Origin of the sequence: Membranihabitans marinus, from assembly GCF_019802045.1 — a bacterium.
Taxonomy (GTDB): Bacteria; Bacteroidota; Bacteroidia; order Chitinophagales; family Saprospiraceae; genus Membranihabitans; species Membranihabitans marinus_A.
Genome location: NZ_JAHVHU010000015.1, coordinates 57,672 through 115,342 on the forward strand (window position 1 = coordinate 57,672; position 57,671 = coordinate 115,342).

The window sequence follows — 57,671 nt, forward strand, 5'->3', positions numbered from 1 at the left end:
AAACCAACGAAAGATGCTGGCTGCTTTGATTAATGGCCTTTCACCCAGACAACGAGAATTGATTTATCTTAGATATTATAATGATCTTTCACCCCGTGAGATAGCCGAAATGCTGTCTATATCATACCGTGCAGTCATTAATACCCTGTATAAAGCTATGGTTAAACTTCGGGCACATCGGGATAAACTGGAAGATATCGAATAAACTGTGCCGGTCAGAAGCTAGTTTTTTACAATCTCTGAAAAGATGCGGACTTCTTTTTCGAAAAGAAAATATAACTGTATCGCGAGACGTGGATACCACCTAAGACCGGTAGTTGATCCCAATCTATCTTTACCTGAAAAAATATCTTTTTCTCTTTATTTGAAAAAATTTCAAAATTAATAGGTGACCAAATCGGTTGTAACTCCTCTCTATAGATAAATCACGCTCTCACGAGATCAATTTTTTTTAAAAGAGGTAATCACACCCCACTGGGGTTCAGTATATGGCAAAAAGAAAATCCATAAAGGTCGAAGATTTGATCGAAGATCACACATTCTTGCAGTGGGTGAAGGGCGAAAACAATCCACAAGCTCAGGAATGGGAATACCGATATCACAATTTTCCTTCTGACCGAAAAGTCATGGATCAGGCAAAAATATTGGTGGAAGGGATTCCATTTAATCGGCGGTTTATCTCTGATCAAAAAGTAGAAAGGGCCTGGGAGGATGTCACGAATGCACTTGATGCTGCATCAAAAGAGCAGGCCACTAAAACCTTCTTAAAGTCGGATTGGAAGATCGCCGCAGCGATACTATTTATCGTGATGGCAGGTACCGGACTGTACGCTATTTTTCAAAATAGTGAGAAAGTTTATCAGACTGCTTTTGGTGAAAGACTGGAAGTCACCTTGCCCGATGGTAGCCAGGTGACGATGAACACGAATTCGACCCTGCGATATGTGAGAAACAACCCGCGCCGGGTAGTGATGACGGGCGAGATTTATTTTGACATTGAAAAAAAACCGGAAACCGGCGAACCATTTATCGTTCAGACCCCTGATCTGGACATACAGGTGCTTGGTACAGAGTTTAATGTGAACAGCCGACTCAAAAAGACTGAAGTTTTACTTGATGAAGGGAGTATAGAACTGGATATAAAAGAAAAAGAACGCATCCGGATGGCGCCTGGTGATTTTGTGAGTTATTCATCGCTAGAAAACAGAATCCTGGAACAGCAAAAAGCTAAGAAGCCGGAAGTGATCACATCCTGGAAAGATGGGGTACTATTGTTGGATAGCGTTTCAGTTGCTTCTGCTCTGTTGTTGCTGGAGGAAACCTATAATATAGAAACACACATAGAAAATTCAGAGGTTGCTGAAAAAATGCTGATCGGTGGGGTTCCAAATGATAATCTGGAAACATGCGTCGCTGCATTGCGAACAATATACAACCTGGATATACATATAAAAAATGACACCCTGATGGTGCGATAAATTTATTTAAAACGATTCATGACAATTAAATACATCTGATTATGGAAAAATTTTTACGTTTAAGATGGATGGGGCTGGCACTGTTGCTGCTACTGTTTCAGTCTCCCGGAACCGCTGAAGAGCGGATCTCGTCCACCAAGGAAAGGCAATTAGCAGAGGTGCTCACTGAAATCAGTGAAAGATATCAGGTCATCATTACCTATGATGCGGCGATGGTCGAGGGAGTGAAAGTAGTGGTTGATAAGGAAGATATGACTGGTAAATTTGAAGAGGATTTTACTTTAATACTAGATCAGACCAATCTGGATTACAAATATTTGGGCACCAAGTATTATGTGATTTACAAAAACACCCGTCAAGGCAAAAAGACCATGAAGAAACTCAAACGTAAAATTGAGCAGCTTCAGTCGATTGAGTCTTCAGGAAAAGTAAGCCTGGGCCGCAAGCAAAGCGAACCCACAGGCAATGCGATGCAAATGCTGGAATCTATGGAAGATCTTGCCATCGGTATCGATCTTTCTGGAAGTGTCACCGATGTAGATGGGGAACCGCTCATTGGTGTAAATATTCAGGTCAAGGGAACCAATATTGGAACCTCAACCGATTTTGATGGAAAGTTCTCCTTGTCAAATGTAGATGAAGACGCAACTTTGGTCTTTTCATATATCGGCTACCAAACCCAGGAAGTGTCAGTCGATGGAAATTCTGAGATTAATGTGATTATGGCGTCCAACGCAGAATTGTTGGACGAACTGGTCGTTATTAGTTATGGTACCAGTACGAAAGCCGAAGTGACCGGATCAATTTCAACCATTGACGGATCAAAAGTTAAAGATGTTCCTTCCACCATGATTGGTCAAAAGCTTCAGGGAAAGGCAGCTGGATTGCAAATAACCCAAAGCTCCGGAAGACCTGGTGAAGGAATGTCGTATAGAATTCGTGGTGCTGCATCATTTTCCGGTGGTTTCCAACCATTGATCGTGGTCGATGGTCAACCCATCGTCGGATCCAATTCAGCGACTGGAGGGATCAGTTTTTTAGATCCAAATGACATCGCTGACGTTTCCGTTCTCAAAGATGCTTCTGCCACAGCACTATATGGTTCACGAGCTTCGAATGGTGTCATCCTCATTACGACAAAATCAGCTCGGGAAGGACAAACAGATATTTCACTGAATGTCTATACAGCGATGCAGAAGGTCCCTCAAAGAGGAAGACCGGATATCATGAACGGTACCCAGTTTGCGACTTTTATGAAAGGGCTTTATGAGGATAAGATCAAATACGAAGGACGAACCGATGGAATACCTGAAGCTTATCAGAATCCGTCGCAGTATGGTGAGGGGACCAACTGGTACGATGCGATGCTTCGTTCAGCACCCCAACAAAGTTATTCACTGAGTCTGACTACAGGGACGGAAAAGTTTTCATCTTCCAATACGCTGACTTACGTCAACCAGGATGGGGTACTATTGAATACCAATTTTAAAAGATATTCTTTACGCTCGAACAATGAATACCGACCCAACGATTACGTGAAATTTGGTATTAATATGGCTCCGTCGTTTCAGGTACGTCACAATACTGGGAGCGGCCTGGAAGGAAGCAGACAGTTGATCGGAACCGCAGCTATTGCTTCACCGATTATTCCTATATACGACAGTGAAGGGAATTTCAACTCCAACCTGCGTTCTCCCGGAATGCTTGGCGTAGCGAACCCTGTAGAACAATTGATGGTCAGAGATGAGAACAATGACCAGTTTCGCTTACTGGCAAACATTTATGGAGAGATTAGCTTTACGCCTAACCTGAAACTGAGAACAAGCCTCAATACAGATCTGGGAAGTCAAAATCTGAACTTTTTCCGGGGAACCAGGTACTACTCTGGTTTTAATCCAAATCTTCCGAATGATCCCTCCCGGAACAGAGCTTATAACAGCTCGGATAATTATGTATCGTGGATGAATGAAAATACGTTAACGTATGATCTGGACATTGACGATCACACGCTGAAATTCCTGGCGGGATACAGTGCTCAAAAGTGGGAACGTGATTACCGAACGGTCGATGGACGAAATTTTCCGGGTGATCAGGTGATTTGGGTATCCGGAGCGACTACGACCACGGGCAACACCAACCATGAAGCCTGGAGTATGGCTTCTGCGTTTGGACGGATAATGTATGATTTTGATCAAAAATATTTCGTAACAGCGAGCATTCGTCGAGACGGATCTTCGCGATTTGGTGCCGACAATAAGTACGGTAATTTCCCGGCAGTATCGGCTGGATGGATCCTGAGTAACGAGGATTTCTTCCCGAAGATGGATGCCCTGAATTTTGTGAAGCTTCGTGCGAGCTGGGGAAAAACCGGAAATTTCAACATTGGTAACTACCAGCAAATCTCAAACATTACCACCACGAACTATGTGTTTGGAGGAAGTGTGACGCCAGGACTATCATTGACAAACCTGGGTAATAAAAATCTGACCTGGGAAATTACGGATCAGACGGATATCGGGGTGGATTTTTCATTCCTGAACAACAGATTATCTCTGGGATATGATTATTTTCATAAGCTTACGTCGGGCATGCTTTTTGCTACATCGTTGCCTTATTCATCTGGTTTCTCCCAGATTCAAGCCAACGTCGGAGAGCTCAAAATATGGGGACATGAATTTCAGATTCGTTCCGAGAACTTAACCGGAGAGCTTTACTGGACCACAGACTTTAACATCAGTTTCAACAGAAATATAGTTCAGAAATTACCACCCAACACGCCGTTTATTGGAAATAACGGCCGGTACGGTCAAACAAACCGATCCGAAGAAGGACAGCCCATTGCTCAATTTTATGGATATATTTTTGAGGGCTTATATGTTGATCAGGCTGATTTGGAAAATTCTCCCATTGCTGAAGCTGAAGGATCCACCATCGGTACAGCTAAAATGAGAGATGTCAACGGAGACGGTGTGATAACGCCGGACGACCGGACACTTATCGGTGACCCCAATCCAGACTTTATTTTTGGACTAACCAATAGTCTGAGTTATAAGAATTTTGACTTTAATATGGTGATCAGCGGTCAATATGGCAATGATGTGATTAATATGTTGGATGAGGATTTGCTGAATATTGATGGAGTATTCAACATGAAAGCAGACATGCTCAATGTATGGCGTTCGCCGGAGAATCCTGGAAACGGACAAGTACCAAGAACCTTGTCTGGAACAACAGAGTTCTATCGAATACCACACACAGGCTGGATTGAAGATGGCAGTTTCTTATCTGTAAAAAATGTGACCTTAGGTTATACCTTTGATTTGAGCCAGGTGGCTTTTGTGAAATCGGCTCGGCTTTACGCCGGTATTCAGAATTTCCTGACCTTTACAAAGTTCAGTGGTCAAAACCCGGAATCAAATTTGTCCAGGGATAATTCTGTAACTCGATACGGACAGATCCGAAGTGCCTACCCGATGCCAAGAACCTTTACCATCGGGACGAACATTAATTTTTAATTGTCAGATAAACCTATAAAAATGAAAAATATAAAATATTTAATAGTGCTTATAAGTGCAGCTTGGGTTTTTACAGGCTGTTCCGAGAGCTTTTTGAGCCTCAGTCCGGAAGGTAACTTGAACGAAGGAATCTTCTTCAAATCAGAAGATGATTTTCAACAAGCTCTTGCAGGAGCCTACACACCACTCAGAGACATAGCCAATGAAGCTTATCTGATGGACGAAAGCCGTACAGACAATGCCAGGTATTTTTATTATGCCAAAGATCGGGGTAGTAACAATACAGAGAAAATGACCGATTATTTAACGACGACGGATAATGGTATCATTCTCAATCGATACCGGGCGGCCTATGTGGGTGTTTCACGGGTTAATACCATCCTGGATCGGATTGATGGAATCGAATTCACTAATAGTGCTGAGAAGAATCAGATCATAGGGGAAGCAAAAGTTTTGCGTGCACACTACTATTTTGATCTGGTACGAAAATTCGGGGGAGTTCCACTCTTCTTGAACGAGGTTAAAAACCCCAATGAGGCATATAAAGCCCGGGCAACCGTTGAGGAAGTATATGCTCAGGTTATATCAGACCTGAAGGACGCTATCGGTCTGTTATCCAATCCTACGTTTTCTGGTGATAATATCGGGCGCATTAACAAGGGCGTAGCGAGTACGGTATTGGCCCGCGTGTATATGATGCGTCAGGACTATCCAAATGCGATTCCTCTTCTTGAATCCGTAACCAATATGGGGTATGAATTGCTTCCAGACTACAGATCAATATTTGATCCATCCAATAAAGGAAACAAAGAAATGATCTGGGCGGTTCAATATCAAGCCGGAACAACCGGTCAGGGGAGTGAATTCGTCTATGATTTCACACCAATCGTTCCAAATACAGGGCCTATTCTTGGTGCTGATTTCAACAATACCCAAGGTGGATGGATGTATCCTACAGAGGATCTGATGAGTATATTTGATCCCGCAGATGCACGATTTGATGCCAGCATCGGGGTGTTTGAAGGGGATGAAGACGGTGATCAAAACTTTATCGTGACGGATAACAGTTTGAAAAGCATTGTCGGTTTTGTACCTGATCCAGAGAAGGAGGTTCGATATTTTCCGCGAAAATACTATTACCCCCCATACCCTGAAAAAAGTCAGGGAACAGATCAAAACTGGCCACTCTACCGCTATTCTGACGTACTTTTGATGTTGGCAGAATGCTACAATGAAGTCGGACAAGGTGATCCACTCGAATTGCTCAATGAGGTTCGGGCAAGAGCATTTGGTGATAATGACCACAATATAACAGAGAATGGTCAAGTCGCTCTTCGTGGTATCATTGCCACCGAACGAAGAAGAGAGTTAGCGTTTGAGAACAAGCGGTACGATGACCTGATTCGTACTGGTCGGTTAATTCCAGTCATGACTGCGTTTGGTCAGGAGCAGAAAGACAAGTTCAACTATCTGTTGCCGGAGACATATATTATTGATGAGCATGACCTATTGTACCCAATCCCTTTCCAGGAAATGCAATTGAACGACATGCTGGTTCAAAATCCCGGCTATTAGAACTATACTTTGACAGCTTATACCAGAAAGAAATCGCTTGCACGCGGGACTTTCTGGTATAACTGTTTTAGATTTATGCGATAAATTCTGTATTGATAACACCAACAAAGTGTCCCTGAGTTTTCTGACGATGCCGTGAAGTTGGATATACATTTGAGACTGATATCAGCGGAGTGCCTTTGTTTTAATCATTGAAATAATCATGGATAGAAGAAAATTTTTAATCAACAGCACCCTCACTACGTCCGGACTTGTCATATCGGGCTCCTTTCCACATTTGAAGGCGCAACGACATCAAAGCGATTTGGCTGGAAAAGATGAGCTTTATCAAATCTTTAATAATCCGGACATTAAGTACAGGCCGTTCGTTCGGTGGTGGTGGCTGGGAAATAAGATCCAGAAAAAAGAAATTGCCAGAGAACTGCGCGTACTTAAAGCTGCGGGCATTGGTGGTGTAGAAATCAATCCGATCGCATTTCCCGGGACCAATCAATATTCCAGAAAGACAGAGGATCTGGGAATTCCCACGATCGAGTGGTTGAGTGACGAGTGGCTCGAAATGCTGGATTTTGCTTTTAAGGAAGCCGCGTCGCTGGATATGACTTGTGATTTGATTGTCGGTACGGGGTTCCCTTTTGGAGCAGAGTTTGTAGAACCAGAAGATCGATCCCAGGTAGTCGTTATCGCAGTGAAAAAATTTGAAGGTCCCGTAAATACAGAATATTCCCTTTTTGATCTGTATAAGGAGGCTGATCCCCGTATCACGAATGAGTATACCGGACGGACGATGGAGATGCTTTCCGTGAAGTTGGTGCCGGATCCATTGACGAACATGGATGAGGTGATTGATCTTTCCGATCAGATCGAGAGTGGGGTCATCAAGGTGAAGACTTCGAAAGGAAATTATGCCCTGTATGCTTTGGTCCGGGTGGATGGCTTCGAGCGAGTCATTGTAGGTGCACCAGGTGGAATGGGACCGGTGGTGAATCATTTTGATAAAAAGGCAGTTGGAAACTTTCTCAACACCATTTCGGATCGAGTCAACGAAAAAATTGGCGGCTTTCCGTCGAACTTCAGATCCTTTTTTGTCGATAGCATGGAACTTGAAGGTGCCAACTGGAAAAGTGATATGCTGGAGGAGTTTAAGAAAAGAAGAGGCTATGATATTTTTCCATATCTTCCATTCATCTTGTTTAAGATAGGTCGGATGGGGAACAACATAGATCCCGAATACATCGCTGACATCAAACCCGAATTGGATGAAAAGCTGGCCCGGATGCGCTACGACTGGGCATTGACCAATGCAGAAGTGTTCCGTGAGAACTTTATTGCCACTTATTCGAAGTGGTGTACGGATAACAATGTAAAATCCCGAGCTCAATCATACGGCCGGGGTTACTTCCTGGTAGAAGGTAGTTTTGATATTGATATACCTGAGGCTGAAACATGGATTAAGAGAACAGAACAATATGAGATCGGCGATGATATCCCAGAAGCGGAGTTCAAAAAGATCCCCTGGGATCTGGGGCGCGGGTATACCATGATCAACAAATACCTTTCTTCAGGCGCCCATCTGAAAGGGAAGCGCCTCGTAAGTTCTGAGGAGCTCACCCATACCCGGGAAGTGTTCAATGAGGCTTTTGAAATATTCAAAATCGCCGGGGATAAAAGTACCATTACAGGGGTAACACACCCAGTGTTTCATGGGTTTAATTATTCTCCGCTTGATGTTCCTTTCCCAGGGTGGATTATTTGGGGTGGTGCATTTAGTGAACGGATGAGTTCCTGGCCTTATTTTAAGCATTACACGGATTATCGGTCGAGGTTATCCGCGCTGTTGCTGCAGGGCGATATGTATGCGGACATTGCGTTGCTGGCTCCTACATCTGATATGTGGGCGGAACTTGGCGCACAAAATGAACCGTTCCCGACCCATGTGATGCCTGATTATCAACCTTTGGTCTGGGAGTCGATCCATCAAAATGGTGGTGCCTGCGACTATGTTTCTGAACGAATAATCAGAGATGCCGATATTGTGAATGGATCACTGAAATATGGCGACCGAACATATCAAAGCATTTTCTTAATCGAGGTAGAAAGTATTATTCCGGAAGCTGCAGAAAAGCTGTATCATTTTGTCTCGCAGGGTGGCCGGGTGTTCTGCATCGAGAAAGAGCCGAATGGTGCACCGGGATGGAAAGATCACGAACAAAGGGATCAAAAAGTGCAGTCTTGGGTTGAAAAAATGAAAAAGCATCCGAACAACTTCATCCTGATCCGGCGTCCGCAAGAAAACTTTTGCGATTGGTTCGGTGAAGTACAAAAGAAATATGAACTCAGCCCTTCTGTGCGAATTAAAGATCCTAAAACATACATTACCCAAGTCAGATACCAAATGTCTGACGGCGAAGTATTCTTCTTTACGAATGCGAGCAATAGCCACAACTATACATTGGAAGCCACCTTCCCGGAGCATATTACGAAAGGAAAGCAGGCCTGGTTGTGGGATGCGACCAATGGAGAACGCTATAAATTGCGCTTGAATGGGAATAGTCTCACACTACCCCTGGGATACGCGGATTCTGCTATCATCGTATTCAACAATGATACAGAGGGTGCGTATTGGGAACCTCTTCCTATCGAAGGGGGAGCTCGTGCCAAGGTCATAAATGGAGTATGGGATGTTGAATTGCAACACTATAGCGGAAAACTGGAGTTTACGAAAATGGATGCCTTAAAAGACCTCAAAGACGTACCCCAGTATACTCATTTTGCCGGAACGGTGAAATACAGCAATACCTTCCAGGTAAAAGATAAAAATGATGTGAATTACCTCAATTTGGGTGACGTACACGGGATTTCCACAGTCGCAGTCAATGGAAAGGACTTAGGTGTTCAGTGGTTTGGCAATAGGGTATATCCGCTCAAAGACCATATACAAGAAGGTGAAAATACGGTTGAGATATGGGTGGTGACCGAAATGGCAAATTACTTGAAATCACTGAAAGACAACAACGTGGTCCAGCGATGGAATAGAAATCCACTAAAATCGCTGGGCTTAAAAGGGCCAGTTCAGGTTTATTAGATTTCCAAAACAGGCTTTGCAAGCTTACAGGAATGAATATGATTTGTCTTACCGGGCCGGTTACGCGTAGGTGACAGAAATTAATTAGTGCAATTAAAAAGGGATTAAATTGAATATACTAATCGGTGTCATATATCATTTTATCGGAGGGACAGCAGCCGGTAGTTTTTACATGCCCTATACGCGGGTTAAAAAATGGGCCTGGGAAACCATGTGGATCGTCGGCGGATTTTTCTCCTGGTTAATTGTACCTCTGCTTGCCGCTTGGTTGACCGTGCCGGGATTTGCAGGGATAATATCCTCTACTTCAAGTACGACACTGTGGTGGACCTATGTTATGGGGATTTTCTGGGGAATCGGAGGATTGACCTATGGACTCGGTGTGCGGTACCTGGGAATGTCCCTGGGCAATTCAGTTATTTTGGGACTGACGGCCGCTTTTGGGGCCCTGTTGCCTTCTGTGTACTATGACATTTTTCCGTCCGACGGAAAGGTTTCATTTACAGAGATGCTTCAGAGTGATTGGGGGCAGTATGTGCTCATTGGTGTGGTGATTTGTCTGGTCGGGATTGCAGTGAGCGGCCGGGCCGGGATCATGAAGGAGAACGAACTCTCAGCACAGGAAAAAGAAAGGGAAAAAAGAACTGGTACCGGGGAATTCAATGTGGGGCTGGGTTTGATAGTAGCGGTTGTATCCGGTGTGCTGAGTGCCTGTTTTAATTATGGTATTGAGATCGGAAAGCCGATGGCTGATATGGCTGTTGACAGAGGCGTGAATCCTCTGTTTCAGAATAATGTGATTTTTGTTGTTTTGCTGTGGGGTGGACTAACAACCAACTTTATATGGTGTACCTTTTTGAATTTTAAAAACAAGACCTACACTGATTATACCGATAAAAAAGCGCCTCTGAAAGCCAATTATCTCTTATCAGCTCTGGCGGGATTAACGTGGTTTCTTCAATTTTTCTTTTATGGAATGGGAGAAAGCAAGTTAGGAAATGGAGCGAGTTCGTGGATAGTGCATATGGCATTTATCATTTTGGTGGCAAATGTCTGGGGGCTGGTCTTGAAGGAGTGGAAAGGGGTAAGCAATAAGACATTGCGAACGGTTATTTTAGGTATTTTGATTATTGTATTGGCTATAGCCTTTGTGGGTTATGGCAATGGATTAAAAGCATAAATTTTATAAAATAGAGCTATGAAGATTAAAGATGTAAGATTGTATACGATCAATAGCGGGGATACCGGAGCACGTGGTGCGAGCCAGGGAGAGTCGCAATATTGGGGCGGTGGCTGGCAAGCGCAGACATTGATCGCCAACCCGATGTCTGTATTTCCGGAATACGCAGAAGTGCGATCATCGTGGATGGGCCCGGGCCAGGATCCTTTTGCGATTGAGATTGAGACCGACACGGGGATTGTGGGGGAGTGCGTCAATTATGGTGGCGGAGCGTTTGCGTGTGCAGTGATTGAGAACCATTTCAAGCGTTTTTTAGTCGGTCAGGATCCATTTAATATTGAGTTGATCTGGGAACAAATGAACCGATCCACCATGCCTTATGGTCTGGGTGGGGTGGTGAATATGGCTATTGCGGGCGTCGATCTGGCGTTGTATGATTTAGTCGCCAAATCACTGGATATTCCGGTGTATAAGTTAATCGGTGGAAAAACCAAAGAGTCCATACCCTGCTACGTTACTATTCATCCGGATTATGCCAGTCATTGGAAAGATCGTGGATTCATGGGGGTGAAAATAGCCGCACCCTGGGGCGTGGAAAGTGGAAGAGCAGGCCTACAAAAGATGGAAAAACTGATCGCCGACCTGCGTTCGGATCTGGGCGATGAAATGGAGTTAATGGTGGATTGTTATATGTCCTGGGACGTGGAATTCACGACCCGACTGGCCGAACGCGTTCGGAAATATGATGTGAAGTGGTTTGAGGATCCCCTACCCAATGGTTCTGCTACAGAACAGAATGCGTATCTTAGAAAACAATTGGGGCCAATCCAGTTAGCGACTGGCAACCTGGAATACCACTACAAAGCCTTTCACGATATCATAGCTAAAGGCGCTACGGATATCATCCAACCAGAAATCCAGTGGGCTGGTGGACTCACCGCGGTCCGAAAAATGGCAGCCATGGCAAAACCGTATGATATGCAAATCATACCCCATGGAGCTTCCGTCTATAACTACCATTTTGTGTTAGCAAATACAAACAGTGCTTACGCAGAGTTTTTGACCACCGGTGAAGGGAAAGAACTTCACCCGATATTCGATACCATAATCGGTGAACCGCTTCCGGAAAATGGCCACATCTTCCTGGATGAAAACAAACCCGGGTTTGGGGTCGAACTAAACCGGGAGAAATTGATGCCTTACAATGGGTGATAAAAAACAATTGAATGTCGGTGTGATTGGTGCCGGATGGTGGGCCACAAGCGCACATATCCCCGGAATCGTAGAGCATGACCGTGCGAATCTGTTTGCGGTGCAGAACCGAACCAGTGAAAAAGCTAGACAGGTCGCGAAGGATTTCAATGCGGAAGGTGCTTATGATGATTACCAGGAACTTGTCCTAAATAAGGATCTGGACGCTGTAGTGATTAGTTCTACGCCAAATGTGCATTTTGAGCAAGCCAAGTTCGCATTGGAACATGGAAAACATGTACTCGTAGAAAAACCGATGACTTTTACCGCAGCAGAAGCCCGGGAACTCTGTGATCTGGCGCAAAATCAAAAACTGGAATTGTTGGTGAGCTGCCCCTGGCACTACACCAGGCATGGATTGGAAGCGCGACGAATGGTCCGGGAAGGCGTGCTGGGAAATCTCAAAATGATTTCTGTCTTGATGACAAATCCTGTGGATAGGCTAATCAAAGGAATGGATACTTCGCCGACGCATGGGTTAAATGAGGTATATATGGAGCCCAATCCGGGTTCGTATAGTGATCCGGCCATTGCAGGAGGAGGGCAGATATATACACAGGTGTCTCATGCCGGTGCTTATTTGAGCTTTCTAAGCGGAGTTTCTGCGAGGGAGGTTTATGCCAAGTTCGACAATGCCGGCTCTGAAAACGATATTTACAATACCTTGACAATTACCATGGACGACGGAACATTGGTGAACTTGGCCAGTACCGGTGCCACTCCGGAGAGTACCCGAAATTATGAAGTACGATTATTCGGCGATAAAGGCATTATTCTCCTGGAATTGTGGAAAGGTACGATGTCATTTCATCCCTTTTCTGGGGATTTTATAGAATATGAACCGTTGACAGAAGGTGAGATCTATCCCGATCGAGCCCCTGTTTTGAATTTTATTGATACTGTTCTTGGTGTTGATAAAAATGGATCTCCGGGAAAACTGGGTTTAGCGGCGATGGAGATTATCGAAGCTGCATGTTATTCAAATCAAAGTGGAAAATCAGTCAAAATATGAGTAATTTAAATCGATTTAAGGACCAGACAGCCATCATTACTGGTGGGGGGTCGGGCATTGGATTTGCTGTGGCGAAAAAGCTTGCAGCAGAAGGAGCGAAAGTATGGTTGTGGGATATTGATGGGGAAGCGGCAGAAGAAGCTGCGTTATCGCTCCAAAAACATAAAGCTGGGTTTATGCGTGTGGACATCACGGATGAGTCAGATGTCAAAGCGGCTTTTGAAAAAATATCACAAGAGGGTGCGATTAGTATTGTTGTGAATTCAGCGGGCATCGTTGGCCCCAATGGAGTCAATACAGATGAAGTGGATTTGGCAGATTTTGAGATGACCTGCCGGATTAACCTGACAGGATCTTTTCTCATTACCAAATACGCTTTGAAAGCCATGTTGCCTCATAAATATGGACGCATTCTCCTGGTAGCATCGGTAGCCGGTAAAGAGGGTAACGCGGGAATGGCTGCCTATTCAGCTTCCAAGGCTGGCGTGATCGGCCTCGTAAAATCAGCCGGGAAAGAACATGCAGAATCCGGGGTGACCGTCAATGGTATTGCACCGGCCACCATTATGACGTCGATGGTCGAGAAAATGGAACCCCATCAGATCAAATATATGACCGATAAAATACCCATGAAGCGGTGTGGTGGATTGGAGGAAGTCGCTAATCTGGTGGCATGGATAGTTTCGGAGGAAGCCAGTTTCAATACAGGTTTTACCTTTGATCTGACCGGGGGCAGAGCAGTTTATTGATTTAATTTTTAAATTACTTTACTTATCAAGACACTAAGAGGAATAACGTGGGATCACAGCCGGGCATTTCCACCATTGGTGGCTGTAGCACAGCGGTATGAAGAATTAAATCCGGGGGTTCGGATTCATTGGGAAAAGAGAACATTGGATGAATTTGGGCACAAGCCGATAGATCAGATGATCCATGACTATGATTTGATAGTTATAGATCATCCGTGGGCCGGCTACTGCTTTGACCGGAACTTAGTATTAGATCTCAAAAATCTCCTATCGACTTCACAGTGGATGGAATTAGAGCATCATTGCGTGGGGAAGTCTTTTGAGAGCTATTATTTTGAAAATAAGCTGCTGGCGATACCTATTGATGCAGCTGCACCGACGCCAAGCTGGCGACCGGACCTGATGACGGAAAGAAGTTTGCAATTGCCGGAGACTTGGGAGGATTTAATTCAGTTGGCTGATCAAAAGCAGGTAATTATGCCCGGATTTGGAGCTGATCTGTTTTTGAACTGGATGATGGTTTTACATGCGCTGAACGCGAATCCATTCACCGACCCCGATCGCATTTGCGATAAGGATAAAGGACTGGAGGCTATGCGTATGCTAAAACGACTAGCAGAACCGATGCCGGAGGAAATGTTTGGATGGAACCCTATAAAAGTGGCTGAGCTAATGACTCAAAACGATGATTTTGCTTATTGTGCATTTGCCTATAGTTATGGGAATTATTGCCGGCCATCGTATGTGAGAAAACCCATAAAATATGGAAAGCATGTGTTGTTAGATGGGACTCCTCTGCGCAGTATATTGGGTGGGACCGGACTCGCTATTTCAGCCGGTTGTCCGGAAGTGCAACTGGCGATCGATTTTTCCATGTTCTGTGCCGATGCCCGGATCCAATCCACATTATATACTTATGCCGGTGGCCAGCCTGTGCGGCAAGAAACCTGGCAGGATAATGAATTGGATGCATTTGCCGGAGGCTTTTTTGCAGATAGTTATCGTGCACATGAAGATGCAGTTCTTCGACCACGATACAATGGATACGTTGCTTTCCAGGAAAAAGGCGGCATCCCGTTGCAGCGATTTGTTAAAGGCGAAATATCAATGGATCAAGCCTGGGATACTATGAATACGCAATATCAGTTGAGCCGGGAATCGGGAACGTAACGCGTAGCGATTTATTTTCTACTTTGCCTTGACGCAAAAGTAGAGCTTTCTCCCAATTTATTGGTGGACAAAATCAAGCCTGTCCCCAACTCGTTGGGTGGAGAAATGAACGCTCGCCCGCGGTGCTGCGCCTGCGCCCACACATATTTCATAGCAGCCCGCCCAAAGCGACAAGTTCCAGGGTAGTTGAAAATAAAAATATAAGATGAATATGATCAAATTTTCCTGTGCTGATTTCACTTTTCCATTGCTTCCGCACGATAAGGTGCTTCAATTGATCAGGTTGTTGGGGATCAATGCGGTAGATCTTGGTGTGTTCGAGGATCGTTCTCACCATTACCCGAGCGCAATAGCTCAGAATCCGTTGCAAAGTGGAAAAAAACTTGCTTCAGAGCTACAAAATATTGATATGGAGGTGGCTGATGTTTTTTTTCAATCGGGTGCGGAACCTTCCATTGCCGCAGCCAACGATCCCGATAAAGGGATTCGAACTAAGAATAGAGCATTGTTTCAGAAGATGGTTGAATTCACCCATGCCCTCGGATGCGGTCATATGACCGGCCTGCCGGGTGTTTTTCATCATGGAGATGGTTCAGTTGATGATTGGAAACGAGCGATTGAGGAGACCCGATGGCGAGTGGAAACCGCCCGGGACACCGGGATTGTTTATTCGATCGAACCTCATGTTGGATCAATCTTGACTGATTCTGAAACGACCTTGTGCTTTCTCGAATCCTGTCCTGATTTGACGTTGACTTTGGATTATGGGCATTTTATATACCAGGGACAGACCAATAAATCTGTACATCCATTGATCCCATATGCCTCCCATTTTCATGCTCGCGGAGGTGCTGATGGAAAACTACAAACCATTGTACAAGAAAATGAAATTGATTTTGCGGCCATTTTAGAGCAGTTCAAAAAACAAAATTATGATGGGTATATTTGTCTGGAATATGTTCATCAGGATTGGGAAGGTTGCAATAGAACGGATAATGTATCCGAGACACTTCGGTTGAAGGAACAATTGGAAAAACTTTTCATGTCCGCGTAAATGATGTCACAAAGTCACACAAAGATATTGATCTAAAAGAGCGTACAAATGCTGCAAAGGAAGAATAAAATATGGACCAGCTTGGTTTTCATATTTATGGGTGTTCTTCTGTGGCAAAAGTGTCAGGATCGTCATTCAGAACCAACGGAGGACGTTTCAAAAGATCTGAATGTAGAAGTACTGATAAAAGAACCCGATATCATCAACCCCATGACCATGGCTGTCGATGATGAAGGGTCGATATATGTCTCACTGTCCCATACCTACCGGTATGGTAAAGAAGGATCCCCGTACGACTCCGTATCCAATCCCATTAAAAAAATCCTACTGGATGAGCAAGGGGAACTTCAGAACATCATTACAGTAGCGGAAGGTTTTCAGGATCCGGTAATGGGAATTGCCATTGATGAAGATCAACTTTTTATCACTAATCTCAATCAGATCTCAGTAGTTAAGCTGGATGAAAACGACAGGGTGGAGCACACAGAAACGCTGATCAGAGATAACACCACGCCCTGGAATCCTTTTGGTATGTATCGGGTCATCATCGGACCGGACGATAAACTGTGGTTTTCCGTGGCAGACCGACCTTCCAGTGCACCTGTAGTCCTGACCGGAACGGATGGAAAAACAGTGCGATTGAGTGGTCAAAGCGGTGGAATTCTAAGATGTGATCGGGACGGTGCGAACCTGGAGGTGATGGTGGAGGGACTGCGGGCTCCTTACGCATTTGAAGTGGATCCATGGGGGCATTTGTGGGTGATCTCGAATGGGGAGGGCAGTCCCAATATTTATTTTGAGGCTATTTTTGGGATGGACTACGGATATCATTCCCGCGATGTAACCTACAATTGGTTGGCGGGGAAAACAACACTATCACCCCCGGTCGTGGATATGGGGGCGGGCGCCAATACCGCTACTCTAACTTATCGGAGCATTCACTTTTCGGAAAAATATGTAGGTGATGTTTTTATGTCCAATTGGGGGAATCATGGATTCAACCCTTCCAACAGAGTGATCAAACGGATTCCTGGTTCTGACATGACACAAATGAGATATGCAGAATCCGCTGGAACGGGTCACGTATTTTTTGCACCTGTTCATGATTCATTATTCCGACCGACTGATATCAAATTGCTTCCGGATGGGCGCCTATTAATTAGTGATTGGCAAGGCCGGGATGATGAGAGTAACAGACTGGGTAGAATTTACCGGATTTCCTATAAAAAACCCGTTCATAAGAATGGATTCGACGACCTCGATAACTTGAAAAATATCGTAACTCAGAACGAACCAATTGATCTGCTGGATCACCCCAATCATTGGGTTCGGCGGCAAGTTATTAAATATTGGGCGCAAGCCGGGTCCATTCCCTTTCACGACTTTAAAGCCCTCTTGGCAGGTGGAAGTGCTGTGGCTTCAGCTAATGCTCTGTGGATTTTAACACAACGCAGTGAATCTACAGCTGAAAAATTGATGGAGGAAGCATTGACTCATGAAGATGCCAGAGTCCGGGCCATGGCCATTCGTCAGTTGAGACAGAAAGCCGGCTTGGGCTTGGTTCGGAAAAACAATTCAGGACCTGGGAGAGATTCGAATTTCGGATCAAAGGATCACTTGGATAGTTTGATGCGTCCTTTTTTACAAGACCCGGCGGTCGAAGTACGTATGGAAGCAGCACTAGCTTTATTTTATCCTTCGGACATCGTATCAGGACTAAAGCAGGCTGCTGAACTTGCAGAAGATAAATATTCCATGTATCGGATCGGTTTTGAGCTTGGTAAATTTTGCGACCGTTCTGAATTGGAGCAACTCCCAGCAGTTTTTGACGATAGTCGGCAATTCATACTTGGCGTTTGCGGGGAAACAATACTGCACCGGAGACCTGAACTATCAGATGTAATCAAGGCATGGGGTATCCCGGCGTTAAAGTATCAGGACCAGGCTGAGCAGTTGGTGGAACAAGTACGAACCGGAACAACCATTGAGATAAGTAAAGAAAAGCGGATGGTCCTTAACCGCTTAAATGAGTACCCGATCATTGACACGATCTTTCAGGATTTTATTTTAGAATGCCTATCTGATGAGAATGCGGGGGTGAAGAAAGCCGCCTTACGGGCTGTGAGAAATGGAGCGTTCGAACGGGAAGATTTGGTTGAGCAGACACTATGGATATGGAATAACTCCTCAGATAGTCTGGTCAGAATGGAAGCTTTATACACGATAGGATCTTTTTCAGGAAAATATAACCTGGACTGGTCGGCAATCATGGAAGAATCGACCGAAAATATAGTCGTCACAGCGCTTCGGGTTTTACGAACCCTGGATGGTGACATCGGGCGGACCGATTCATTGGAAAGGACCTTGAAGAAGATCTATCATCAAATGCCCCGACTGAGCGATGAAATCCTACTGACAAATAGAGCCATGGGTTTTGCACCGATGGAGGGTGATAAGGACGATAATGACCAGAAAGGAAACCAACTGAAGCACATCTATAGCGAGATATATCATCAGATTGACAATGCCTCTGCTGCCCGGGGAGAGCTTCTGTTTCATTCTAAAGCGGCAGCTTGTTCGTCATGCCACGCCACAAGTGAAAGCATCAAATTAAAAAAAATAGGACCCAACTTGAGTGGTTTGGGTGGAGCGACCCAACCGCAGTATCTTGTGGAGTCTATTCTGGAACCTGGTAAAGTAATCAAAACGGGCTATCGGATGGAGCGGATAGAAACCACCAGTGATGAAATATGGATAGGAATCCCTGAAAACAACGGTAATGAGGTGATCATTCATACCTTGGGAGACACAGTTTTACAGTTGGACCAATCTGAGATTATAAGCCGAAGGAAAATAGAAGCTTCCATTATGCCGGGTGGTTATCAAGGGCGTATGACCATTTTAGAATTATCAGATTTGGTTAAATATCTGATGTCTTTGAAGAGTGACGGCATTAATTGAATTGGAGGGGAGCTATACACGTTAAGGAATTTTAAAAAATTCCTACGTAATCCAGGTGACCAAATATGTATTCTTTACTCTAATTTAACAAGCACTGTTTACAATTTCTGATCGGAAGAATTAGATGTCTGCTGACTTGATGGTGAATGGAAGATAGAGAGAACCTTCGATAGCATCTTGATCTGAGAAGATTTCCAGGAAAGGTCAATCAATTGATGCGTTGTATATCGCGATTGGAGATCCGGATCATTTTTAAGCAAATAGTGAAGCGGCTGCTAGTCGAATTGGCGGAGATACCTATGCGACCAAAAATTGGTGGGATGTTAAATAGTACATTTTTAATGATAAAATTGAATTGTGAAACCCGGACGATGAATAAAATTCAACCTACAGAATATAATCGAAAACGGAACAGGACGATCAAGAGCTTGTTCACCCTGTGCCTGATGATGTTACTGATGTTCCCACTCACAGGCCAGAATTACTACGCCTCTCTGTTTGGAATCAAATCTGATGGCAAAACATTGAATACTACATCCATCCAAAAAGCCATCGACTATATCCATGAGCAGGGTGGTGGGACGCTGGAGTTCTATGTAGGCCGGTATCTGACCGGTACGATTGAGCTTAAGTCCAATGTAACGCTGCACTTGCATGAGGGAGCGGTATTACTGGGATCTACGAATATCTATGATTACAACATCGAAAGCAAATATACCGCTTTGGTCTATGCCAAAAATGCCTCCAATATTACCATACAGGGAAAGGGTGTCATCGATGGCCAAGGCCGGGAGGTGGCATACCACTTAATCGATCAGATTCATAAAGGAATTATCAAAGACCAATTAAAATATGATCGCCCGGCCCGCCGGCGGCCGAGTGCCATATACTTTCGGGAATGCGACGATGTCGCTGTCAAAGGTATCCTGGTGAAAAATGCGGCATTTTGGGTCCAGATTTACGATCAGTGCGATGGGCTGCTCGTAGATAGCACCATGGTCGACAGTAAGGCATTCTGGAATAACGACGGTATGGATATCGTCGATTGTAAAAATGTGAGAATCACCAATAATTATGTCGACGCAAGTGATGATGCCATTTGCTTCAAATCACACGGCCCAGACCACATCGGTGAAAATGTACTGGTGCGAAACAATGTGGTACGTTCCAGTGCGAATGGCATCAAATTCGGAACAGTTACGCGGGGTGGTTACCGGAATTTTAACATCGTCAATAATACGGTGTACGACACCTACCGTTCGGCCATTGCCTTCACGGCACCGGATGGTGGATTTATTGAGGACATCTGGGTGGATAGTCTGTATGCTTACAATACCGGCAATCCGATCTATTTGCGCAATGGCGAACGGTGGGGTGACAAAGGCCCGGGTTCGATCGACAACATCACCATCCAAAATGTATACGCTGAAGTGGCTGCGGAGAAACCGGATACCGCGTACGAATACGAAGGCCCCATCGAAGATCTGCCGAGAAACATCTCTCCTTCCGGCATCGTCGGGCTTGTGGGGACTCCGATTACCAATGTATCCCTGAAAAATATCAAGATCATCTATCCCGGAGGTAGCAATCCGAACTACGCCTTCCGGGGCACGGAACCGGAGGACCTGGACAGCATCCCTGAAATGGCGGATGCATATCCGGAATTTTCCCAGTTCAAGGAGCTACCTGCCTGGGGGTTTTATATCCGACACGCGGAGGATGTTTCTTTTGAGAATGTAGAATTAATTGCGAAAGAGGCTGATTACCGGCCTGCCATGGTCGTACAAGATTCTAAAAATATTTCTCTGAAGAAAGTAGATTTCAAAGAGCCCGGGAAGAAGAAAAAGGAACTCCATACCTATCAATCTGAAAATGTAAAAAGACGACCCTGAAATGCATATACTACGATTTTTAAAAACAGGCTCATTGGTGCTTTCCATGGCACTATCACTGTGGGCCACAGACTATGATGTTCAAAAATTTGGAGTAAAGGGTGACGGGGTGACCGTGAATACAGCCTCCATCCAATACGCCATTGATTACATCAGCGACCATGGGGGCGGCCGACTCGTCTTTACAGCCGGAACCTATCGGACCGGGAGTATCTATCTCAAGTCCGGTGTGATCCTCCATTTGGAAAGAGCTGCGACCCTGATGAGCACTACCAATCCGTTTGACTTTGTAAAGGACGAAGATATTAACTGGATGTCGATGATTTTTGCCAAGTATCAAAAAGATATTGGTATCACAGGCGAGGGGGGCATCGACGGCAGAGGTTTTGAGACGGCCAACAATATGCTCAATTACATTCAGCGGGGATTGTTTGACGATAAATTGCTTTGGGACCGACCCCGGGAGCCCAACCGGCCTCAGAACATCTATTTTCGGGAATGTGAAAATATCACCATCACGGGAATTACCATTAAAGATCCGGCCAGTTGGAATCAGACCTATGATCAGTGTGTTAATATCCTGGTGGATGGCATTACGGTCGACAGTAAATCTTACTGGAACAATGACGGGATCGATATTGTGGATTGTGATGGGGTGGTAATCAAAAACAGCTATTTTGATGCAGCAGATGATGTTATTTGTTTTAAATCCCATGATCCTGACAAAATATGTCAAAACATTGTGGTTGATAATTGCGTGGGGCGTTCCAGTGCGAACGGTTTGAAATTTGGCACGGTTTCCAGAGGTGGTTTTCGCAATGTAAAAGTCACCAATCTGACCATATTCGATACCTATCGTTCTGCGATTACTTTTGCTGCTGTGGATGGGGGAATTGTAGAAAACATTGTGGTCGATGGGGTGCGCTCCATCAATACCGGAAATGTGATTTACCTTCGGATCGGAGATCGCTGGAGTAAAGGCAAAGAGCCGGTGATGAAAGATATTACTATTCGGAACGTGTATGCCGAAGTACCCCTGGGTAAGCCAGATGCCGGATATGGTTATGAAGGCCCCATAGAGGATTTGCCCCGGAATATTTCTCCGTCGAGTATCGTGGGCTTGCCGAACCATCGGATCGAAAATGTCACGTTGGAGAATATTGAGATCGTGTATCCGGGAGGAAGTGATCCATTTTATGCGAAGGTGGGCCTGACTCCGGAAGAACTGGATAATATTCCCGAGATGCCGGCGAAGTATCCCGAATTTTCCCAGTTCAAAGAACTCCCGGCGTGGGGATTTTATCTGCGCCATGCTGACGGTATTACGTTTAAAAATGTGACCCTGCGTGCAAAAAATAAAGATTACCGACCGGCCATTGTCATGGATGATGTGAAAGGGGCCCTGTTCAAAGACATGGAGATTGAAGAGCCGGAAAGTGAGCAAAATTCCAAAGAACAAATATTTCAATATCAATCCGAAAATATCCGGATTGACTAAATCAGACCAAGTATGATGATACGAATATTTATATTTACTATTGTACTATGCTTTAATTGGGGCTTATCTGTGCAGGGTAAAGACTATAAAGCTTCCTTATTTGGCATCAAATCGGATGGCATCACCCTCAATACCGGTTCCATCCAAACGGCGATAGACTTCATCAGTCAGGAAGGCGGAGGCCGGTTGGTTTTTTATGTAGGTCGGTACCTGACTGGATCGATTGAATTGAAATCCAATGTAACCATTCACCTGGAAGAAGGCGCCGTATTGGTCGGAGTCCCTTCGATCTATGATTATTATTCGGCGGGGAATTTTCGGTCTCTCCTATACAGCAAGGACCAAGCGAATATTTCTGTGACCGGAAAAGGCGTGATCATGGGCAATGGCCGGTCGTTGATCAAAAGCAGGAATGAACAAAAGAAAAATGGATATTTACCGTCTAATTCCAAAGATGGTTTGCCCGGGTTGGTGCAATTTGTAAACTGTGATAGTGTTGTTTTGACCGGAATTATATTGACGGAGAGCGGAGGCGATGTTGTTTCTGTGCATGGCAGCAATCATGTTAATATCGCCGGTCTGACCATCAAAAACAAGGGGTATTCGGCAAGAGGCATGACGCTGTCAGGAAATCGTCATATTGCTTTAACAAATTCCTACTTTGAAACAGATGGTATAGAATTGGAATTCCTCAGTAAGAATCAGGATCTGCGGATCGATGATACGAAAAATGAGTTCGGAGAAATATTAAAAAGACCCTAATCAATACAGACTTTGAAAGGAGCCTGGGCATATTATGGGTTCTTTTTTTATATTGCGTGGAAAGTGTAAAATGAGAACTTGCTTAATCGTATCTGTGGTATCTGTGCTTCTCTTCGGCGCATGCAATTCACCTGATCATCATAACTCCCAATCAGAAGGTCAATTTATATTGAAAAAAGAGCACCAAAATCAATGGGAGGGATCTCGAGATCATTGGCGGTGGGAAGGGAACATTCTTATTGGCGAAACGACGGAAGAAAATCCTATTGACCAGAGTACTTTTCTCATCTGGAACCAGGAAGTCGAGAACTTCACATTGCGCCTTTCATTCCGTATCTCAGAACACGGAAATAGTGGTATATACTATCGGTGCGAACGGGGTCCGGAAGGGTACGATGAATTATTGGGTTATCAGGCCGATATTGATGGCCAGCACAAATATACGGGCATTGTGTATGAAAATTTTTTAGGTCGTCATCGGAAAATATTAGCCAATCATGGCGAATTTGCACGGATATCAGAAGCAGACAGCGTACAGACCTATTCGATTTCAACAACCAAAAGTTTGATGGAAAAGCTTATTCAACCCGGAACATGGAATGCGTATGAATTGATTGTAAAAGATGCTCTTATTGTACAGAAAATAAATGGACAGATTGTTTCGATGGTGGAAGATCGTGCGAATAGCCGGTACAGAAAAGGGCTGTTTGGATTTCAGTTGCATCAGGGACCACCGATGAAAGTCGAGTTTAAAGATGCGGTGTTTACAAATATTTCATAGTAGTACACGAATCACTACATACGTATTACTATATTGCCCGCTGATCTCGCAGATTTTCGCAGATTTTATTTCGAAACAAGCCGCAGGCTTGTTTCTATCTGCGTTGATCTGCGGGCAATTATAACTAAGATAAGAACTTTAATATTTGAACCAGGAGTGATGGGGATATTAGCGCATCTAAACTTCTGGATAACCAGACCTGTAATGGATAGAAAAAAATTACACTACAAAGGTTTCGTGTTTTCCAAATTTTCATCGCTGTCCATAGCGGTATTATTCGGTGCTATGTTCTTTGGTGCCTGTAATCCGGTGGATACCGTGAAAGAACCGGAGAAAAAGATAGACCACAGCTCTCCGGAAGTGTTTCCTGAAAACTTAAAAACCCTTCCTGGGTTTGAAGTGGAACTTTTGTATGAGGTGCCTCTGGATACACAAGGCACCTGGGTGCGGTTGGCTCAGAATGATCAGGGGCGGTTCGTGGCTTCTGATCAATATGATAAAGGGATGTTTTGGATTGATATCGTTGAAAACGAAGAAGGAAATTCACGTGTTAAAGTTCAAAAAATGAATCATTCCATATCAGGAGCGCAGGGCTTGACGTGGTTCAAAGGGAGTTTGTACGCCAATATGAGAGGGGAAGGGTTGTATCGAATGTCAGATACTGAAGGCGATGGCATGCTCGATGAAGTGATATTCTTGGAGGGGCCTCAAGTTCCGAGTGAACATGGGAACCACGCTTTGGTGCCGATGTCTGATGGGAGTGGGATGTATGTCGTCAACGGGAATCATACCCCGCCCCCCGTGAATTATAACAGTCAGGTTTCGAATTGGGCTGAAGATATATTGCTTCCCCGCCAGTGGGATGCACAGGGTCATGCGGCAGGTATGATGGCGCCCGGTGGCTATGTGGCCACAGCGGATGAAAATGCAGAAAACTGGAATATGGTTAGTGTCGGCTACAGAAACCAATACGATCTAGCCATCCATCCCAATGGGGAGCTGTTTACATTTGATTCAGATATGGAATGGGATCTGGGCATGCCCTGGTATCGCCCAACGCGGGTCCTGCATGTGGTCAGTGGAAGTGATTACGGTTGGCGAAGTGGTAGCGGTAAATGGAAGGCGTTTTATGAAGATAGTCATCCTTCCGTATTGGATGTAGGACCAGCTTCGCCGACCGGAGTGCTGTTTGGCACTGGAGCCCGTTTTCCTGAAAAATATCAGAAAGCGTTGTTTGGATTGGACTGGACTTATGGAATTATCTATGCCTTTCATTTGGAGCCAAATGGTGCTAGTTATTCCGCAACGGCGGAAGAATTTCTGTCCGGTCAGCCGCTGGCAGTCGTCGATGCGCTGATTGGCAAAGATGGGGCACTATATTTTATAACGGGTGGGTGGAGTAATGAGACAAAATTATATCGTGTCACCTACACGGGATCAGAATCGACAGCACCGGCATCGTACGTGGAAGATTCCGATGCCCAATTAAGTCGGGCCCTTCGACATCGATTGGAGGCGTACCACGGAACAGAGGATCCTGATGCAGTAGCTGCTGCATGGCCACATCTGGCTTCCGAAGATCGCTTTATTCGGAATGCCGCTCGGATCGCCATTGAATTTCAACCCGTTGCTCACTGGATCGACCGGGCAAGGACCGAACTACGACCTCAGGCGGTTATTACCAGCACGGTTGCGCTGGCCAGGGCGAATGATCCTTCCTATAAGGATGACGCCCTGGGGATGCTGATGGGGCTGGATTTTTCTGCTATGGAGACTATGGAAAAGCTGGGCTACCTCCGGGCTTTGGCGCTGACCTTTATGCGTCTTGGTGTGCCAGATCAGAAAAATTGTCTGTATTTGGCCAATTCATTGATGCGGGCACTGCCGGATAAAGATGAACGGGTCAATGTGGAAATAGTGCGATTGTTGGTCTATCTGGAAGATGGCCGGGTGATTGAACCAGCTTTGGAATTGATTCAGAATAGTAAAAAACCAGAACCACCGGATTGGGGTAATATTATAAAACGCAATAGCAACTACGGTGGGACCATACAACAGATGCTCGATCGCCCCCCACCGATTAATAAACTGGAATATTTGTTTATGTTGCGGAATCTAAAAAAGGGATGGTCTATAGGTCAGTATAAAACCTATTTTAATGAGATTAATAAAGCCGCAGATGCGATGGGAGGACAAAGCTATTGGGGTTTTTTGGGAAGGATGCGGGCCAACGCGTTACAAGGTGTTTCTGATTCGGTTCGTCTTGCTTTGAAAGAGATTATATCAGCACCTATAGCAAAAGGCCCTCCTTTTGAGGTTCTCCCTGTGACAGGGCCCGGAAAAGAATGGACGGTGGAAAATGCACTGGAGGTGCTTGATGCACCTGATCAAACTAAGGATTTTGAATTGGGGCGAAATGCCTATTTTGCCGTAGGTTGTGCTTCCTGTCATCGATTTGACGGGATAGGTGGAAATATTGGGCCGGATCTCGGTTCTGTAGGAAATCGGTTTTCCACCCGGAAAATTTTGGAGGACATCATTCATCCAAGCCAAACAATATCTGATTTATACGGGGCTAGCCGGGTTACTTTGACGAGTGGCCGGGTACTTGAAGGGCTGGTGGTCAAAGAAGGTGACGTGGTCAAAGTGTACAGTAGAACCCCAGAACAGTCGCCTCATATAATTCTCTCGAACGAAGTGGAGTCGATCGAACCCGTACCGGTTTCTCAGATGCCGCCGGGCTTGATTAATCCGCTGAATGCTGATGAATTGCGTAGTTTGATCGCTTATCTTCAGTCGGGTGGTAATCCCGATCATACTGTGTTTAAATCAAAATAAATGTTATAAATGAGAAGGAATTATTTACAGGTTGTCCTGTTGTGTTTAGTAGTATTGACTTGTACCCCCTCCTATGCTCAAGTCGATTGGCAGGTGGAAGAGCTGTTAGAAGGCGGACGCTTTGATGCAATTGCTGATTTGGGTGATGGAGTCGTGGTCGTGGGGTCGAGGGCGCCCAATCCCGGTGTGATTTTCCGAAGCACGGATTATGGGCTCACCTGGGAAAATCTGGCAACGGTCACTCGTCAGAAAGATGCTTTTCGTGACAATGGAATCTTATGCTTGATGAACGGCCCGGGCGACTATGCGTACCTAATCACGACGAGCGCACAGTTTTGGCGATCGAGTGACAATGGGTTGACCTGGGAGAAAACGGCTCAGCTTGGTCAGGTACCTGAAAGATGGGCCTATTCGTACAGCATCGCTGTAACTCCATTGGGAACGGTATTGGCCACCTATGGTTCATCAGTGTATCGAAGTACCGACGATGGGGTGAATTTTGAACAAATAGGTCCGATTTCAGACCAAAATATTTACCGGTTTAACGTTGTAGGCAACGGAATCATCGTCAATGGATGGGCCGGTACGGTTTACAAAAGCATGGATGATGGTCAGACCTGGCAGTACTGGGACAAAATGGATACGCTGCCCCTATACGCCACAGAATTTATGGGACGGACCGTTATTTTACAGGCGTCGGAAGGGGGTAGTATTTACAAGGCCAGTCAGGATTACCCGGACAAAACCAGGGAAGTGGCAAAGTTTGATGAAGCGGCAGACGATTTTGTGTATTTGGGTTATCACACCGCCATTTATTCGACGTATACGGGTGAAAAGAATAATTACATCACATATGATGAAGGTGAAAATTGGGAGAATATTGGTCCTATACCCACGCAGGCGGAAGGTGATTGGCTGGATCATGTCATCCGGTTAGATCAGCCGGACTCGGTCATTGTCATCGGAGGAACCAACAAAGGATTTGTTGCACGATCAGCATTTTCGAGGCCGGAATTGTACGATCGTGCCAATCCGGACCGGGACCGGGAGATCATAGCTGAAGAAGCTTTTCAAAAGGCCATTGTTGGTCAGGTGACTGATTACTTTGAATTGAATGAACCGGAGGATATTATAATCGATGGGGACTATGCCTATATCCCTTCCAGGGTGGGACATAACCTGGCTGTGGTAGACATCTCCAATCCGGAGAAACCGAAGATCGTAGAAAGTTTTCGAGACGAAGACCTCCAGGAAGCCATGGGCGTGGCACAGCATGGTCGTTATCTGTATGTAACATCGATGATCAACCAAATGTGTCTGGTAATAGACGCCAACGATCCACACAATCTCAAAAAAATATACAGCTTCCGGGTGGGGGGTGTGAATAAATATCAAAAAAGGCTACGGAAGGTCGTCTATGAGGATGGTTATCTCTATTTCACACACGATGGAGAGGGTGCGCTGTACATTGCTGATGCACGCAATCCAGAGAAACCGGAGATCATAAGTAAGTTGCAGATGGGAAATGGTGCCTTTGCCGTAAAAATTCATGGAGACATAGCTTATGTAGGAGGGTGTGTGGGATCCAATGCGCTAAAAGTAATTGATATTTCCGATAAGAAAAATCCGGTGTTGGTTCAAAACATCGAAGACACACCGAAGTACAGTTGCATTTGTGACTTCGAGATTGCCGAAGACGTGTTGCATGCCATCAGCTATGGATCCAATGCTTATATGCAATTTGACATTTCCAACCCAAGAGCATTAAAAGAAATCGCATGGTTTCAATCGGACAAGTTGAATGGACCCAACCGGTTTGTCTTAGTGGGTAACACGGTTTATATGATTAATTCTGTGAACGATACCGTTGCTGAGCTGGACATCAAAGGGGGTATTTCCATTGCCCGGATCAACTCTTCGCGATTGCTTCAGAAAGCCTATGGGTTGAATTACAAGGATGGGTTGTTGTATGTTTCAAACCGGGATGCCAAAAGCTTTTTAATCCTGAATCCCGAAAAGTTATCAAAATTTAAATTAGAATAATGAGAAAGGATGATATGAGTGCAGTGCAGAAAACACCAGTTTTAGTCAATCAAATTTCATCCATAGTGGTGTTCTTTTTAGTGTCGGTTACTGCAGGATATGGTCAGTATACCACTTTTCATACTGGGTTTGAGGATGATGATTTATTTGATTATCTCGTTCCGGATAGCGTAACCTATGTGATGGAACAGCTTCGTCCACAATGGGCGGTGGGTATTGATGGGCGGGCGTTGGATTTGTCAGCGGATGCGGTATTACGTCGGCCTGTGCTATTGGATTCTTCATATGAATTCACCGCAGATTCCCTGGCTGATTTATCAGGCCAGATCTGGATTCGAACCAAAAAGCACGCCGCCATGGGAACTCCCATTATGGGAAATGTCTGTGGTGAGGATAGAGATGGAAAAGGTTGGATGGTTTATTCTCGTTCCAACGGGTCGTGGGGTTTGCAGCTGAATGATGGTCGTAAGACGGTTCAGTATGAACCGACGGAGCGCCAGGCAATCAATGATGGAGAATGGCATCATTTGGCATTTAGCCTGGATCGCACGAAAGGCGAAGTCTGGTTTTATTTCGATGGAAAAAATGTCGGCATTTACCAATTGGGGACCTTGGGGAGTCTGGAAAGTTCGTTTCGCACCGCTGTCGGAGGCAGTGATTCGTATTGGAAATGGGGTTCTTCCGGCCAATGGACGGCTTTTAACGGATACATCGATGAGGTTCGCATCGAAAATAAAAAATGGAGTTCGGTACAGGTTGAAGAGGAATATAGAAAATATCGGTCTATCCAGGATGACTCTGTGCTGGAAGGTCCGTTGCGGGTGATGACCTGGAACATATGGCACGGCGGACGACGGTTTGGTCAGCACGTGGGGGTGAATCGGGTTATAGAAACCATCAAGGAGGCCAGACCGGATGTAGTAGGACTGATCGAGACCTATGGTTCAGGTGAAATTATCGCCGATTCCCTGGGGTATTATTATTACCTCATCAGCCGCAACCTCAGTATTATGAGCCGATTTCCAATAAAATCGACCATTCAGGCATTTCGTCCTTTTAATTTTGGCGGGGCTGTCCTAGATGTAGGGAAGGATCGAGAAATTGCTGTGTTGGATACATGGTTGCATTATCTGCCCCGGACGCCCATGGAAATCAAAGCGGGTAAGTTCAGTGCCGAAGAGTTGATCGAGGCCGAGGGGGAGACCCGTCATGCGGAGGTGCAACAAATACTGAAAGAAATTGAAGCTATGCAATTTGGCGAAAATACACCGGTGTTTTTTGTCGGTGATTTCAATAGTGGCTCCCATTTGGATTGGACAGCATACACGCGGGATATCCACTACGATTATGTGGTGGAGTGGCCGGTCAGTAAAGCCGTCCTTGATGCCGGGTTCAAGGACAGCTATCGGGAGCTGCATATCGACGAGTTGCGTGATCCGGGATTCACATGGACCCCTATCGCTGCAAAATCTACGCACAGGTATGAATTGTTGCGCGATCGGATTGATTATATTTATTACCGGGGGCCGGTTCGGCCGATCGAATCCAAGGTGATCGATTATCACCCGGTGATGTTCCCCTCCGATCATGCGGCTGTGCTATCAGTGTTCGAGTGGAAGTAGTATGGTTTTTCATCATCCTCTTTAGCTGTTTTTTATTTTAGTACGATGGCAGGGAGTCCGCTGAGCGACCTTGATGGCCATAATTGGCATTTCAAATTACACGAATTTGTTACGAAATATTGTATGAACTGGACTTCGCAGAGGGGAGCAATATCCACAGGTTTTTGAGCTGATTAGGAAGATTCGTTTTACAATTTTGTATATAATCTTGTAATAAATTAATTTTTTTGGAAAATATCAGTATCCTGATGAAAAAATGCGTGGTAAGTTTTAAGTCAGATTCCTTGGGATGCGCTTTCCTACGGCATCTCCTTTAGATGTGATAACCTTACCTGTAACCTTTTATTATCATAAATAATAATAGAAATAAGATTTCATTTCTGCTGTGCTAATGTTTATCAGTAGAATTTATTTGGTCGTTAAATTACTATAACATATATTGTGTACGTTAACGACAATTTTTGTTGGATAGACCTGATCATGTGAGTTGTGTGCAGAAAGGTCATACGATAGATCATAAAAAATTCTAATGATGATGATAAAACAACACTGTTTGTACATTATTTGTATGGCCTGCCTCGTAATGGGGTTGCCCACTAATTCACTTGGTGGTGCGAATTCTGTGCGATTTGAGGACTCATGGAATGTCGATGGATATGAATTGCGAAATGCAGCTAATACGACGATTGATATCCCGGTTATTTCGGTTGCTGGTACGGTGACGGATGTGGATGGAGAACCTTTGATCGGGGTCAATATTCAGGTGGAAGGAACGGACTTGGGTACATCGACCGATTTTGACGGCTATTTCTCTTTGGATGGTGTGGAAGAGGACGCTGTATTGATATTTACTTACATCGGGTATCAACGGCAAGAGGTGTCCGTAGATGGACGGACTACAATAGATGTTCAGATGGTATCTGATGCTCAGATGCTGGACGAGGTGGTGGTCGTGGGCTATGGGACTCAGAAGAAAGTAAATCTGACAGGTGCCGTATCTACGCTGAATGTCGATGATGCTATTACGAGTCGGGCGCTGCCCAATGCATCAAGTATGTTGCAGGGACTTATACCGGGGTTAGCGGTGAATCAGAACTCTGGCATGGCTGGTAACAACCAGGCAGAACTACTCATTCGGGGATTGGGAACGGTGAACAACTCCAGACCACTTATTGTGGTGGATGGGGTTCCTGATGTAGATATTAACAGAGTCAATATCAATGACATAGAAAATATTTCGGTACTCAAAGATGCCTCTTCCGCTTCGATTTATGGGTCTCGAGCAGCAAATGGCGTTATATTGATTACGACGAAATCCGGAAAAGGATCGACAGAAACAAAAATTACGGCATCGGTATCTTATGGAATGGAAAATCCGACAAAAGCCTACGAATTTATGGCTGATTATCCAAGAGCCTTAACGCTTCATCAAAGAGCGGCTGCAGTGAACACTTTACCTTCCAACTATATATATCGAAATGGGACTATTGACCAATGGATGGCTTTGGGCATGATCGATCCCAAACGGTATCCCAATACAGACTGGTGGGACATCATACTGCGCAAAGGGGAAGTTCAAAATTACAATGTAGCTGCAACCGGGGGGAATGACCGGTCCAATTTTTATATATCTGTCGGTGTCATGGATGAAAAAGGCCTCCAGATTAACAATGATTATTCACGATATAATGCCCGGTTTAATTACGATGCAAAGATTCGGTCAAACATGAATGTCGGCGTCCGATTTTCGGGTAATTGGTCAAAATATAAATATCTATACTCGGAAGGGTTTACAGCCAATTCCTCCGGCAGTCTTGATTTATATGCGGCAGTCGCTGGGATTTTGCCCTATGATCCGGAGACGGGATATTTTGGCGGTGTGATGGCTTACAATGAGAATACCCAGGCTTACAATCCCTATACCGATTATACAAACCGGTTGAATCACCAGGATCGTCAGGAAGCGAATGGTATCGCCTACTGGGATTGGTCGCCGCTCAAGGGATTGAAAGTTCGATTGGATTATGCACTGAATTACAGCAACCAATTTAGATGGAGAGCCGACACACCAAACCAGGCATATAACTTTCAGGCCAATGCATTTGGTCCTCGAATCTATGTAGGTGAAAATGCAGGTGTGGGAAATTATACCTCCACAGGGTATAAAACACAAATGTCTGGGCGGATCAATTATGACAAAACTTTCGCAGAGAATCATGAAATCAGTGCCATGGCTGCATATAGCCAGGAATACTGGCACAGCCGGGGCCTGAATGCGAGTCGAAATGACAGACTGCATCCCTCACTTCACGAAATCAATGCAGCTTTGAAGGATATTCAGTCTACATCAGGAAATTCAAGCGCAGAAGGATTAAGCTCGTACATTGGTCGATTCAATTACGTGGCTTTTGAAAAATATTTGTTGGAAGCGAACTTCCGGTATGACGGATCATCAAAGTTTTTGGATGATTATCAATTTGGTTTTTTCCCCTCAGCAGCCATTGGATGGCGGTTTACACAAGAATCCTTCATAAAGCCCATCGCGGATAAAATTAAGTTGTCCGATGGTAAACTTCGTGTCTCCTATGGAAGTCTTGGGAACAATAGTGGCGTCGGACGGTACGAGCAAAGAGAAACATTGAATGCCAGTAATTATTACGTGGACGGAAGTATCGTTAAAGGGTTTGTGAATAAAAAGATTGTGAATAGGAATCTTTCCTGGGAAGAAACTAAAGTCATGAATATTGGGGTGGATTTAGAGTTCCTGGAGAACAAATTGGCCTTTGAATTCAATTATTATGATCGTCTAACCACTGGAATGAACAGACCTTCGGATCTTTCCATTCTTCTGTCTGGTGCCTATCAGGCGCCTCGACGTAATATTGGTGATTTGCGAAACCGGGGGGTTGAAGCTGACCTGACCTGGCGAGATTTCAAGGGTGATTTCAATTATTCAATTGGGGTGAATGCCTCTTATAATACAACCGCACTGGAAGAGTGGAATGAATTCCTGGGACGCGGATGGGTTTTTCTAGATATGCCGTATCACTTCCTCTATACCTATGAGGATGATGGTATCGCCCAAACGTGGGAAGATGTCTATAACGCTACACCACAGGGGGCTAAGCCGGGTGATATTTTACGTAAAGACCTCAATGGCGACGGTCGCATTGACGGTAATGACCGTAAAGCAGATCCGAATGCCCAACGCGATCGCCCTACGACCAATTTTGCTATGAATGCTCAGGCAGCCTGGAAAGGGTTTGATGTTACTTTTCTAGTACAGGGTTCAGCTGGCCGGAAGGACTATTGGCTCAACAATTACAACAATGTAAATATCAAATCAACCCATTATGCCTCGACCTGGGATCATTGGAATAACCCCTGGACCGTTGAGAATCGAGACGGTCCCTGGCCCAGATTGTCTGGAAGTGGGAACAGAGTAGAGACCACGTTTTGGTTGGATGATCTGTCCTATTTGCGTATGAAAAATGTGCAGGTCGGCTATTCCCTTCCAAAGCCGTTTCTAAGTCGGTTTGGATTTTCAAATATGAGAATTTATGGCTCGGTGGAGAATTTATTTACAGTAACCGGTTACAGAGGGTTAGATCCTGAGAAAAGAACATATGCCAATGACGTATATCCTCTCAATAAGATTTTCTTGATGGGATTAAACATAGGAATTTAAAATATAGAATTTATGAAGCGGACAATAATATCGATTTTTACAATAGGGGTGCTGGGCTTGTTCTTTAATTCATGTACCAAAGGACTATTGGACCAGGAGCCTACGACTGAATTGGGTGCTGCAGCTTTTTGGCAAACGGAAGAGGATGCCACGACTGCACTGATGGGGGCATATTCTGAAGTACGCCCTATTTTTGACCGGGACTATCATTTTTCAGGTCATGGTGAATTTGTGAAAGTTTATAATACCGGAGCTGCACCGATCCGGATCAGTGTGAATAACCCAAGTAATTATGGAGGTGGAGCTAATGCGTTATATCAGGCCTGTTATGGGGCGATCAATCATACAAACTACGTGATTGAAAATATTGAAAAAATAATGCTGCCTCAAGCGGAGAATGAGGAGAAAGTGTCCCAGTTGGAGGCGCTCATCGGAGAAGCAAAACTATTGCGTGGGATGCTTTATTTTCGGCTTATTGCGCTATGGGGCGACGTGCCGTACTTTGGAAAGATTATTAACGACAATTCCGAGGTAGAGTCCTTATCACGTCTACCGATAGCGCAGGTAAAGGATTCGATACTCGCGGACTTTACCTATGCGTATGAGACCCTGCCTGAAAAGGCATCGCAGGTTGGTAGAGCTGCACAACCAGCAGCGCTCGCTTTTCGAGGGAAGGTTCAGCTTTATTGGGCATCCTGGAATAATTTCGGATGGCCGGAATTAACCACTTTTACACCCAGTGCAACCGAAGCAAACGAAGCATACGCCGCTGCCGCGAAAGATTTTAAAAAGGTTATTGAAGATTATGGATTACAGCTATTCCGGGGCGGAGAACCCGGGGAATGGGGTGAAATGGGAGAGGCAGAAGTATTGCCCAATTATTACTATATGTTTATTCCGTCCACCGGAAATGCCAATGAGGACGGTGAAATGATAATGGTGTTCACTCATGGTGGGACGGGAACGGGACAAAGTGATGAATACATGCGAGTGTTTACGGGGCGGTCAGTCGAAGGTTCTCAAAATCAAGTGAATCCGCGGTATGAAATTGCGGATCGGTACCAATCTACCATCACAGGCGAGTTTATGGAACCTTTGATTCCTATGAATCCTTCGGAGCCAAATGCACGGACAGCACCCAACTCAGCACTTAATCCGGAAAGCTACAGAAACCGGGATTACCGCATGAAATCCAGTATACTTTGGGATTATGAGAAGATAATGGGGCTGGCTTCACTAAAAGAAACAGGTTTTGTGCCGTTTATCTACAAAACCTGGTCTCAAGAGATCACCATCGATGGTGAAAAATACACCACCTTCAATGATGGAAGTACGAACCGCTCCGGGTATGACTTCCGGAAGTTCGTCCGGAACTATCCAGGACAAAATCGTAGTTCCGGAGACTATAATTGGCCGGTGATGCGGTTAGCGGATGTATATCTGATGTACGCCGAAGCAACGAATGAAATTAATGGACCGCAAACCGATGCGATTGAATTGGTTAATAAAGTTCGCCATCGTGGTAATCTGCCCCCGCTCAAAGCGGATAAAACCGCGGATAAGGACTCATTTTTCAAAGCCATCGAACAAGAACGTATTGTTGAATTATTGGCGGAAGGACACCGCGCTTTTGATATTCGTCGATGGCGCGCCATTGAACGGGTTTTTAGCCCTCCTTATGGCGATGGTAGATGGTTTGTCGATACTCATGGAGCGAAAAGAGAACGCTATTTTTTCAATGCCTCGGAAAGAACGTACGAAAGATGTTATATCTATCGAATTCCAGAGAGTGAAAGAGAACGGAATCCAAACCTAACACAGAATGAGCCATGGAAATAAGGTTTTTGAATAACATAAAAACAAATAATATGAAAAGGAATATAAACCAATTAGCATTCTTTTGTTTGACATTGGCTTTGTTGGTGAGCTGTCATAAATACCCTATTGACGAGGATGGATTGTTGATCACTGATCGATCAGAATGTTATGTCAGTAATTTTGAACTGCTGGGGAGTGACTTTAGAACGGTCCGCACGAAGGGAGCAGAAATTGATACCGTGGCTCAAACAATTGAAGTGGAGGTTTTTTTTGGCACAGATCTTAAAAATTTATATCCACAGTTCAGCTTAATTACAGATGCGAAGCTGGAGCCAAAAATTGAAGGTAAAGTTGATTTTTCTGATCTTGATAATCCGAGAAGGTGGACGGTGGTTTCTGGAAACCGAAAAGTCCGGAAGGAATATACTGTGTATGTCACAGTCGAATAACATCTAAAATCTAAATAATATGAAATCGATCTATTTTAATAGTATCTTGATTCTCTGCATGGCATTTATGATCATGTCTTGTGAGGAAGAAGAATATGCCATACCTCAAGTGCCCTCCGGCCTCCAGAATGATTGCATAAAGCATTCATTAGGTCCCAATGTGGTGGGACTGAATATGGAATTCGCCTATGCGATGGCCATCAAACCAGAAGAAGGCAAACTGACATCGGCAACGGTAGAAGCTTCTATTGAGGGGGCAGACGGTACTTTTTTAAGTAATAAGTCGTACCACACTGATGGTTCCGGTCAAGACATTGGCATTGAGGTGGGAGACTCTTCCAGGACCAATGGAAATACCACGGTGGTTAATTTTAACCGGGATACTTCTGCTGCTACCTTGCGATATTATTATACCATCCCTGAAGAAGCGCGCGGAAAATCAGTTACTTTCACCTTCTCTGCGACTTCAAGTAACAATGAAACTATTTCGCAGGTCATGGGACCTTACGATATTGCTGAAATGGATTTTGAGTTGGACCTCATCGCTCAGGACAGTGGAACGGCCTATATTTCCATTTCCGATATGCAAGTGTATACTTTTGAAGAAGCACAAGCCAATCCCGATAAAATTGATTTGATTTATCTTTATCGTTCGCTGGATGACATTTCTTTTGGCCATGCCTTAGTGTCACCATCTGCTGACTCAAAATACCTCCCTGATGTACTGGTTCCTGCGGGGGTAAATAACCATACCAGAATGGTGAAAGCATGGAATATCCGGGACCGGCACCTGGCGCGCTTGCAGTACGGCGAATATGTAGATGACCGGGATCTCCTGGAAATCGACTTTGAAGAAGCGGCCGATTATGCCATAAACATGAGAGAAGAGGCGGGCTTATGGGTGGAGACTGCGGATAATTCGTACAAAGCGTTTATCTTTATTAATTCGACGGATTCGGGCAGTAAAGAAATGACCTTGAGTATTAAAAGGATTAAAGTCAACTAATGCAGGATTAGTGCACGAACTCATATATGTTATACACTACTTAAGATTTCGCACACTAGTGAATTAACCCTTTGTTTGCCTGATGTAGCTACTGCAGTAATTTAGTATATAGTGAGCGGATACTCCGATATTCCACAATTGTTGGTGCCAATCATTTTCCAATGGCACCGGGCACGGTGAAAACGAATGAGCAAGTCGGACGGATCTGGACAGAATTTGATGATGTTAATCTCCTGGTCCAGGTAGTCGGTAAAAAGCCGATACCGCTCGTAGAAGAAGAGGGATGGCATGCCTGGTCTTATGGCGAAAGAGAAAGACGTACTTCGGTTTCTGCTGTATATAAAGGCGGGGGACCTTTTGTTTTTGTGTCCGTTCTTGTTCCATTTAAGGGGCCCAAAAGCCCCGAAGTTGAATTGCTCACTGCGCCTGAACAATTAATCGCAGGCATGAATCCCGTTGAATTGGTAGTAGAGGTAGCTAAACAGCAGTGGATATTGAAACGAACCGTATAGATATTAATTTGAGAGTTGGAAAAGATGAAGGATATGAAAAATTTATGGTACTCAAGCCTGAGTCTGGTCACTGTAATGAGTGTACTATCATTGGGTCTTCTGGTCAGTTCTTGTGTTCAGAGCAAGAATGGTGTGAAAAAGAATGTGGAGTTGAGTGAATGGACGCCACGGATCGGTGGCTGTGGGGGTGTTTTCTTTTATGCAGAAGAAGGGCCGTTGAATATCGAAATTGAAAAAGAGGACTTGTTTCCATCCAAAAATCCGACTGCAATGCGAGTCATCCTGACCAGTCCGGACCGGGAGGTGCTTTATGATAAATGGATTCCGAAGAGTGAATTAGCTGCCGGGGTCGATACTGATCCCGGGCAGCTTTTGCAGTTGAATGCAAATGTGGCACGTCCAGGGGTCTATGCCTTAATGATCACCGCAGCTTATGATCGGTATGGAGAAAGAATAAGATGGCGGTTCCGAACCAATTGTGAAAAATACATCATAGAAACCTCCCGCGGTCACAAGGATGCCAGGCACAAAGAGCCGATCGTACTGAATGAATCGGGCGTGGCATCGGATGTGTGCTTTTTGCCAAAGACCGATGCTTTTGATATTCGCCTCACCCATCTGGACGAAAATGTAAAATCTGTGGAATTAAGAGATGCGAAGGATCGAACCGTTGCTTTGTTGATTGTCCAAAACGATACCGCTGCCTATACCGTCGGGCCCGGGGAACGGGAAGCTGTTCCGTGGAAACTCCATTTCCCAAAAGCGCAGGCCACAGTGGAGATCGAGGGGGTAACGGAATGGAACGATGATGAAGGAACCTGGTTTTTTGAGAATTCACATGGAGCGCTTTGGACACCGCATATTGACAGTTGGTTCTCGTTTGAAAAACATCGATGGCTGGTTACACCGCACAATCGCCAGATGTATGGACAGCCTGGAGAGCAACAGTCAATGGCATTTAAAGTCTACAACAATGGAGAGGAAGCCAAAAAAGTGGATTTGAGTCTCGAATTTCCTGATAAACCATGGACCGTTGCGCTTTCCGACGATGAAGTAACCATCGAACCGAATGAAGAAAAAGAAGTCCGACTCACCTGGATAACTGATGGCATCGATCGTATCGTGCACCTCCGGGCCTCTCATGAGGAGTACTCTACCTATTCGACACTGTATGCCAATGCGGGAGACTCCCCGGTGGCATCTTCCATTGAAATGCCGTTGGTTCTCCAACCCTATACGCATGAACACGAACAATTTGGTTACTTGCCCGATTACCCCCTGGATAATCAGATGTATTTCAATACGAACAACGCACCCTTTGTTCGGAATGAAGACGGCGTCTCATCCATACACCGTGGTCAATGGACCGATGTGAAAACAAAATCGGCAGCGGGATCGATCATGGCATTCGATAAAGACGGTGATGTTTACACCTTAGCCAAAGAAAAGGGACAGGCCTTTTTATTGCACTCTACAGATGGAGGAAAGAATTTTACATCGTATGCCATACCGGGTAATTCCTCGGGATCGTCTTTTGACATGGAGCAATTTACGGGCCACAATACGCCGTCAGGGCCGCCGCCCATCACGAGATACACCCGCAAAAAATCCGATAAAGAACATTTTTGGCGCAGGTATGGGGACATGGAGTTGCTGATTCCGAAAAAAACCGACCGAGGAATAGAATGGGAAGAGCCGGTATTCATTTCTGAGGAATGCCTGGGTGTATCATCACATTCTGGTATTCCTTCTTCTGTAGTATCCAGTGGTGATAAAATCTTTCTGTGCTGGGGAGAAGCATCAGACCCGGAAGCAAGCCAGGAAGAAATACCTGGAGTTCCCGTGTTTGCCACGACATACCATAAGACCGAAAAGCGATTGGAAGAGCCCGTCCTGGTTGGCTTCGGTGCGCCGCCCAATGATGCGCATAACATACCAGGCATAACCATGGACAGTGAAGGTTATCTGCATATCCTGACGGGGACCCATGGCAGACCATTTCAATATTCACGGTCTTTGGAGCCGGAAACTACGCAGCGTGGTTGGACGAAGGCAGAGCCTATCATGGAGACAGATGGATCCCGGTCCACGCAGACCTATATAGGTCTGGTGACCGGCCTGGACAATACGCTACACGTCGTATTTCGTTTGTGGCAATATAATACGGAATATTTTCCAGATAATTACTTTGCTTCCTTAGCCTATATGTCAAAGAAGCCCGGAGAACCCTGGTCTGAACCGCAGCTTTTGGTGGTCGCTCCTTTTTCGCATTACAGTCTCTATCGGCACCGATTGACCATCGATCGGGAGGACCGGCTGTTTTTATCTTATTTATATTGGTCCACCTATTGGTTTTACCGGAATGATCGGCAACAGAATCAGCGGAGCTTGTTGATGTCGCCGGATGGTGGAAAAAGCTGGAAGATGGCGGGTGATGCGGATGTGGGGGTGGAGCAGTGAGAAATCGTTTGAATATAAGAATATCTGATATCAATTGGCGGGAGACCTTTAATTCCCTTGCTATTTGTGCCTGTGAAATATTGTCCTCGGTCAATATATAATCCAACAGCTCCACCGGATTTAAATCTTTTTTGTAATCGATCTCACGAGACTCGTATTCATCAATTATTATCTCAATTAATTCGATCTCTTCCCGATTGGCATCATAATCTTTGATCGTTAGTTGTTCATGAATTTCACTATATCGATTTTACTGATCCTTTCCTGTTATCTTTTTATATTTCATATTATGAGGTTTTTGCAACATTATGAAACCTCGCAAAGATTTCCGAAATTGTGAAATAAAATTGAATAATTATGACAACAGTAGATAAAATACGCAGTGGCCTGATTGACAAAATTCTGACCATTAAAAACAAAGATTTTTTAGTGGCGCTTGATAATCTGATTTCTGCAAGCTCCGTAGATAGCGAGATTGTGGAACTGACCGCTGAACAAAAAGAAATGCTCGAAATGAGCGAAGCGGACATTAAGAATGGAAGATTAATTTCCCAAGAAGCTATGGACACACGAAATCTCGAATGGTTAAACGGACTGTAAGATGGACACGAACAGCGGATATTCAATATGTTGGAATACTTGAATATTGGGTCAAACGGAACAAATCGAATATGTATTCGAAAAAGCTGATTAAAATCGTAGCGAACTAAACAAATTGCGGAAACGCCTTTCATTTATAAGTCAGCGGAATTTAAAGATACAAGAGTTGCATCGCTTGGCAATTTCAGCATTTTCTATAAGACAACTGACGAAGAAATAATAATCATCGCATTCTGGGACAATCGGCAAGATCCAAAAAAATTATATCGAGTTTTGAAAGAATCATGAGCGGGACCGAGGCGGAACCCATGACTTGCACCGAAGTGATCATTTGGCCATTTGCTCGCAGAATACCCCATACTTTACCCGTTATGTTATAGCAGAAATTTTTATTTTGCATGAGAGCAATGATCTAAATACTATAAATGAACAGACGAAAATTTTTCAGAGATGCCGCCCTTTCCGGTTCCGGCGTATTGCTGGGGCAAGGTTTGATGGGGAAAGGACCGGAAGAGCAATCCGAAAATGAAGCTGAAGTGAACTTGATGGACGAAGTTCGTAAGTACAGAAAGATCGATTCTCATGCGCACGTTTACTTTTCAGAGGACAGTCCGCGAGTACAACTGGACTTTGCCGACCGATTGAGCATTGATAAGCTGATGATTTCCGTTAATATAGCTCCTCACACCAAAGGGACGCCGGAACAGTTTCGTAAAAACAATGATCTCGTGATCCGCTGTATGAAGGATCATCCGGATCGGTTGTTAGGGACAATGGTGTTGAATCCGACCTATCAGAAAGAATCATTGGAAGAGATCGACCGGTGTGTGGATGCCGGGATGGTGGGTGCCGGTGAGCTCTATAACCAGTTGAAAATAAACGATCCTTTGTATTATCCCATCATTGAAAAACTCACCGATCTGAATATGCTTATCCATATGCATTCTGCCATTGGATATTCAAGAGTTACACTCAATGAGCGGGAACCTAAGAATATCTCTTTGCCGGAGGATTTTGTGGAAATAGCCAAACGATACCCGGAAGCTATGTTTCAGTATGCGCATATTGGGGGAGGTATTGACTGGGAAAATTCATGTAAAGTTCTCAAAGATTCACCAAATGTATATGTTGATGTATCAGGAAGCAACAATGCCGCCAATATGATCGATTTTGCAATGAAATACATCGGGGAGGATAGACTGCTTTTTGGATGCGACAGCAGTTATTATCAAGGGGTAGGTCATATGTTCGCTGCGAAGTTAACGGATGCACAACGCAGAAAGATTTTTTTCGAAAACTACAATGATATCCTCAAAAAATCAGGAAACCATGTTGATTGATAGTAATGCATATATAGGACACTGGCCGTTTCGTAAATTTGAATACAACACCCTGGAAGCTTTGTGGGGAAGAATGAAGGAGTTTGGCACGGATGCATCGATAGTGAGTAATCTCCATGGAGTTTTTTATAAGAATACGCAACATGCGAATGAGGAATTGCATCAGGCTATAGGCAGCAAAAGGGTCTATAAGGACCGGTTCATTCCGTTTGCGGTCATCAACCCGATTTATGGGGGGTGGCGTGATGATTTTGAGGTCTGCACCTCCGATATGGGGATGCAGGGAATCCGGCTTTATCCAAAGTATCACCATTACGATATTACCCATCCTTCGTGCGTCGAGCTTGTAAAGATGAGTCGGGATAAGGGTCTTCCTGTGGCATTTTCCCTTCGAATGGTGGATAATCGGACGAGTTCCTGGATCGATATCGAAAAAGAATGGGCATTGAAGGATATGATCCCGATCATTAAAGCGGTGCCGGATGCGAAATATATTATCTGCAATGTAGCCAACAGTACTAATCTCAGCGAGGAGGATTTGAAGTTGTTCAAAAAAACGGATACATTGATGGACTCCTCGGGAAGGGCACTCATAGATTGGCCGGGATTGCTGACAAAATTTGGAAAAGAAAAGTTCTGTTTTGGCAGTCAATCACCCATTCTTGATTATTGTTCGGGGTTGTTGCGGATAGAATCCCTAAGAGAACGAGAGGCTGACGAAAAAACAAAAGAGTTGTTGCGGTCGGGAAATTTAATGAAAATGCTGGAGATATAAGTCACGGAGTGTAGTATAGGTTTAGCATCTTTTTGCTCCGTGCCTATAGGCCGGGGAGAGATGAAAGTGCAAACAATGGATTTAGCCCCTAAATCCCGCAAAAGTCAAACATGACCCAAAATTGGGCTATGTTATATGCCAAATTTTGGAAATTAAGCAATTGATGCACTGTGTATTATGCGTAATAATAGGTTGACGTGGTGAATAAAGCGGGAAATGCTATGTTGTTAATGGTTAAATCCAAATAAGATATTGCCATTCTAACCCCGGCATCCCCAACTCGTTGGGGACGGGGCAAAAGTCATCCTGGCATTATACCCTCTTTTCCGCTAAAGAGGTTCGGGGTTTAATCCCATTATATAATGTAAAAAAAATGAGAATGAAAAATAGTCCACTAAACCGAAGAAAATTTATAAAAGTCAACGCTGTAGCAGGGCTGGGCGCATCGGTTGCATTGAGCCATTCACCCACCCACGCATTTGACATTATTAATAAAGTAAATCAGACACCGGCCATTCTGGGTGGGAATCCTATGGTGGATCACGATTGGCCCTCCTGGCCGATATGGAATCCGGAAACAGATGAGAAGCGGCTTCTGGAGGTCATGCGCAGTGGCGTGTGGTCCAGAAAAAATGTGACTATCGAATTTGAGAAGAAATGGGCAGAAACCATTGGGAGCAAAAGATGCCTCGCATTAGTCAATGGCACCAATGCCTTGAATACCTCGTTCGCTAACCTGGACATCGGATGGGGCGATGAGGTGATCACCACACCGTATTCTTTTATCGCATCAGCTCAAAGCATATTATTCAATGGTGCCATTCCGATATTTGTGGATGTGGATCCCAAGACTTTTCAAATAGACCCTTCAAAAATAGAAGAAATAATAACAGACAGAACTAAAGCTATCCTCCCGGTCCATATTCTCGGATTGCCTTGTGACATGGACCCTATTATGAAAATAGCCGCTAAGCATGATCTCAGAGTGGTCGAGGATGCCTGTCAGGGTTGGCTGGCAGAGTATGATCACAAAAAGGTCGGCACCTTTGGTGATGCCGGTTGTTTTAGTTTTCAAAACTCGAAGAACATCCCAATTGGTGAAGGTGGTGCGATTGTATCCGACGATGATGAATTTATGGACCGGTGCTATTCCTACCACAATTATGGTATGCCCTATGGATCCACAGAAAGAGGGGCCGAACCCGGTGCGGTCCTGGCAGGAACTAAACTGCGGATTACCGAGTATCAATGTGCCATCGGATTGGCTCAGCTGGAACGGCTGGAAGAGCAGACTGAAAAGCGAAGCGATAATGCAAGATATCTGCGAAATAAAATCAGTGAAATATCCGGTATTGTCCCCTATGAATTATATCCTAAAGTGACTCGTGCTGCTTTCCATTTGTTCCCATTCCGGTATATGAAAGATGACTTCAAAGGTTTACCGAGAGGAAAATTTCTTGCTGCACTCCGGGCGGAGGGAGTGCCTTGTTCTCCGGGATATACTCCACTTAACAAAATGCCCTTTTTAGAAAACACCTTTAATTCGAAGAACTTCAAAAGATTCTATGCTGACAAGGATTTGAATTATGCGGATTACCGCGAAAGAAATGAATGTCCTTTGAATGATGTATTGTGCGCTGAAGAAGCGGTCTGGATTCCTCAGTATGTGCTTCTGGGGTCAAAAGGAGATATGGATGCTATCCACGCTTCCATTCAAAAAATATATAATCACGCCGAAAAGCTGAAATAGTATTCAGATACACTGCGTAATTATCGGATCATTAACGCTTATGAGATGACTGTCTGCAGGATGAAATTATTTTTTTTAATTAAGATCGATAGAAATTTGATCTAGCCTTGTAATCATTAGATTGTGTACGCTAACGCAGGAAGTGAAGGTGGAATCTCTTGACTCCTTGTATCGTTGATTTTTTGGATCTTTATAGGGTATGAAATTATCGGGAAAAATGGAACATAACAGAAGAGATTTTATTCGAAAAATAGGGGGCTCATCCGTTTTATTCGGCATTAGTGGAATGCTTTGGGCTGGCCATAGGATAAATCCAAAACATGGTTTGGGTGATTCTGGTGCTGCTTTTGTGGGGGACACCTGGGTGGATATCGATCATCAGACTTATGGTGCAAAACCAGATGATGGAAACCAATTAGGTGGAGGAACCTTGTATTCTGATCATTTTACGAAAGGCGACTACGAGCCCACCGATTTAGATGGATTAATTGAAGCTCTTTCACAAGCAAAACCGGGCGAGGTTGTGTTTATCCCGGATGAAACAGAGATTGATCTGACTACCTACATCTATATCGATCAATTTGTGCTGGAGATTCCTAAGGGGGTAACCTTGGCAGGAAATCGTGGTCACGATGGTTCTAAAGGAGCTTTGCTGAGTAGTGATGCGTTGAAAACACCGATCCTGATCCGTGCTCTGGGATCAAACGTACGGATTTCCGGACTCCGCATTCAGGGTCCCAATTCCAAAAGGTATATGGCACACCATAAAAAATCTTTTCAACCCGGAGGGCCTCGGCATGCCTATTACTACAAGTTTCCTGTATCCAATGGGATTGTTACCGAGTATGGAAACCTCGAGATTGATAATTGCGACATCTCTGCGTTTTCCCAATCCGGAATTCAGCTCAACAAGGGTGAGTTTCACCACATTCACCACAATTTTATTCATCATTGTCAATACAATGGGCTGGGGTATGGAATCAGTCATAGTACAGCTTCATCCATTATCGAATATAACTTGTTTGATTCCAATCGGCATTCAATAGCTGGCACCGGTGAACCCGGGTGCAGCTATGTCGCTCGCCACAATGTGGAATTGGGTATTTCCCTGAGTCATTGTTTTGATATGCACGGCGGAAAAGACCGAAAGGATGGAACCGTTATTGCAGGTACCAACATTGAAATATACAACAATACCTTTCGGGCACCTCAATTTGCGATCGGAATACGGGGCGAGCCGGAGAATGATTGTAAAATCTATCAGAACTGGTTTGTCAGTCATCAGGCGGAAGATGAGGCAGTTCGTCCCTATCCCTATGAAAAAAGAGATGTTTATGATAATGTCTATGGAAAAGACCCGGGGCCACCCAAGTAAATGATGAAACAACTTTCTACCCTTTTTAAGACGTATACTTAATATCTACCAACCAATGTTCCCTACTTTTATTAATTCAATTCCCCGGTTCTTCCTGGTTCTTTTGACAGGTATGTTCCTAAGTTGTTCCCAAAATAATTCGAACATTGAGTACATCAAGGGAGCACTTCCTCCCGCAGAAGCCATCTCTACACTGGAATTGCCCCCGGGATTTCAAATCGAATTACTGGCGTCAGAACCCTTGATTTCTGATCCCGTCGATATGACCATTGATGAAAATGGCAATATATACGTCGTAGAGATGCATGGCTATCCGCTGGACAAAAGTGGACAAGGGCGGGTAAAGCTTCTTCGGGATACCAATGGTGATGGAATGATGGATGAGAGTGTGGTATTTGCAGACGGGTTAATCTGGCCATTTGGCATTATGCGTTGGAAACAGGGTGTAATTGTGGCGGATGCACCTTATATCTTGTATCTGAAGGATGAAGATCGTGATGGGGTATCCGAATCAAGGGATACGCTCCTAAGTGGATTTGCATTTTCGAATGCTCAGATGAATGTGGGCGGTCCTATTTTCGGTTTGGACAACTGGATATATTTAACCTCGGAGGCGGGGGGTACTTATCAGATGTACAAAGAGCTTTTCGGAAAACTGGGAACGGAGATCATTTTTCCAGATGCCCTTGAGGGACAGACTATTTCTGCGCAAGGGAGTGGCCGAACGGTACGTTTTAAGCCGGACACTCATGAGATGGAACTGACCTCCGGATCCACTCAATTTAGCCGGGCATTTGATCAATGGGGCCGGCATTTACTGAGCAATAATTCCAATCATGTCTATCATGAAGTGCTGGCAGCACCTTATCTGAACCGAAATGAAAATTTATTGGTCCCCTATTCCACAAAAACTTTATCGGATCACGGTTCACAGGTGTATTCCATTACTTCACGACCACAAAAGCAATTGCTGACTAATGAAGGTGTCTTTACTTCTGCTTGCGGGATCACTGCCTATAAAGGCGGTGCTTTCCCGGCACCCTATGATCAAAGTATCACTTTTGTCGCTGAACCGGTTAGCAACATTGTTCATGTGGATCTGCTGAAAAACGATCAATCAAGTTTTACGGCAAAACGGATCGGGACACCTACTGAAGAATTTTTGGCATCAACGGACTACTGGTTCCGCCCGGTTAACATGTATGTCGGCCCGGATGGGGCGTTATATGTTTTGGATTATTACCGACAGATTATCGAGCATCCCGAGTGGATGTCTGAGGAAGCGATAGAATCTGGAGATTTGCTCAATGGTAACGACATGGGCCGGATCTACCGAATCACTGGTCCGGGATCGGAAAAAACGGATTGGAATGCTGAATTGCCGTTAGGTGATAAAACTACTGCTGATTTGATACCTTTTTTAGCCCACTCAAATAGTTGGTGGCGGCTGAATGCACAGCGGTTGATCATTGATCGCGATGACGCATCTGTGGGACCCGAATTGATCAAACTACTTGATGAGTCCACAGATTCATTAGGAAGATTGCATGCCTTATGGACGCTGGAGGGACTGGGGCTGATCGATCAGGATATAATAATACAGGGACTAAATGATCCCACGCCAGGTGTCCGGGAAAATGCTGTTCTAATCGCGGAGCGTCACCTCCAGGAGTATCCGGAGTTGACTTCTATTTTAGCTAAAATGGAAGCTGATCCCGATCCCAGAGTTCGGTTTCAGTTGCTGTGTACGCTGGGCTATGATGATTCGGACGCATCCAAACAAGCACGATATAATATTTTATTAAAGGACCTGGCGGATCCCTGGGTTCAGATTGCCGCTTTATCTGCGGACTCATTCAAATCAACGGACATACTGGAAGAAATGATCAGTAACTATGGAAGTGGAAATAATTCGCAGTATAACGCTTTGATTTATCGGCTGAGCGAGCTCCTGGTCACAGGAGGGGAGACTAAGGCGATCGGTTCTGTGCTGAGTACTGCTGTTCGTCACATCCAAACGGGAAGGCAACAAAGCTGGGAGTCAGCCACGTTAAATGGCCTGTCGAAGGGGCTCAATGCGAAGAAGAAACCCATCCGGGAAATCGATGCCAAAAAACCCGAACTGTTGGCTATTTTCCTGAACAATGAAAATGCCTCTATCCGGAAGTCTGCGTTCAATCTAATGCGCTCAGCAGGGATCTCTGATCTTCCAAAAAATAATCCGGAACTGGAATCCAAATTGTTAACCAGGATTCATGATAAAGAGTTGCCGGGGGATCGCCGGGCTGATATTGTAGAGTTTTTAAGCCTGACCTACCCACATAAAAATCTTGATTTTTTTGAAGCTTTGATTCATCCGGAAGAGGATGTTGCGGTACAATTGGCTGCATTGACTGCTCTGAATACGTTGGACGGGATAGAAATGAGTCATTTTGCGATCACGAATTGGGAGAAGCTATCGCCCCAAATCCGGAGTGCCGCGGTACAGGCTCATTTATCCTCTGCTGAACAAGTGAAATTATTTTTGGATGCTATCGAAAAGGGGGATATCCAGAAGTCATCGGTTGATTTTTATCGCCGGGTGCGGTTTATGACCTATGCCGATGATGCCATAAAAAGACGTGCAAGAGCTATATTTAGTCAAAAAGAAGAAGGGGAGATCAATGCAGCGTATAAAGGGGCGCTTGATCTAAAAGGTGACCGCGAAAAGGGAAAGAAAGTGTTTGAAAAGAGCTGTGCCATTTGTCATCAGGTCGATGGTGAACTGGGTACAGCCATAGGCCCAGACCTCAATACGGTGTATAGCTGGAGTCCGGAAGGTATCATGTCGCAGGTTCTATTCCCCAATTCATCCGTGACAGTGGGCTACGAATTGTGGGAAATAGAGCTCAACGATGGGGACAGGATTCAGGGCGTTATCGCCAATGAATCACCCACAGCGATCACGGTACGGAATGTGGGAATGGATGACCGGGTGGTAAGTCGCACTTCCATCAAATCGTTGAAGTCGATGGATTATTCAATGATGCCGGGCGGATTTGATGAAATCATAGGTGTCGAAGAGATGGCGGATTTGATTGCCTTTTTAAAGGGAAGATAAATTAGATATATTTGATTATATTAGTCAGTCATGGAAATTCATCAAATTATAAATAATGAAAGTTGAACGACAAAAAGACGAAATCGTGGTGAGATTTTCAGCTGGAAAAAACGCCTCAAAAATCCAATCCATCTTAGATTATCTAAGGTATGAAGAACTAACTTCAAAATCAAAAGCTACCCAAAAGGATTTGGATCTTCTGTTGAAGGAGACGAAAAGGGGAAGATTCGACAAAATCATAATAGAAATGGGACTTGATGAAAAAGATTATCGTTGATTCCAATATCCTCTTTAGTGCTATTTTAAACGTCAATAGTAGAATTGGGCAAATGTTAATTAACGGCGATAGGTTTTTTGACTTTTACTCCCCAAAATATGCGAGGACAGAGATTTTTGATCATCAGGATAAGATCAAGGAAATCGCTGATTTGACAACTGAAGAGTTTCTTGAAACCTATGAATTGATTACGAAAAATGTTACAATTCTAAACCACTCAATTCTTCCTGAAAAGCATTTAAAAAAAGCCTTTGATTATTGCCATGACATTGATATTGATGACACAATTTTTGTAGGCTTTTCAGAATATTTAAAGACCAAATTATGGACTGGAGATAAAAAGCTAATCAAGGGATTGCAATCGAAAGGGTTCAAACGAATCATCACTACAGAAGAGCTATATGAAGAGTTTATAAACCTTTTCATGTGATAAAAAAATCAAAATGAACTTAAGATTAATATTTATTTCAGGTATTATGATTTTAACATTAAATCATAACCTCTTGGCACAGAAATCAACTGATCAAAATCTTATTCAAGTTGGTATTGCTATGGGTGATATTACCCCCTCGACGCCGATCCGGTTGGGCGGATACGGAGCACGGAGTAAGGCGGAAGCTACGACAGCTATGCATACACTGGAAACAAAGGTTCTGGTGCTGGGTGCAGATCACGAGAAACCAGCTGTGTTTATCACTCTGGATCTGGTGGGATTATCTGATTATATGACCACAAACATCGTGGAAGGGATCCGAAAGAGCAGAAACATTGATCCTGCGCAGATCGCGATCAGTGCTTCCCATACCCACGGGGCTCCTGAGGTGGGAAATATTATAAATATTCTTCAGTACCGGGGGGAGACATTTAGTGATTCATTGCTTTCTCAGGAGCAGCTCAATCACATTGCAAAGTACAATGATCAGATTATAGCTACCGTACTGGAAACAGTAGAACAGGCTTTTGAGGATCGCCAGCCTTCCATCGTGGCCTGGGGGCAGGGTCAGGCGGGTTTTGCAAAGAACCGGAGAACTGAAGGCGGCCCGGTTGATCCTGCATTGCCAATGATGAGAATCACTAGTCCGGAAGGGGGCTTACGTGGCGTATTGCTGAACTATGCATGCCATGGAACGACCCTCACCGGTGCGGTTAATGAGATTCACGGAGACTGGATCAGCGAAGCGAAATCAATTATTGAAACAAGACACCCCGGTGCTTTAGCCATGATAGCCATTGGTTGCGGCGGAGATGCGAATCCCAATCCCCGGGGCACCATCCAGGATATGAAGACTCATGGAATTGAAATTGCAGACCAAGTGGATCGGTTGCTAAATGCACAGCTGGATACGCTAACCTCTGTTCCTGAGTGTAAAATGAAACGGATCGATCTGCCTTTTAGCGAGATACCCACCGTGGAGGCCCTGATCGTTGCGGCAAATAAAGATCAAACCATAAAAGGATATTATTCCCGGCTGGCATTGGACCGGATTATGAGAGGGAACCCCATACCGGAAACATTGTCTTATCCGATCCAGGTATGGGCGTTTGACGATGAAATGGCCATGGTGAATCTGGCGGGTGAAGTGGTGGTGGATTATTCCATCCGGTTAAAAAATGAATGGGGTGCGGAGATGCTTTGGGTGAATGGTTATATGAATGAGGTCCCATGTTACATTGCCTCCGAACGGGTTATTGAGGAAGGCGGGTATGAAGCGGAATCGAGCATGTACTATTACGACAAACCTTCGCCTTTCTCGACCGAAGTGGAAGATCTTATCGTCAATGCGGTTGATGACTTGTTACCAGCTCGTTTCAAAGAAAACCGTCCTGAGACCAACCGATTAAGAAGCGTTTCTCCGGAGCAAGATGGCGCTATATATTTGCATGCATCGGAGGCGGAAAGCATCGGTCCCAATATAAAATACATGCCCGAATGGAAAGCCTTTGGCTGGTTTAATACGGAGGATGCAGCGAAATGGGAAGTGAATGTAAAGAAGCCCGGGAAGTATAATGTGTATTTGGAATGGTCGGTTGATGATGCCAGATCCGGCAAAACATTTGAATTTGGAAATAAATCCGATCGGATCACGGGAAAAATAGGAAAATCAGGTTCCTGGTTTACCTTCCGGAAAGAGTTGATCGGCACGATATCGCTTCGGCCTGGGGTGAATCAATTGGTTTTTAAATCCGGAGATATCCAGGAGAAGGGGGCCATGTTGGACTTAAGGGAGTTGGTTTTGGTTCCTGAATAAAATCGTATTTAAATAAAGCACTCACCAACGATCCACCCCCAATAGTTTTTTGCCCAGCGCACTCAACGCTGCCCGAGAATACTTTGTTTGTTCCCATTTCCTGGGGTCCCCCGGGAAGGCATAGCCTTCGGGTGGGATTCTATTTTTCCAGGAGTTTATTCGCCATTCCCGTAACGCGGTGTTTTGTTCATCGGCTGGCATCATAGCGATGTATTGGGCGATGCGAACTTTATCTTTTGATTTATTGGGTCGGATGCCATGGGGGAGCAGACTATTGAAAATCAATAAATCACCTGCCTCCATGGCTGTTTTTTCGATTTTATCCTCCAGACCGGAGATATCCGGCATAAAGTGATTTCGATCTTCCGGTTGGGTCTTTTTCCATTCTTCATAATTCCTATACAGCCAGGGGATGCACTGAAAACCACCCATGTTTTTATCGGTTTGATCGGATAGTGCAAGCACGCCCTGTACGTTCACCGGATTATCTTCCGGGTCATAATCCCAGTGGATAAATCCTTTACTCGTTTGGCCGGATTGAAGCGGAAGATTGAGGTTGGCGCGGTCGATCGTTACACAAAGTTTCTCCGTACCCCAGATGTCCACAAAAGCATTGTATATCCGGCGGGATTGCCGGTTGTTCCACAGCAGTTGATGATGATACAGTTCGACCATGCCGGTACCGACCAGCTCTTTCATTTGCATTTCAGCTCTTGGCGGGGTATACCAGGTCGAAGGATCTTTCGGATCTTTTTCTTCGAATTCCCATATCAACCGGGCTGTTGCTTCAGCCTGGTGTCCGGGTATGGCTTTTTTGATGATGACATAGCCCTGGTTTTCCCAAAAATCCCATTGGTTTTCAGTCAGAATACGAAGTGGGGTATTTTGGTCTCTTTTGTTTAATCCAATGGAACTGCTTTTTGCGGTCGATGGATTGCCTGGTATATCCAAATTGTCTTTGATCATGGTTTTGCATTTTAAATGGATAACTCCCTGTTACAGACAATATAACCATATTCTGGAACCCATTCAACATCTGCTGATAAAACAAAACTGGAAAGAATTATTTGGAAGTTAAAATTTTTAATACTATCTTGGTGTACGTTACCGAAAAGATCACTATGATTTAATGCCCGATCTATCGCAAGGTCTTTGTCGGAGAATGCTCTTATTACTAAAATATATGGAAATGATAAAGCAAGTATTCCTTAATTTCATTTGGATCTCTCTTTTTTTACTGGTTGCAGTACCGACAGGTTTTTCTTCAGATGTGTTGACGGTGAATACAGGAGAGGATTTAAGTCAGAACAATTTTGTTGGCGGCGTATCCGGTAAGGTTACCGATGAGGAAGGTGAGCCCTTGATCGGGGTGAATGTCGTGGTACAGGATAGCAACAACGGTACATCGACTGATTTTGACGGGAATTATATGCTGGAGAATGTGGATGACGACGCTGTTTTGGTGTTTTCCTACGTCGGATACCAGACACAGGAAGTAGAAGTAGAGGGTCGGTCTGTGATTGATGTCAATATGGTTTCTGATGCGCAGTTATTAGATGAATTGGTCGTTGTAGGTTACGGAACGGTGAAGAAAAGTGATTTAACAGGATCTGTTCAAAGACTTAGTGGAGAAAAATTTGAGAATCAAAATTTAACTCAAGTTGGAGAAATGCTAGCAGGCACGGTAGCAGGTTTCTCAGCAAATCAAAGTGCTTCACCAGCCGGCGGAAGTTCTATGGAGATCCGAGGCCCTACATCTCTTACAGCAGGAACATCGCCTATGATCGTACTAGATGGCGTGATCTATAATGGTAGTCTCCGAGATATTAATCCGGCAGATATTGCGACGATTGATATACTAAAAGATGCCAGTTCTGCTGCTATTTTTGGGGCAGAAGCTGCCTCTGGTGTGGTATTGATTACCACTGTCAAAGGAAAAGCTGGGAAACCTGTCATCAATTTTTCGACTAAATTCGGGATAGCTCAGCCAACATATGCCCGAAAGCCCTATAGTCCGGAGGAATTCATCCAGTTTAGAGCGGATTATTTCAGAACCATTAATCCTGGGCAGAATTATGACTATTACACCAATCCTGAGAACTTGCCCGAGAACTTATCAGTCAGTGAATGGCGAGACTTGAGTCAAAGTCCATTACCGGATAATACGGATGAATATCTGAGACGATTAAATTTTTTCCCGATTGAACAAGAACAGTATAAAGCAGGGCAAACCACGGATTGGTATGACGTTGTAATAAGAAATGGAGTCCGTCAGTCGCATGACCTGAGCTTAAGCGGCGGAAGTGATAGAACAAATTATTACTGGTCTTTGGGCTATGTAGATAATGAGGGCTTGCGGTTAGGGGATGAGTACTCTGCAATCAGATCGAGAATGAATGTAGATTTCGATGTGACAGACTGGTTGAATGTGGGAGTCAATGCGCAGTTTTCTGATCGAGATGAGGGGGGTGTGCCGGCAAGTTACGTTATATATTCAAACAGCCCCTATGGACGCGTGTATAGTCCCAACGGCAACTTAGAGCGATTGGCACACGGACATACTTTTAACCCGTTAATTAATTATTTCAGGGATGACCGCTATCGCAAGGTGAATAGCCTTTTTACAAATTTATTTGCAGATGTTAAACTACCATTGGACATCACGTACAAACTTTCATTTCAACCGCGATATGAAACAATGAAAGAATTATTTTTTCGGTCCACAGATCCACGACTTGGTGGCGACCCGGCTCAGGATCAAAGCATCGGGCGGCGTAATGAATACTCGCGACAAGAATGGATATTGGATAATATATTGAAGTGGAACGGGGAGTTTGGAGCCCATGATTTTGATGTCACATTATTGTATAGCGCTGAACAAAATAAATTTTGGAGCACACAGCAGGCCAACCAGAATATTAGTCCAAATGAAGAATTAGGCTATCACGGATTGCAGTTTGGTGACGGACCGACTATAGATAATAACGATCGAATTTTTACTGGTGAGGCTTTTATGGCCCGTATAAACTATACGTTGATGGATAAGTATTTGCTGACGGCATCCATTAGACGGGATGGATATTCTGCATTCGGCCAGGAGCAACCTCGAGCTACTTTTCCCGCTGCAGCTTTGGCATGGCAGATATCCCGGGAAAATTTCTATGACGAAGACTGGTTTGTTAATCGGTTAAAGCTTCGACTCTCGTGGGGAAGTAACGGGAACAGAGACATCGGAATATATTCTGCGCTGGCTCGGTTGAATTCAGATTTATGGTTTGATGGCACGACGCCCAGGGTCGGCTTGTATAATTCTACTTTGGCGAATCCCGGTCTGGTTTGGGAGAAAACGAATTCGTTTAATATTGGCCTGGATATTGGCTTGATGGCGGACCGGTTTGATCTAAGCATCGATGTCTATGATGCCACCACCACCAATTTGTTGATGAATAGAAGATTGCCTATCCTCACTGGATTTACGAATATAACAACCAATTTAGGAAAATTGAGTAATAAAGGTGTGGAACTCACTTTCAATTCCAATAACATTACAGCCGCGGATTTCAAATGGAATTCTAGCTTTGTCTTTTCTCTGAACAGGAATAAAATTATAGCCCTTTTTGGAGACAAAGGAGAGTATACTTTGCTTGGGGAACAAAGAAATGGAGAGTTACCTGATTATTCCAATCAGTGGTTTCCCGGATACGCCATCGATGCAGTCTGGGATTACGAGAGAGTTGGAGTCTGGCAGGTAGGTGAAGAGGATGAAGCCGCCAAGTATGTGATGCGACCGGGAGATTTTAAGTCAGTGGATGTAAATCAAGATGGCAAATACAGACCCGAAGATGATAAGCAATTCATTGGATTCAGACAGCCACGATTTAGACTGGGCCTAGGAAATGATTTTAGTATTCTTGAAAATTGGACCTTATCCGTATTTCTCCGGGCAGATCTCGGTCACATTGGAGCGGAATCGGGGGCACTGAATCCAGGAAATGAATCCAATGACCGACGCGGTCGGAATGTCGGTCCATTACCCTATTGGACCCCACAAAACCCAATTAATGATTATGCGAGACTGGACCTTCACACCGGCGGGTATGGGGGTGGAATACAAATATATCGACCACGATCGTTTTTCCGGTTGCAGGATATTTCTTTGTCATATCGGGTGCCTTCGGATCTGGTAGAAATGATAAAAATCGAAAATCTCAGAGTTTTCGCTTCTGCTCGTAACGTAGTGACTGTAACTAAATGGCCAAACTGGGATCCTGAATCGGGTTCTGCACCCATGCCAAAGTCATACAATTTTGGAATTAATTTGTCTTTATAATTAGATGCATAAAGATGTCATTGTCTTTATTAATAATAATATTATGAACATTAGAACAAAAATTCATTACATATTTATACTGATTCTGTTTGTCCAGTTTTCCTGCAAGGACGAATGGCTCGAACCCGAACCATTGTCTTTTTATTCCCCGGGGAATGCATATGTTGATGAGGACGGATTTGAAGCTCTTTTGGTGAAAATGAGAAAGGATATCAGACGGGAAGTCTCAGGAGGTAATGGCGGGTATCATTTTTTTGCGATGGAATATACCTTGTCTGATTTGGCCATTTCTATTTTTCCTTCTGATTTAAGAATCCTTACACCGAGCAATGGACCCACGTGGCCATATCTTAAAATGTTCAACGATGTTTATGGCTTTATCAAAAATTCTAATGTTCTTATTTCCAACATAGATAATATAGAATGGGAGGATCAATCCGTCCGCGATCGCCTTCTAGCCGAGGCATTCTGGCATCGAGCCTACTGGTATTACCGGTTGGTGCATACTTATGGTGACGTTCCTTGGGTCGGTGAGGAGATTAAAGGCGCGAAACTGGACTTTCAAACGTACTCCAGAACAGCTATTTTGAACAAATTACAATCAGATTTGGAGTGGGCTTCAGATAAATTACCTGAAGCAGCACAGCGGTTGGGTGATGTAACAAAGGGTGCTGTAGATCACCTTCTCACCAAAGTTTACTTGGCGAACTCTGACTTTGATGCTGCTATTGCGAAAGCTACAGATGTGATAAATGGGCCCTATAGTCTGATGACGGAGCGGTTTGGAATAGATGCGGATAATCCGGATAAGAACGTACAATGGGACCTGCACCGGTGGCAGAACAGAAACATTGCTCAAAACACGGAGACAATATACGCTACGATTGATCGACCAGATGGTCCCCCAGATTCTCGTTCCGGCGGGGTGTATTCCAACCGAAGATACACGCCTTCGTACTGGAAGGTTTTAGAAAGTACGGGTCAGAGAGCGCATAATTGGAGTACACCAGGAAGTGATACACTGGGTATAGGAAATGCCGATGTACGAACCAATGTTTTTTGGCATTATGCAATTTGGGAGGACGAAGATTATTCCTGGGAAAACACACCAGACCTTCGACGAGCGGATGAAAATTGGATTGAAATGGAAGAAATTTTGGTCAATGCACCCAATTCTCCTCAATTTGGAGAGCCTTTAAGCAAGGAGTTTTATGGAAGCTTAACCGATACATTTGATACCTGGTACCCTTGGCCACAATATAAAACATTTGTATTGACGCCAAACACACGATTGCCAGTCGGAGGGGAAGCAGATTGGTATATCTTCCGGTTAGCAGAGACGTACTTGCTTCGAGCTGAAGCATATTTGTGGAAGGGTGAATTAGCCCTTGCAGCGAATGATATTAACGCTGTTCGTGAACGGTCAAACGCACCTTTGATTTCTGTTGAAGAGGTGGACATTGATTTTGTTTTTGA

The 57,671-nt window shown here is 44.5% G+C and carries 37 protein-coding genes (2 of these 37 cut by a window edge); 36 read left to right on the top strand and 1 reads right to left on the bottom strand.

Features of this window, described 5'->3' with window-relative positions; all coding sequences use genetic code 11:
• The 34 genes from KUV50_RS15285 to KUV50_RS15450 all read left to right on the top strand — a co-directional run.
• On the top strand, window positions 1-205 hold the 3' portion of the coding sequence (locus KUV50_RS15285) for an RNA polymerase sigma factor (protein ID WP_222581050.1). It extends 347 nt beyond the left edge of the window; 205 of the gene's 552 nt are visible here — the last part of the coding sequence; its start codon lies beyond the left edge, outside the window; the stop codon is at window positions 203-205.
• Between the two features lie 283 nt (window positions 206-488).
• On the top strand, window positions 489-1,478 hold the full coding sequence (locus KUV50_RS15290) for a FecR family protein (protein ID WP_222581051.1): 990 nt from the start codon (window positions 489-491) through the stop codon (window positions 1,476-1,478).
• 41 nt (window positions 1,479-1,519) lie between these two features.
• Window positions 1,520-4,993 (top strand): SusC/RagA family TonB-linked outer membrane protein, encoded by a 3,474-nt coding sequence (locus tag KUV50_RS15295; protein ID WP_222581052.1) that lies wholly within the window; start codon window positions 1,520-1,522, stop codon window positions 4,991-4,993.
• A 21-nt stretch (window positions 4,994-5,014) separates the two neighbouring features.
• Window positions 5,015-6,568, top strand: a complete 1,554-nt coding sequence (locus KUV50_RS15300) for a RagB/SusD family nutrient uptake outer membrane protein (RefSeq protein ID WP_222581053.1) — start codon at window positions 5,015-5,017, stop codon at window positions 6,566-6,568.
• 202 nt (window positions 6,569-6,770) lie between these two features.
• On the top strand, window positions 6,771-9,653 hold the full coding sequence (locus KUV50_RS15305; protein ID WP_222581054.1) for a glycosyl hydrolase: 2,883 nt from the start codon (window positions 6,771-6,773) through the stop codon (window positions 9,651-9,653).
• 109 nt (window positions 9,654-9,762) lie between these two features.
• The gene (gene rhaT, locus KUV50_RS15310) at window positions 9,763-10,833 is read left to right on the top strand and encodes an L-rhamnose/proton symporter RhaT (protein WP_222581055.1); all 1,071 of its coding nucleotides are present in this window, start codon (window positions 9,763-9,765) and stop codon (window positions 10,831-10,833) included.
• A gap of 18 nt (window positions 10,834-10,851) precedes the next feature.
• The gene (locus KUV50_RS15315) at window positions 10,852-12,045 is read left to right on the top strand and encodes an enolase C-terminal domain-like protein (protein ID WP_222581056.1); all 1,194 of its coding nucleotides are present in this window, start codon (window positions 10,852-10,854) and stop codon (window positions 12,043-12,045) included.
• Complete coding sequence (locus KUV50_RS15320; RefSeq protein WP_222581057.1) at window positions 12,038-13,096, top strand: Gfo/Idh/MocA family protein; 1,059 nt, start codon at window positions 12,038-12,040, stop codon at window positions 13,094-13,096. Before KUV50_RS15315 ends, KUV50_RS15320 begins: the two co-directional genes overlap by 8 nt.
• Window positions 13,093-13,845 carry an SDR family NAD(P)-dependent oxidoreductase gene (locus KUV50_RS15325; protein WP_222581058.1) on the top strand — a complete coding sequence of 251 codons (753 nt, stop codon included), beginning with the start codon at window positions 13,093-13,095 and terminating at the stop codon, window positions 13,843-13,845. The genes KUV50_RS15320 and KUV50_RS15325 overlap by 4 nt, the downstream gene beginning before the upstream one ends.
• A gap of 78 nt (window positions 13,846-13,923) precedes the next feature.
• Window positions 13,924-15,015, top strand: coding sequence for an ABC transporter substrate-binding protein (locus KUV50_RS15330; RefSeq protein ID WP_222581059.1), 1,092 nt, complete (start codon window positions 13,924-13,926; stop codon window positions 15,013-15,015).
• Between the two features lie 205 nt (window positions 15,016-15,220).
• Window positions 15,221-16,069, top strand: a complete 849-nt coding sequence (locus KUV50_RS15335; protein WP_222581060.1) for a sugar phosphate isomerase/epimerase family protein — start codon at window positions 15,221-15,223, stop codon at window positions 16,067-16,069.
• Window positions 16,070-16,117: 48 nt separating this feature from the next.
• Entirely contained in the window at window positions 16,118-19,030 is a 2,913-nt protein-coding gene (locus KUV50_RS15340) for a c-type cytochrome (protein ID WP_222581061.1), read from the top strand.
• A 446-nt stretch (window positions 19,031-19,476) separates the two neighbouring features.
• Window positions 19,477-20,922, top strand: a complete 1,446-nt coding sequence (locus KUV50_RS15345; protein ID WP_410000064.1) for a glycoside hydrolase family 28 protein — start codon at window positions 19,477-19,479, stop codon at window positions 20,920-20,922.
• 1 nt (window position 20,923) lies between these two features.
• A complete protein-coding gene (locus tag KUV50_RS15350) occupies window positions 20,924-22,420 on the top strand; it encodes a glycoside hydrolase family 28 protein (protein ID WP_222581063.1) in 1,497 nt (498 codons plus the stop codon).
• A gap of 12 nt (window positions 22,421-22,432) precedes the next feature.
• The gene (locus KUV50_RS15355; RefSeq protein ID WP_222581064.1) at window positions 22,433-23,182 is read left to right on the top strand and encodes a glycosyl hydrolase family 28 protein; all 750 of its coding nucleotides are present in this window, start codon (window positions 22,433-22,435) and stop codon (window positions 23,180-23,182) included.
• A 70-nt stretch (window positions 23,183-23,252) separates the two neighbouring features.
• On the top strand, window positions 23,253-23,963 hold the full coding sequence (locus tag KUV50_RS15360; RefSeq protein WP_222581065.1) for a DUF1080 domain-containing protein: 711 nt from the start codon (window positions 23,253-23,255) through the stop codon (window positions 23,961-23,963).
• 204 nt (window positions 23,964-24,167) lie between these two features.
• A complete protein-coding gene (locus KUV50_RS15365) occupies window positions 24,168-26,801 on the top strand; it encodes a c-type cytochrome (protein ID WP_222581066.1) in 2,634 nt (877 codons plus the stop codon).
• A 9-nt stretch (window positions 26,802-26,810) separates the two neighbouring features.
• The gene (locus KUV50_RS15370; RefSeq protein WP_222581067.1) at window positions 26,811-28,844 is read left to right on the top strand and encodes a hypothetical protein; all 2,034 of its coding nucleotides are present in this window, start codon (window positions 26,811-26,813) and stop codon (window positions 28,842-28,844) included.
• Window positions 28,844-30,466, top strand: a complete 1,623-nt coding sequence (locus tag KUV50_RS15375; protein WP_222581068.1) for an endonuclease/exonuclease/phosphatase family protein — start codon at window positions 28,844-28,846, stop codon at window positions 30,464-30,466. Before KUV50_RS15370 ends, KUV50_RS15375 begins: the two co-directional genes overlap by 1 nt.
• Before the next feature lie 553 nt (window positions 30,467-31,019).
• The gene (locus tag KUV50_RS15380; RefSeq protein ID WP_222581069.1) at window positions 31,020-34,154 is read left to right on the top strand and encodes a SusC/RagA family TonB-linked outer membrane protein; all 3,135 of its coding nucleotides are present in this window, start codon (window positions 31,020-31,022) and stop codon (window positions 34,152-34,154) included.
• 12 nt (window positions 34,155-34,166) lie between these two features.
• Window positions 34,167-35,993, top strand: coding sequence for a RagB/SusD family nutrient uptake outer membrane protein (locus tag KUV50_RS15385; RefSeq protein WP_222581070.1), 1,827 nt, complete (start codon window positions 34,167-34,169; stop codon window positions 35,991-35,993).
• A gap of 29 nt (window positions 35,994-36,022) precedes the next feature.
• The gene (locus KUV50_RS15390; protein ID WP_222581071.1) at window positions 36,023-36,421 is read left to right on the top strand and encodes a hypothetical protein; all 399 of its coding nucleotides are present in this window, start codon (window positions 36,023-36,025) and stop codon (window positions 36,419-36,421) included.
• Window positions 36,422-36,440: 19 nt separating this feature from the next.
• Window positions 36,441-37,427: a DUF4466 family protein gene (locus tag KUV50_RS15395; protein WP_222581072.1), complete on the top strand. Its 987-nt coding sequence runs from the start codon at window positions 36,441-36,443 to the stop codon at window positions 37,425-37,427.
• Between the two features lie 161 nt (window positions 37,428-37,588).
• On the top strand, window positions 37,589-37,939 hold the full coding sequence (locus KUV50_RS15400; RefSeq protein ID WP_222581073.1) for a hypothetical protein: 351 nt from the start codon (window positions 37,589-37,591) through the stop codon (window positions 37,937-37,939).
• A 33-nt stretch (window positions 37,940-37,972) separates the two neighbouring features.
• Complete coding sequence (locus tag KUV50_RS15405; RefSeq protein WP_222581074.1) at window positions 37,973-40,399, top strand: BNR-4 repeat-containing protein; 2,427 nt, start codon at window positions 37,973-37,975, stop codon at window positions 40,397-40,399.
• A 357-nt stretch (window positions 40,400-40,756) separates the two neighbouring features.
• Window positions 40,757-40,999, top strand: a complete 243-nt coding sequence (locus KUV50_RS15410) for a hypothetical protein (protein WP_222581075.1) — start codon at window positions 40,757-40,759, stop codon at window positions 40,997-40,999.
• A 425-nt stretch (window positions 41,000-41,424) separates the two neighbouring features.
• Window positions 41,425-42,339 (top strand): amidohydrolase family protein, encoded by a 915-nt coding sequence (locus tag KUV50_RS15415; RefSeq protein ID WP_222581076.1) that lies wholly within the window; start codon window positions 41,425-41,427, stop codon window positions 42,337-42,339.
• Window positions 42,329-43,114 (top strand): amidohydrolase family protein, encoded by a 786-nt coding sequence (locus KUV50_RS15420; protein WP_222581077.1) that lies wholly within the window; start codon window positions 42,329-42,331, stop codon window positions 43,112-43,114. The genes KUV50_RS15415 and KUV50_RS15420 overlap by 11 nt, the downstream gene beginning before the upstream one ends.
• A 379-nt stretch (window positions 43,115-43,493) precedes the next feature.
• Window positions 43,494-44,864 carry a DegT/DnrJ/EryC1/StrS family aminotransferase gene (locus KUV50_RS15425; protein WP_222581078.1) on the top strand — a complete coding sequence of 457 codons (1,371 nt, stop codon included), beginning with the start codon at window positions 43,494-43,496 and terminating at the stop codon, window positions 44,862-44,864.
• A 217-nt stretch (window positions 44,865-45,081) separates the two neighbouring features.
• Entirely contained in the window at window positions 45,082-46,239 is a 1,158-nt protein-coding gene (locus tag KUV50_RS15430; protein ID WP_222581079.1) for a right-handed parallel beta-helix repeat-containing protein, read from the top strand.
• A 55-nt stretch (window positions 46,240-46,294) separates the two neighbouring features.
• On the top strand, window positions 46,295-49,339 hold the full coding sequence (locus KUV50_RS15435; RefSeq protein WP_222581080.1) for a PVC-type heme-binding CxxCH protein: 3,045 nt from the start codon (window positions 46,295-46,297) through the stop codon (window positions 49,337-49,339).
• A 55-nt stretch (window positions 49,340-49,394) separates the two neighbouring features.
• Entirely contained in the window at window positions 49,395-49,616 is a 222-nt protein-coding gene (locus tag KUV50_RS15440) for a hypothetical protein (RefSeq protein ID WP_222581081.1), read from the top strand.
• Window positions 49,597-50,046 carry a PIN domain-containing protein gene (locus KUV50_RS15445; RefSeq protein WP_222581082.1) on the top strand — a complete coding sequence of 150 codons (450 nt, stop codon included), beginning with the start codon at window positions 49,597-49,599 and terminating at the stop codon, window positions 50,044-50,046. Before KUV50_RS15440 ends, KUV50_RS15445 begins: the two co-directional genes overlap by 20 nt.
• 73 nt (window positions 50,047-50,119) lie before the next feature.
• Window positions 50,120-51,865: a neutral/alkaline non-lysosomal ceramidase N-terminal domain-containing protein gene (locus KUV50_RS15450; protein ID WP_222581083.1), complete on the top strand. Its 1,746-nt coding sequence runs from the start codon at window positions 50,120-50,122 to the stop codon at window positions 51,863-51,865.
• A 21-nt stretch (window positions 51,866-51,886) separates the two neighbouring features.
• Here KUV50_RS15450 and KUV50_RS15455 read toward each other — a convergent pair whose 3' ends face one another.
• Window positions 51,887-52,831 carry a phytanoyl-CoA dioxygenase family protein gene (locus KUV50_RS15455; protein ID WP_222581084.1) on the bottom strand — a complete coding sequence of 315 codons (945 nt, stop codon included), beginning with the start codon at window positions 52,829-52,831 and terminating at the stop codon, window positions 51,887-51,889.
• A gap of 223 nt (window positions 52,832-53,054) precedes the next feature.
• On the opposite strand from KUV50_RS15455, the gene KUV50_RS15460 reads away from it, so the two are divergent.
• Both KUV50_RS15460 and KUV50_RS15465 read left to right on the top strand, forming a co-directional pair.
• Window positions 53,055-56,195 (top strand): SusC/RagA family TonB-linked outer membrane protein, encoded by a 3,141-nt coding sequence (locus KUV50_RS15460; RefSeq protein WP_222581085.1) that lies wholly within the window; start codon window positions 53,055-53,057, stop codon window positions 56,193-56,195.
• Between the two features lie 43 nt (window positions 56,196-56,238).
• Window positions 56,239-57,671: the 5' portion of a RagB/SusD family nutrient uptake outer membrane protein gene (locus KUV50_RS15465; RefSeq protein WP_222581086.1), read on the top strand. Its footprint extends 334 nt past the window's final position; only the first 1,433 of its 1,767 coding nucleotides appear in the window; the start codon lies at window positions 56,239-56,241; its stop codon lies beyond the right edge, outside the window.

What these genes read in the sequence shown, in the direction of transcription:
- KUV50_RS15435 (WP_222581080.1), top strand. Translation starts at nt 46,295, where the DNA reads ATGTTCCCTACTTTTATTAATTCAATTCCCCGGTTCTTCCTGGTTCTT.
- KUV50_RS15375 (WP_222581068.1), top strand. Translation starts at nt 28,844, where the DNA reads ATGAGAAAGGATGATATGAGTGCAGTGCAGAAAACACCAGTTTTAGTC.
- KUV50_RS15455 (WP_222581084.1), bottom strand. Translation starts at nt 52,831, where the DNA reads ATGATCAAAGACAATTTGGATATACCAGGCAATCCATCGACCGCAAAA.
- KUV50_RS15350 (WP_222581063.1), top strand. Translation starts at nt 20,924, where the DNA reads ATGCATATACTACGATTTTTAAAAACAGGCTCATTGGTGCTTTCCATG.
- KUV50_RS15320 (WP_222581057.1), top strand. Translation starts at nt 12,038, where the DNA reads ATGGGTGATAAAAAACAATTGAATGTCGGTGTGATTGGTGCCGGATGG.
- KUV50_RS15420 (WP_222581077.1), top strand. Translation starts at nt 42,329, where the DNA reads ATGTTGATTGATAGTAATGCATATATAGGACACTGGCCGTTTCGTAAA.
- KUV50_RS15340 (WP_222581061.1), top strand. Translation starts at nt 16,118, where the DNA reads ATGCTGCAAAGGAAGAATAAAATATGGACCAGCTTGGTTTTCATATTT.
- KUV50_RS15345 (WP_410000064.1), top strand. Translation starts at nt 19,477, where the DNA reads ATGATGTTACTGATGTTCCCACTCACAGGCCAGAATTACTACGCCTCT.
- KUV50_RS15295 (WP_222581052.1), top strand. Translation starts at nt 1,520, where the DNA reads ATGGAAAAATTTTTACGTTTAAGATGGATGGGGCTGGCACTGTTGCTG.
- KUV50_RS15415 (WP_222581076.1), top strand. Translation starts at nt 41,425, where the DNA reads ATGAACAGACGAAAATTTTTCAGAGATGCCGCCCTTTCCGGTTCCGGC.
- KUV50_RS15290 (WP_222581051.1), top strand. Translation starts at nt 489, where the DNA reads ATGGCAAAAAGAAAATCCATAAAGGTCGAAGATTTGATCGAAGATCAC.
- KUV50_RS15335 (WP_222581060.1), top strand. Translation starts at nt 15,221, where the DNA reads ATGAATATGATCAAATTTTCCTGTGCTGATTTCACTTTTCCATTGCTT.
- KUV50_RS15355 (WP_222581064.1), top strand. Translation starts at nt 22,433, where the DNA reads ATGATGATACGAATATTTATATTTACTATTGTACTATGCTTTAATTGG.
- KUV50_RS15315 (WP_222581056.1), top strand. Translation starts at nt 10,852, where the DNA reads ATGAAGATTAAAGATGTAAGATTGTATACGATCAATAGCGGGGATACC.
- KUV50_RS15385 (WP_222581070.1), top strand. Translation starts at nt 34,167, where the DNA reads ATGAAGCGGACAATAATATCGATTTTTACAATAGGGGTGCTGGGCTTG.
- KUV50_RS15300 (WP_222581053.1), top strand. Translation starts at nt 5,015, where the DNA reads ATGAAAAATATAAAATATTTAATAGTGCTTATAAGTGCAGCTTGGGTT.
- KUV50_RS15325 (WP_222581058.1), top strand. Translation starts at nt 13,093, where the DNA reads ATGAGTAATTTAAATCGATTTAAGGACCAGACAGCCATCATTACTGGT.
- KUV50_RS15395 (WP_222581072.1), top strand. Translation starts at nt 36,441, where the DNA reads ATGAAATCGATCTATTTTAATAGTATCTTGATTCTCTGCATGGCATTT.
- KUV50_RS15360 (WP_222581065.1), top strand. Translation starts at nt 23,253, where the DNA reads ATGAGAACTTGCTTAATCGTATCTGTGGTATCTGTGCTTCTCTTCGGC.
- KUV50_RS15440 (WP_222581081.1), top strand. Translation starts at nt 49,395, where the DNA reads ATGAAAGTTGAACGACAAAAAGACGAAATCGTGGTGAGATTTTCAGCT.
- KUV50_RS15405 (WP_222581074.1), top strand. Translation starts at nt 37,973, where the DNA reads ATGAAAAATTTATGGTACTCAAGCCTGAGTCTGGTCACTGTAATGAGT.
- KUV50_RS15430 (WP_222581079.1), top strand. Translation starts at nt 45,082, where the DNA reads ATGGAACATAACAGAAGAGATTTTATTCGAAAAATAGGGGGCTCATCC.
- KUV50_RS15365 (WP_222581066.1), top strand. Translation starts at nt 24,168, where the DNA reads ATGGATAGAAAAAAATTACACTACAAAGGTTTCGTGTTTTCCAAATTT.
- KUV50_RS15410 (WP_222581075.1), top strand. Translation starts at nt 40,757, where the DNA reads ATGACAACAGTAGATAAAATACGCAGTGGCCTGATTGACAAAATTCTG.
- KUV50_RS15445 (WP_222581082.1), top strand. Translation starts at nt 49,597, where the DNA reads ATGAAAAAGATTATCGTTGATTCCAATATCCTCTTTAGTGCTATTTTA.
- KUV50_RS15460 (WP_222581085.1), top strand. Translation starts at nt 53,055, where the DNA reads ATGATAAAGCAAGTATTCCTTAATTTCATTTGGATCTCTCTTTTTTTA.
- KUV50_RS15400 (WP_222581073.1), top strand. Translation starts at nt 37,589, where the DNA reads ATGGCACCGGGCACGGTGAAAACGAATGAGCAAGTCGGACGGATCTGG.
- KUV50_RS15390 (WP_222581071.1), top strand. Translation starts at nt 36,023, where the DNA reads ATGAAAAGGAATATAAACCAATTAGCATTCTTTTGTTTGACATTGGCT.
- KUV50_RS15425 (WP_222581078.1), top strand. Translation starts at nt 43,494, where the DNA reads ATGAAAAATAGTCCACTAAACCGAAGAAAATTTATAAAAGTCAACGCT.
- KUV50_RS15305 (WP_222581054.1), top strand. Translation starts at nt 6,771, where the DNA reads ATGGATAGAAGAAAATTTTTAATCAACAGCACCCTCACTACGTCCGGA.
- KUV50_RS15370 (WP_222581067.1), top strand. Translation starts at nt 26,811, where the DNA reads ATGAGAAGGAATTATTTACAGGTTGTCCTGTTGTGTTTAGTAGTATTG.